The sequence below is a fragment of the Bacillus cereus group sp. N21 genome, assembly GCF_016483395.1.
GTDB classification, from domain to species: domain Bacteria; phylum Bacillota; class Bacilli; order Bacillales; family Bacillaceae_G; genus Bacillus_A; species Bacillus_A pseudomycoides.
Window position 1 is genome coordinate 1 of the sequence record NZ_JAEHBX010000030.1, and the last position, 57,671, is coordinate 57,671.

Genomic DNA, 57,671 nt, shown 5'->3' on the forward strand with positions numbered 1-57,671 from the left:
CATAGGAAAGGATGGCGTTTTTGTATGTCTATTTCTGTATCTGATGAATTACAACTATTTGCTCAAGAGATTCAAAGTTTTTTATCTCCAAATATCTTACGAGATCTTGCTAGAGATGTTGGTTTCGTGCAACGAACCAGTAAATACCAAGCATAACATGAATTTAAATATCAATTTATAAGTTAACAAGCATATATTCTTAATATTTTGATTGAAGAAAGCAGCAACTATATCGTTGCTGCTTTCTCATTTTCGTTATTGACTACTGATAAGTGGTGTTATGTAAACTTCAGATGTATACGATATGCATTAAAAAATGTACGACTTATTCTAACTCTACAGTGATAGAATGTAATAAATCTATATTTTTACAGGTGATAGGAGGAATGATTTTTGCATGAAAAACTTAGAAAATATCATATATTAGGTTCCTTAACCCTTATCATTAGTGGCTGTTCGATTTCAAAAGGATACGATACACCACAAGAAGCATTAAAGCACGGATTAAAACCAACAAGTGATGCAGAAACAAATAAATATTCTGTTTTAGAGCGTATTATAAAAATAGATGGAAAAACAGCCTTTTTTGTTACACCTAGTGATTACATTTCAATAGCAGATTTAGAAATAAAAAATGGAAAATGGACTGTTAGTGGGATGACAGGAGGAACAAATGTAAGTGAGTTAGAAGTACAAGATTCTGGTATATCACCTACTATGGGAATATCAAATGGAAAAGTTATTTCTGGTTATCTTAAGAACCCATCTATTAGCAAGGTATCATATGAATCCACCCCAGGACATATTGTAGATTTAGATAAATTCTTACCAAACGAACCAAAGTATAAAGGATGGAGTTTATGGTACGTGATCCTTCCTAATAAATTAGATGATGGTCCAAAAGCGTTAGATCTCATTACGACTGTTTTAGAATTTAAAGATACAAACGGCACTATTATACAATATAAGAACTGATCATTTATAAACAACTTCCGATTTCGAAAATTATATAAAAAAGCTAGCATCTTTCTTCAAAATGGTTTCTTATTATTTATTGTGAAATGAGGGTTTTCGAGTTGTTTTTGATCAATGTTTATTTCAAAGCTACATTTACACCTGTTGAATTTTTAAAGTATTGTTTCTGTATATCTAAATTAACAATTTTTAAGTGGAGAAGAAAAGATAAATATTTAATGTTACAACTTTAAATGAATACGAGTATAAATGTATAGATGTACATTTATACTCAAGGTGGAATTAGAAATTCTATATGAGTAACAGTAATAAATGTAATCATTAGAATAGGATCTCAGTAACGATAATAATTGTTTCAAAAGGAAGAACTATGTACGTTATTATGGAGTATATAAGCTTTTATAGTAACGATGATAGGTGTCTCTGGACAGCTATTTACGTACAGTAAAACTCCGAAGAAATAAGAAGTTAGGTGGGAGATAAACTACCCGTAAAAGCCAAATTGATGAAGGCTAATAATCGGAGGGAATGAAGGAAACCTCCACTGATTATTAGCCTTCACTTTATATTATTTACAATATATCCAAAAAAGATAGAGATATATTGTAAAATTAGTATTAAGCTTTACAAGTGAAAGAGGTCAAAAAGAAGATCATAAAACTGAAAATTAAGAAATTTTTAAATGGAAAATGGGGGATTTTAATGAGAAAAATGATATTATATAGCGATCAAATACAAGAAGATAGAAAATTGGATTATGAGCTTTTAAGGTTATTAAATAAAGAAAACCCTTCAATAGCATATCTTCGATCATCTTCAGATGAAACAGGAAAGTATTTTAATAATGTAGTTAAATATTATAGAGATTTAGGAATTAGCAAAGTAGAATATTTTGATTTAGATAAAGAATATGATGAAAGAAAGGTTAATAACATATTTAATTATGATGCAATACATCTTTCAGGTGGAAATACATTTCGCTTTTTAAATTCCCTACGAAAAAGAAATTTATTACATTCATTAAAATCTTATGTGGAAAATGGTGGGGTTTTAATTGGTGTTAGTGCAGGTAGTATAATATCTACTAAAAGTATTGATACAGCTCAATTTGTAGACGAGGATATTATAGGACTAGAGGATAGAAGCTCTTTAGGTTTTGTAGATTTTGATTTTATGCCTCATTGGAGTGAGGAGCAAAGTGAAAAATATTTAGAATTATTAAAGGATTATTCCAGGCTGAAAAATAGGACAATTTATGCTTGTAAAGATGGTGATGGGATAGTTATTGATGGAGAAGATATTAAATTGATTGGAAATGTTATAAAAATCTAATTTGGCTTCAATTTATCAAATACATTTTGTCTAAATGAGCTGAACAGATGTCTAGATACATTAAGAACTTATGGACATGAAAAAGTGTTTTTATATCTAGAAAATATTTTTATCATTTGCTCAAAGTAGGGAACGAAATCAGCAATTTCAATATAAACAGAAGGAGGTAGCTCAATTGAAAGAGTATGATTGGGATAATAAGTTGGAGTATTTGAGAAATACAAGGGATCTATATTATAACGATGATTATCTAAGTTTTTTGGTGAATTCAGTTTGGAAAATCTCTAAACCAGTTCATATTGTTGACTATGGTTGTGGATATGGTTATTTAGGTCTGAAACTATTACCTCTGTTACCAATAGGGTCTAGATATACAGGAATTGATAAGGGGAAGAAACTAATTAATAAAGCAAGAGAGTTATTCCGCATTCTTCCATATGAAGCAGACTTTCTTGAGGCAGATGTTACTGAAATTAAATTAGAAAGTAAGTATGATATAGCAGTATGTCATGCTTTTTTATTACATATGAACGATCCAAAGACAATGTTACAAAAAATGATAGACTCGGTCGTTGATGAAGGTAATATCATATGCTTTGAACCACATTGGATTTCGAATATGTCTTCGTATAGTCTTAACAATCTAGAGCAATCAGAAATTGTTCAGATTGGTGTTCTTCAAAAATTATTTGAAAAAGATGCAAAACGAAATGGTAAAGATGGAAACATCGGTATTAAATTACCAACATATCTAAGTGATCTAGGGGTAGAAAATATTGAATGTAGAGTTAGTGATAAGATTAATTTTCTTAATGTTAATGAGGATCAAAGAGATAAACAGCAATTGTATCAATCACTCAAGGAAGAGGGAATCGGTAATACTCCTGCTGAAAAAGAAGAATTCATTGAACGTTTAATAAATCGAGGGCTGATATACAATGAAGCGATGGTGCAGTACGAAGCAGAATTACAATTTTCTAAAGCATTCACTATAGATTCTTCTTTAGTATATGCTCCAAGTATGAAAATTACTTTTGGCATAGTGAAAAGCAAGTAATGTAAATAAAGAAATGAGTTAGGACTTCTAACGCTGTATACATGTTAGAAGTCTTATTTTTTAGTTTGATAGTATTTTCTAAAAGAAAATATGTCAAAATCGTGTACGAATGAAAATAGATTCGATATTAATTTTGAAAACCTCGCTTAAATCACCCATTTCCTATGGAAAAACAGAGATAGTCTTGTTATGATAACAAGCATAGTCCTTTTTTATAACTAGAATAGATAGAATTGTGAGAAAAGTCCGAGAAAAGGACGCGCACAAGGGAGGAACAACATGAAACGTGTTGCTTGGTTTACTGATAGTACAACTGCAAACTTTACAACAAGTGCAGATAATTTTGTTATACCGATTGAAATTGTTATTAATGGAACGGCTTACAAAGACTGTGAAGAAGGTGTTCGTGAACGTGTCTACGATGCATTAAAACAGGGTATAACTGTAACTACGTCACAACCTAATTTTGGAGATATGGTTGCACTCTTTTCTAAATGTAAAGAAGAATATGAAGAGGGATTTGCAATCACAATTAGTGGGAAAGTAAGTGGCACTTATCAAAATATGATACTTGCAGCAGAAATGGCAGGATTTCCTCTAGTTGTAATAGATAGTGAAACAACGAGTTATCCAATGGATGAAATTTTAACAAAAGCGCAAACGTTATACCGTAAGGGTATGACTTTACAAGATATACAAAAGACAATACAACATGTGGAACGTAGTCCTTATTATGTATTTCCAAAGGATTTGAAAGGTCTATATGCAAGTGGACGTGTGAAAGGTGTACAATTTATACTAGGCAGTCTACTAAGTGTAAACCTAATTCTAGAAGTAAAACATGGCGAACTTGTGTTGGAGAAGAAAGTTCGTAAAATACAAAAATGTAAAGAATATATGCGAAGCGAACTTGAAAAAGAAATGCCGAAAGTAGTCCATGTTTTCCATGCGAATGATGAAGAAGGGGCAGAAGAATGGATTGCTAATTTCAGAGCAGTATTTCCTGAAATGAAGTTTTTAATTTACCCACTTCCTATATCTTTTGCTGTTCATGCAGGTGCTGGAACAATTGCGATTAGCTTTTGAAAGGGGAAACCCGTGAATAATTCACGGGTTTTTTTGATGTGCCAGTTCTTATTTTTTTATGTTGATGGAAATAATTTAGAGAATGAGAGATGAAGTGTTTTAGTAATAAGTAAGTGATTAACCATTAAAATAAATTAACGTGATAAGATTTCCAACATACGATATATGCTGGAGGTCGTATTTTGTTCATAGTAATAACCTAATGTCATTTTTTCATTTTCCACAAAAACAAGCACAGATAACATAAAAGAAGAACACTAAATATGTAGAAAGCATTTGTAAATCCAAATAAATCTGATAAACTTCCGCTAAGCATCGGTCCGAAAAACATACCAATTGAGTAGGCTGTATTATAGATTGCAAAAAGTATTCCATATGCATGAACTCCGTTTTTGTCTGCGAGATATGTAAGTTCTGGTAAAGCAGGTGCTAGTAAAAGGCTAAAACTAATTCCAAGGATAGCAAGTACAAATATTTCCAGGGCGGTATGAGAAACAATCACTGTAAATGGGAAACATAAAGCAGCCAAAGCTATGCCTACTGCCATCGTTTGTTTTCTGCCAATTTTAGTTGAAAGTGTGCCAATGATTGGTGCGGTAAATCCATATGCGAGAGTTGGAACGGCAAATAGGAGTCCGATTGTCCCAGGGCTAAGGTGTAAGGTGTCTTGTAAGTAGAGTGGAAGAGTTGGCTCTAAAGCGCTAGGTAAGGCCGATCCTAGAATAATAATACCGATCATAATAAATAGGGAACGCATATTCAAGATAGATCGATAGCTAATTCGTTGGTTTGAGCTGGATTTTGGTTCATTATGAAGTAATGTTATTCGTAATATACCATCAATGAGTGCAATACTGGCAGCGATAATAAAGGGAAGATGATACCCTCCCCATTGATAAAGTGCCCCGCCGATTGTTGGACCAAGGAGCATCCCAGCTGCTTGTCCCGATAAAGCGAGACCCATGGCCTTTCCGCGTTCTTGCAGAGGGAACACATCTGCTAGAAGTGCTAATCCAGCTGTCCATGTTGCTGCTGCAGATATACCTTGTAGCATTCTTGCGAGCACGAGCAACCAGAAACTATTTGCAAGTCCGAATAATAGAGTCGCTGCTGCAAGTCCAAATAAGCCTAGAATCATAGGGAGGCGTCTTCCAACCTTATCGGAAACCACTCCTAAAATAGGAGTAGCAAGAAGTAAAGTAATAGCGTAACTACCGAATAAAAAGCCAATCTCTGTTTGGGAAGCACCTAGTGTTTCTGCGTACCGTGGTAAGATTGGGACAATCATTCCGTAGATGAGCATATCCGTAAAGACAGCTACTGCTACAACCCATAACGAAGCTTTTTGCACGCGAGACATTTTTAACCTAGCTTCCATCATTTTTCCTCCGTGTTCTTCTTATTTTCTAATCGAGATAACATTTTTTCCATTTTTTCAATGAAACGTAGCTGTATTTCACATTGTTCATAAATATTTTCAAAAATCAGGCTCACATGCTCTGGAATGTCTATCATTTTTTCTTTAATAGATTGTCCAGCTTTCATATTCTCGTACATTTCTATAATTTTCTTTTTTTGATCTTGTAAGGCGGATGAAATGTGTTCAAGAGAAACAGTATTTGTATCGAAAAAAGTAAGTGCTGTATATAACTCTGTTGGGAATACGACTGAAGATTGCTGGAATGACTGAAGCATGAGTGTATAGAATTCATCTTTTCCAGCAGGTGTAACACTATAAATTGCTTTGGAACGATTGCCCGTTTTTTCAACGGCATCAAGCTCTACTAATCCTTCTTTATCCATTTTTTTTAAAGCATGATAAATCGAAGCGGGAAAAACACCTGCCCAAGTGTCTGTTTGTGCTGATTGCATAGCTTGTTGTAATTCGTATCCAGACATAGGACCGTATTGCATGAGTAAACCTAGCACCATTAAACGTGTCATATGTATCCTCCGTTCAAATAGAAAATATAGAATACTAAACGTTTAGTATTTATTTATAATATATGTGGAAATATTTGTTTTGTCAATAAAAGGATGGGAATTGTTATGTCCCGTTATTTCAGGAAATAAGACCCACCCCAAAATTCAGCGAAAGTAAAGAAGTTTAGATGGGATACAAACACCGTATAAAATTTTGATTTATAAGTGGTGATTAACTTAATAAAATAAATTTTATTTCACCAAATTAAACAAAATACATGAAAAAATAGTTATTTTTATTCTTTTTAAACTATAATTTAAATAATATTTTCTATTATCGAGGATTATATAAGATTTTAATTGAATACATGATATAAGCTGTGTAGAATCTAAGCAAGCGGATAAGAATACTGCTTACTGATGCGCAAGAAAAATAATTACTAGAGGTGAATGCATGTTAGAATTTAGGCGATTAGAGATGTGTTTGAAGGAGAAACGATTTGTAGATGGATTACAGGATGTAAATAACGAAATTGCACATATAAAAGAAACCAATATGTTCTCCTATGTGAAGGAATGGCTTTCTTTGATTTCAGGGCATGAGGAATTTGATACGCTAATCCGTCTTACAGATGAAGGGCTTATGCATCAATATAGTGCCTTCCTAATTCGCTATTCATATAAAAAATTTCCAAATATGAGAACGCTCTCTTTATATTGTGATGAGCTAATTGATGACCGAAAAGTACTTGATGCTGAAAAGTTATTAAAAGACGCTTTGGACGATATAAAGGCAGAACAAATAGATTCTGATATTTTATCAAAAGCCTACTTTACATTAGTAAGATGCCTTTTAGAAATGAAACGAAATGAAGAAGCATTCCAATATATGGAAAAAGCTGAGAGTTATAGTACACGTCCAGTCTTTGATAAATGGGGCTATTTTTATATACAAATAGGAGAATGGGAGAAAGCGGAGCACTCACTTTTAGCTGGGATGGAACATAAGGAAAATGAAGAACTAGCGGTTTATTTATTATCACAGCTATATGCATATAAAGGTGAACAGAAACGAGCATTGCAATTGATTAATGATGCGATAGATCAGTTTCCGCAAGTACCGTATTTTTATTTCGAAAAGGTGAAACATTTACTAGATTTACAGTGTTATGAGGAAATGTTAACTGTAATAGATAAGATCGATCAGATATTACCGTACCATTCGTATAAAGCTTATTTTACACATTTACGTGCAGAAGCGTTGTATAAAATGAATAAGAACGAGGAGTTACTTGCTCTATTAAAAACGGAAGTATGTTTGAAGGAGTCACTATATCATAATATAGAAAAATACCCAAATAGGAAAAAAGTAAGATTGCCATTAGTACCAATCGCACAAAAAGATAATTATTGTGTTCCAGCGAGCTTGGAGATAATGCTTCGCTTATGGGGAGAAAGTCGTACACAAGATGAAGTCGCAAATCATATATTTGATGTAACAGGATCAAAATTTTCAGATACGGTTACTTATTTAGAAGAATTGGGCTATGTTTGTCGTTATTTCAAGGGGAACGAAAAGAACTATAAAGCATTACTCGATCAAAATATTCCTGTTTTATTAAGTATAGATATTGAACATGCATCCCATGTTCAAGTTCTTTCTGGATATGATGATCAGTTACAATCTTTTTTTGTTCAAGATCCTAATTTCTTGGAACCGCTTTTTGTTGAATATGAGAAGTTACAGGAAAGATATCGCTACACCGATGGTTTATCTATCGTATTTGTTCCTAAGGAGAAAAAGGAACAATTGTCATTTTTAGTAGAAGAGGAAGATGTATACTTCCGAAAGCTATTCTCTCTGACGGATCATTTAGAAGAGCAGGATAAAAAAGGGATTGAAAAACTCGTATCATTTTTACAAGAGACAAATGAAAATCCATACACGTGGTTATACACAATCAAACATATGGATGTTGAAGTGAATCAAGAGTTTATTCTTTTTTGTGCTGAAAGGTTAATGGAAAGATATCCGGATTCAGATTTTGTTAAGCTACATAGTGCACAATGCTTTATCCGTATTCAAGATTTGGAGCGGGCTAGTGATGTCTTGCGAAGTGTTGAGAAGAAGAATAATCAAGCATTGTATCATTTTATACATGGCCGTTATTCTTTAGAGAAAGAAGAGTATGAGGAAGCAATTTCTAGCTTCTGCTCATCGTTACAATTAGATGCGGATCAGCCAATCGCATGGAGTTTTCTGGCATTATCATATATGTATATAGATCAGTCTGAACAGGGCTTGCAAATGTCGCAAATTGCATTGCAACGTCATCCTGATAGGTTTATTCTTGTGAATCATGGTTTAGTTTTAATGGATTTAGAGCGTTATGAGGAAGCATATGAAGTGTTTAATGATTTATTGAAAGAATATAAGTATGAAGCACATATATGGTATGAAAGAGCCAAATGTGCGCATCAAATGGAGAAATTGCATTTAGCAATCAAAGGACTTCGCATCGCCATTCAATTAGACAAAACGGTACCATATCCATATGTAAAACTCTCAGAAATATATGAATCAGATCTAGAAGATAAGAAGAGTGCAGAAGCAATTTTATCGCAGGGTATCGAAAATTGCGAAGAATCATCATCATTATATACTCGATTAGGGGATTTGTATTTTCAAAATGATGAATTTGAAGAAGCTGAAAAAATATATAAACGTTCTTTAGAAGGAAATGATGGAGACATTTATTCTCATTTTGGTTTAGTTCAAATTTATATGGCAAAAGAACAGTATAATGATGCAAAGCATTATATTTTCAGCATGGAAAAGAAATTTGAACAAAATGATGAGTTTCTAATGAATGCAGGAATGGTATTGTGGGACGCTGAAATGGAATTAGGGGCTAATGAAGAACAATTAAAGATAGCGTTGTCAAAGTTAGAAAATGGCATCCGATGTTTGAAAAATAATATAGCGAATGTTTTGGAGGAATATGTAAATAGAGTTGAAGGGACACCATTTGTACAACGTGGGATAGCATTTTTAAGAAAACTAGAAAAAGAAAGAGCGGATATTACCGAGTATGGCTGTTATGCTGGTATTTTATATGAATCTCTTGGACAATACGATCAAGCAATGAAACGATACAATCAAGCAATAAAGCATAGACCGAGTACTCTTCCGTATTTTCGTATTGGTGAATCCCTTATGGTATTAGGGGAATTGGAAGACGCAAAAAGAGCATATGAATCTTGCTTAGAAATAGATGCAAACTTTATAGGAGTACATTTGAAGTTAGCGGAAATATACGAAAAAGAAGAAAACCGTTTAAAAGAACAACATCATATGCTTCAGGCAATGATCCAAGAACCGATGATTGTAAATATGGAGTATTTGGCAGAGCTTTCAGTAGAAAATTCTCTTCATAAAGAGCTTCTATCTGAGTTAGAGAAATTGGCTGGCAGAGTGAATGAAATGTGGCGTTTAGACGCTCTTGCATATGTATATGGCGCCATGAAAGATGTAGATAAAGAACAAGAACTAATGGAAGAAGCTTTGCAAATGGATGAAGAACATGTGGAAGTACGATATCATTATGCAAAAGTACTTGTTAAAAAGCGAAATCCGGAAGCAATTACATTTGTTACAAATTTAATAAAGCAAGATATTGAAAATGAACGTGTATTTGAAGTGTATGTTCAAGCGATGGAACAAAGGCGGAAATTATCTCAAATACGAGATTCCCTTCATTTGCTGCCAATTAAGAAAAAAGAAAGAAGTACTGCATTTATGTATGCTGCATCTGCACTTGCTGAGAGACTGAGTAAGCAACAACAAAATGAAGAGCCAAAGAAATCAATCCTTACAAGAGCATTTTATCGAATGAAAAACCGTGCGAAAGAAATTTCCCTTATTACAATTGTTATTGATTTATTTGAAATTTCCTTAAAATTTAATGCTAAAAATAGTATGGCAGCGCAGCGTTTAGCGATATTTTATGAAAATGGGAATATGATTACAGAAGCGATAGATGTATTACAAACATCTTTAGAAAACATTTGGAATACTAGCGCGGCACGGCAACTTGTAAATCTTCTCATCGAACATGGTGATGAAAATGAAGAGATGTTAAGAGATGCTCTTGAAATAATAAAGCAGATGAGTAAAGAAGAGCCAAATGATTATGACATGCTCATGTTACATTCAAATGTTTTGTTCATGTTAGGGGAAGAAAAACAGGCAGAAAAGATCTGTTTACAATTAATCGAAAGAATGCCTTTTGTGAGCCGTGCATTCCTTGCTCTAGCGGAAATATATCAAAGTGAAGAAAGATTTGAAGAGTCTATTGCAATGCTGGAAGAGGGAGTACTGCACCATCCGCAAGATCATGCAATGTTTCTCGCTTTAGCAGCGTCTTATCATCAGATTGGAAAAACAGAAAGGGCAGAAGAACTAACAAATCATATACTATCTTTTGATTCTTCAGATTTATTAGTTCGATACAACAGAGCATGCTATTTAGCTGTTTTAAATCGAAATGCTGAAGCGAAAGCAGAACTTGAAACTGTTCTTCATGAGGATGAAACTGGATTTTTTGCAGAGCTTGCAGAAGAAGATGAAGAGTTAGAGGAAGTGTGGGAAACAATAAAGTAATAGCAACTGTTCATGATGTATAAAATTCGAGAACTAGGACGAAAATGAAAATATATTTTTGAATTGATTGACAATTGTCTGTTTCATGGAATAAAATAACTTTTAATAAAAGTATACAAATCTGAAGACGAGAAAGAGTAAAATATTGTACTGTTCCCCAGAGAGCCGGCGCCTTGCTGAAAGCCGGTGTACAGACTTTATTTGAAAATCATCTCCGAGGAGTCGTGGCTGAATAAAGTAAGCTCGGACGGATGTCTACCGTTACAAAGAACGCGTATGTTAGTACGTTGCTAAGTGCTATTAGTTAAGATGCTAATAGAATTAGGGTGGTAACGCGGGTAAACCCGTCCCTATTTATAGGGACGGGTTTTTTGTGTGCTTTTACAAATTTTCAAAGGAGTGATTGTAAATGGAGAAGGTAAATGTAAAAGAATCAGCTGTAGGGAGAGAAACACGAATTCGCAAGCAGTGGAATAAGCAGAATATCTTTGAACAATCCATTCGAAATCGTGAAGGTGCACAATCTTTCGTTTTTTATGAGGGGCCACCAACTGCAAATGGACTGCCACACGTGGGGCATGCGCTCGGACGGACGATTAAAGATTTAGTAGCGAGATATAAAACAATGACTGGATATAAAGTACTTCGAAAAGCTGGATGGGATACACACGGATTACCGGTAGAATTGGGAGTTGAAAAACAGCTTGGTATTTCTGGTAAACATGAGATTGAAGAGTACGGAATTGAACCATTTATTCAAAAATGTAAAGAAAGTGTATTTACGTATGAGAAGCAGTGGCGTGAATTTACTGAGAGCATTGGATATTGGGTCGATATGGAAGCCCCGTACGTAACTTTGGAAAATCCTTATATCGAGAGTGTATGGCATATTCTTGGGACTATTCATGAAAAAGGGCTGCTATATAAAGGACATCGAGTTTCGCCATACTGTCCAAGTTGTCAAACATCACTTAGTTCACATGAAGTAGCGCAAGGATATAAAACAGTAAAAGATTTAAGTGCAACGGTAAAGTTTAAAGTATTGCATAGTCAAAATGAATACTTTCTTGGATGGACAACAACGCCATGGACTCTTCCAGCCAATGTAGCACTTGCTGTACATCCAGATATGGAGTATGTGAAAGCACAGCAAGCTGATTCGGTTTATATTGTTGCAAAAGAGCTGGCAAGCAATGTATTAAAAGAAGATTATCAAGTATTGTCTACCCATAAAGGAGAAGAATTAGTAGGTACTTCATATGCAGCACCATTTCCTATGGATGAAGTTACGAATGGCTATCGTGTTATTTCGGCAGACTTTGTTACGGGAGATAGTGGTACGGGGCTTGTTCATATCGCACCAGCGTATGGAGAAGATGATTATAAAGTTGTACAGAATCAAGGATTATCATTCCTTCAGGTTGTGGATGAACAAGGTAAGTATACGGAAGCTGTTCCATTTTTACAAGGGAAGTTTGTGAAAGAATGTGATGTTGATATTGTTCGTTACTTAGCGCAGGAAGGATTGTTATACTCTAAAGAAAAATATGAACATAGTTATCCGCATTGCTGGCGCTGTGATTCACCACTCTTGTATTATGCTGGAGAAAGCTGGTTCATTCGGACAACTGAGATCAAAGAGACATTCTTAAAGAATAATGATGCAGTCACATGGTATCCAGATCATATGAAACATGGGCGATTTGGAAAGTTTTTAGAGAATATGGTGGACTGGAATATTAGCCGAAAACGATACTGGGGAACACCGTTAAACGTATGGGAATGCAAAAACTGTGATCATCAATTTGCACCGAAGAGCATCGATGAATTAAGAAAACATAGCGTAGGGCATACAGCAGAAAATTTAGAACTGCATAAACCGTATGTAGATGAAGTGAAGGTATGCTGTGAAAAATGTGGTAGTTCGATGACTCGTACGCCAGAAGTAATCGACGTTTGGTTTGATAGCGGTTCGATGCCATTTGCACAGTATCATTATCCGTTTGAAAATAAAGAGCTTTTTGAGGAACAATTTCCAGCTGATGTAATCGCTGAAGGTGTCGATCAAACGCGTGGTTGGTTTTATAGTTTATTAGCAGTAGCGGCTTTATATACCGGAAAAGTACCATATAAACGTGTATTATCTCTTGGGCATGTGTTAGATGAACAAGGACAGAAAATGTCTAAAAGTAAAGGGAATGCATTAGATCCAGTAGAATTAGTCGAGAAATTTGGTGCAGATGCATTAAGGTGGGCACTTCTTGTTGATAGTGCACCTTGGAATGCAAAGCGTTTTTCTGAAAGAACTGTGCAAGAGGCGAAGTCAAAACTAGTAGATACACTTGTGAATGTATATAGCTTCTATGTTTTATATACAAACTTAGATAAATACAATCCAAAAGAAAAGTATGAGGTCAAGCGGACGAAATTAGATGAGTGGGTATTATCACGTCTTCATAGTACAGTGAAACAAGTAAGAAATGCATTAGACGAGTATCAATTTACAAATGCAGCGCGTGAAATTGCGGTTCTTGTAGATGAGGTTAGTAACTGGTATGTAAGACGTTCGCGCAATCGTTTTTGGGAGTCTGGCATGAATCCTGAAAAGGCAGCTGCATATGAAACGCTTCATGAAGTGCTTGTTACGCTTAGTAAATTACTTGCTCCGTTTACTCCATTTGTCGCGGAAGATATTCATCTTAACTTAGAAGGAAATAGTGTTCATTTAACAGATTATCCAACAGCGGATGAAAAGCTTATTCAAACCAAGTTAGAGCAAGAAATGAATGCCGTTTTACAAGTTGTTGAGTTGGGACGTAGCAACCGAAATCAGCATGGATTAAAAGTGAAGCAACCATTAGCAGAGCTTGTATTACTTGAGCACCATGAGCAGAAAGTGGACTGGGAATCCTATCGTGATATTGTTATGGATGAACTGAACGTAAAAGCATTTCATGTAGAATTAGATGAAACACAATATACATCGTACCAATTAAAGCTCGATTTTAAGACTGCAGGACCGAAGTTCGGGAAGAACGTTAACGCTATAAATCAATGGCTAAAACAATTATCGCAAGAAGAAGTACAAAACTTTGTTTCGACTGAAAAAGCATTGTGTAAGCTTGTATCTGGGGAAGAAGTTGTTGTAACGCTTGAAGATGTATTAGTAGAACAAGTACCCAAAGTAGGGTTTTCTAATACTACAAATGGACAATATACGGTAATGTTAGATACGAATGTGACAGATGAACTATTACAAGAAGGAGTGGCGCGAGAATTTATTCGAGCTGTTCAAGAGTATCGAAAACAATTGAATTTACCAGTTAATTTACGAGTAGATGTTATTTTGGATACAGAGGATGAATTACAAAACACTCTAACAAAGCATAAAGATTTATTAGAAGAAAATTTATTAGTAAAACAATTTACGTTTAAAGCATTGTCACAAGAAGAGGATGAAATTTCTTTAGGTGAGAAAAAGGTTCGTATTAAACTGAGTCCAGCTAGCTAAATGAAAAATAGGATATAGATGGAAAGTTCGAATTTTTTATAAAAGTAACTTGAGAATGGAGCGTAAAAAATTACAAGAATCCCTGCGGAATGTCGGGCAGGGATTCAGGGGTAAAGAGGGTTATTTGTATTTGTCGAAACATGTCGTTTTCAACAAGTTAATATTACCACCAATTTTCAGAAACTCATCATGTTAAATGTGTCTGAATTGTATATAAACTGTGTATAAATTTAAACAAAAATGCTATTTTACCTTATAAAACAAAAGTATGATAATCCTTATAAATAATTGCTGAATGATAAACTTACAAAAATGCTTTTAAAAGTTCTTGAACTAATGGAAGTACTCCACCTACAAATTTCAAAACTGCCATTGCGATTTTCATATTATTTCCTCCTCTTTCTTGTAAGATGTGATAAATGTTTATACCATTATTATAGAAAGTACTTATAACAATATAAATAAATTTCAATATATAATATTTCAAATTTATTTATATTTTATATTGTTATAATAGAAAGGGTAAATTCTACAGCATTTTTCGATGAACTGAATAACTAAAGAACATGAAAGTTTCCCTACTTAAAAAGGAAGAGAATTATAAAAATTCTCTTCCTTTTTTATGTGTACATAAACATTGCTTATCTATCTGAAAGTACATGTATACTATACGATTAGTGGCTCTGGTACAAATATGTTGCGCCCTTAAATAATTCATACAGATACGTAATCAAGTGTTCGTAAAGGTATAAGCTTACATAAAATAGAAATACTATCGTTGTGTATGGTAAGTATTTCATTATACAGGAGAGATGTTGTATGACTACTAATAAACGAGATGATTCAGAAAAGGAATTTGAACCTTCAATAATTAACTTAAATGATGAGTTAAATATAATTGATAATGGGGTTACAGAGAGAGTAGACGCTTATCAAAATTTGCAAGCTGAAGATACAGTTACACTTTTTTGGGGAGATGAATGGAATATAGAAGAAGCTGAGAAGAAAAAGATGGATTGTAATCGACCAAATGACGTTAAACAATATTAATTAACATCATGGAACATCTGTCAGTCAATCATACAGAAGCGATTTTAGGAACGTTATGAATAAAGAAACTGATGATTTCCTCAGACAAAAACAAAGCATCTCATTACTATTGAGATGCTTATTCAAATCAAGCATGAATTAACTATTATTATTTAAAAGAAATACAACAATTTATTTGATCTTTCAAAGTTAGAAAGTGGACAAGGAGCTTTTCATCCAAGTTTAACACATGCGGACAGAGCTCTGTTAAGAGGTATTAGAAGCTCAGTCGGTCTTATTAACGGACAAACGTATCGAGTTAAAAGTGTAAGTCTCCAATACATTACCTCAACTTTGGATTATGCCATGTAAAATAGTATGTGTTATCAGTAATTTATTACATAATGTTATACAGTATTCCCCTATATATGGAAAAATAGAGTGATAAATTAATAACTTATCCAGTGGTTTTTCTCATAACCCACTCTATAGGTCCTCTAGAAAATTTATTTCTCCATAAAATACTAAATAATATACTAAAAATGAAGAAACAAATGGCAAATATTAATACGAAAGATAAAGATTGATTTTCAAGTCTGTGTAAAAGGATCAATGTTCCGATGCCTAAAATGACGTGACTTACATAATGAGTTAAAGTTAATTGTCCGGTTTTAACGATGGCCCCAATAAACCAATTTTTTTCATACCTCTCAGTAATAAATAAGCAAAGGATCAAGATTATTAAAGCAGATCCGGTGGCAGATAAGATGTATAAAATGTTTGGTAAAATAGGTCCTGTATTAAATAAAAAGGTAGAGGATTCTTTTCCGATATAGGGGATGAAAAAATGAGTCAATACTTTTGACAACAATTCAGCAGTTGTTGAAATGATTAGGCTGATTATTAATAGTTTTTTTCTAATTTTATTATTATGAAGATTCATTCGTCCAATCAACATACCAACTAAGAAGAACGAGAACCATGGGAAAATAGGGTGGTAGCCGTTAAAGAATAAATTACGGAGGAATCCTTTTACTGACCAGAAATCTATATAGTTTATAAAAGGAATGGGGCCTCCCCAGCCTTCAAAGGCATTAAAGGTTAATTGGAGGTATTGTGTAATGAGTAAAATGAGTATCGATAACCAAAGCAATATCTTTTTATTTATTGTAATGAAGAAGGCTGCAATAAAGAGATACACGCCGTAGTAGTGTAATATATCACCTGTCCAGTCGATTGTGTATAACAATAAGCCTAATACAAATAAGAACAACGATCGCTTCCAAATCATTTTTTGACTAGCCATAATTTTAATTGGAGTACTACTAGAAACGGATGATTTAGTCATAAGGGAGATTCCTATACCTGCAAGTATGACAAATAGAGCAGAAGCGCGACCCTCAAATAGTGACATAAAGGCTATTAACCATGGGGGGCCATTACCTTCAGCCCCGGTTATAACCATGAAATTAACAATTAGCATTCCAAACATAGCCCATGCTCTAGCAAAATCTAATCCAATAATTCTTCTTTTAATTTCCATGGGAAACACGTCCTTTAAATATGCTATGCACAGCTTCAATCCATATTTGTTTATAATCCATGTTTGTATCAAACATCATGAAATTCCCGATATTATCAAGCACCAATGCGAGCATATGAGCTTTGGCTGTCAGGTTATCATCCTCAATAAGTTGCAATGAATTTGCTTTAGTAAGAAGTGCTTCAAATCCCTTTAAATATTCTCTTTGTATGGAAAGGAGCCGTTCATTATAATTGTTATTTCTAGATGCAAGTAACAAGTATTCTTGTAGGACACGGTTAAAATAAGGATCTTTATCTTGTTCATCGATTATGTTTACACCAATTTCAATACATTTTTCAATAAAATTGTTTTTTGTAAATTCATCAGTCTTAAAGAAGGTTGAAAATTGAACTGCCTGACATAGCTCATCAAATAAGCCTTCGATTAACGCATCTTTAGATTTGAAGTAATAATAAATAGATGGTTTTGCGATTCCGACTTCCTCGGCAATCATTGTGTATGTGGTCTTAGCGATTCCGTGCTCTGCGAATAAACGATAGCTTGCCTCGATTATTGCAGAAAGGGTTTCCTCACTTTTCCTCATAATTGAGCCTCCTAACATGTAAGATCATATTCAGAATAGCATGCATTAAAACATTTTTCAACCTATCGTTAGGTAAAAAACAGCCCGTTTTTTTATTGCCACCATATGAGTTACGACTGGTAAATGTCTAATTAAAAACAAACATTTCTGCTTAATATCCATAGCGAATAATATCTTTCGAAAGTATTTATCATTTTGATACACAAATATTGAGAAAATATTACTTTCTGTATTAATATAAAAAAGATAAAGGTAATATAATTGATCTTATAGAATTACTCGTACATTCAAAATTTATTAAGAGAGTGGAGAGTGATTCTAATGTTCAAAAAAAGGATGGTAGCAATTGCTACAGCAATACCGTTAGTGTTAGGTACAGTATCGGTTGTTTCAGCGGTAGAAGAGAAACAAGTAAAGATAGACAGGTATTCTCCTCAGGAAAAAGCAGCCGAATATTTAAAAGCGAATGCCGCGCAATATTCATTAAAGACAGATTTATCAGACTTACAGTATATTTCAACTACTGATACACAGGTAGCTTCATATGTTAGATTTCAACAAGTAGTAAATGGTTCCCCTGTATTTTCAAAACAAATAACCGTGACTCTTAATGGGAAAGGACAAGGGGTGCTTGCTGTTTCTGATTATCAGCCTGTTCAAAATGTGAAAGAAATAAAGCAAAAAATTAGTGAAAAAGATGCAGAGCAAAAATCAAAGGTATATGTTGGTGGAGAAAGTGAACAAAATTTATGGGCTCCAACAATGAAAGAATTCGGGTATATCATTGAAGAGGGAGTTGCCATTCCTGTATACCGAGTTGTAGTTCACTCTAATCAACCATTTGGTGCATGGGAAACATTCATTGACGCTGAAAATGGAAAACTACTAAAAAAGGTAGATATAAACCGTAAAGCGGAGGGAACAGGGAAAGTGTTTTTGCCGAATCCTGTCGTAACAAGTGGTAGTGTAACTGGATTAAAGGATAATAATGATGCAGATTCAGCAGCATTAAATAATCAATTAAAAACAGTTACTTTAAAAGGCTTAAATGGAACAGGCTTTTTAGTTGGAGATTATGTCACAATTTCTTCAAAGGCAAAAACAAAATCTTCAACTCTTCAATTTAATTACACACGTTCAAATGATAGTTTTGAAGATGTAATGGCATATTATCATATCGATACTTTACAACGTTATATCCAGCAAATAGGATTTAAGAACATTAACAATCGCTCTATTAAAGTAAATGTGAACGGAACGAGAGATGATAATTCTTTCTATTCCCCGTCAACAAAAGATTTAACATTTGGAACTGGTGGAGTAGATGATGCTGAAGATGCAGGAATCATCGCACATGAATATGGGCATTCGATTCAAGATAATCAAGTTCCGGGCTTTGGTAGTTCTCCAGAAGGTGGGGCGATGGGAGAGGGATTTGGAGATTTCTTAGGTGCAACTTATGAAGATGCTACATCAACTACAGGATATGGAAAAGCATGTGTAGGAGAATGGGATGCGACTTCTTATTCAAGTTCAAATCCAACATGTTTGCGTCGATTAGATAATAATAAGGTGTACCCAAGAGATGTGCAAAATGAAGTACATGCAGACGGAGAAATTTGGTCCCAAGGAGAGTATGAAATGGCACAATCCTTTGGCCGTGATGTAGCCACAAAAATCATTTTACAATCGCACTGGTCATTAACGCCAAATGCTAAATTCCGTGATGGGGCAAAAGCGATTAAACAAGCAGATGCTCTTCTATATGGTGGACAACACGCGGCGGAAATTGATCGGATTTGGGCGGCAAGAGGAATTAGTACAAATTAAGAATATGAATGAATAATAAAGAAACCCTGGCATAACACCGATTATGCCGGGGTTTCTTTATTATTTGTATTTACTATCAAAAATTACCTATCCAGTCATCTAGGAGTTTTCCAGATTTATTGATTTACTGACGCAAAGGCTGTCTGAGAGAAAGTAGGTACAATTTGATTTAATACTACATCTAATGATTGGCCATGGGCTAGCAAGAGTTCATCAAGGAAGCGCTGTCCTTCAGTAGATGAAGTGAGAATGGTAGTTACTAGCTGTGGGTCAAATATAGTATGTGGTGAGATTGCTAATGAGTTTACTGCCCAATACATTCCGTATAATTTGAAATCACGCTCGGTTGTGGCATATTTAAGAAATAAATCCATATATTTTTGGCCAAAAGAAATCCCTTTCAATTGCTGTGAACTCACATATTCGACACCTTTCCACTACAAATCAGTAGCACAATTGAGCCACCAAGCTGGTTCGATTACATCTTGCATTTTTTTGAGAACTCTTTGTTCGAAATGAGGGATAGGGTTATGTTGTTGTTCTTGCAAGCAAGACTCGAGTACTTCTACTTCAATTGCAGCAACGGTCATTCCTTGACCGAAAATTGGATCGTAAATACAGAATGCGTCTCCCAAGACTAACAATCCAGAGGGCCATCGATCCATTTGTTCAAAGTGATGACGAAACAATTCTGGAACACGATAACTCCGAGGAGAGGATATTGGTTCAAACTCGTGCAAAATTTCGCCAATTATCGGACTTGGGAGCTGGGAAATAGCCTGCTCAAACTCTTCGGCATTTGTAGGAGGATAATGTCCACCAGGACGATAGATTAGCACTTCGGCTATATTATTTTCAATAAAGGAAAAGACGCCTGTAAAAGTTTCTTTAGTTGGCTGCCCTGCAATATTGATTGTGTCCCATTTTTCTGTGAGATGTAGTAGGTGGGAGGGAACCTTATAGCGGCGAGTACTATATCCAAGGGAGACTTTCAAGCGATCTGAATCTGGCACATCATAACCCTGATCTTGAAGCCAATTTACGAGTTTAGAGGAACGACCACTAGCATCAACTATCAAATCAGCATTTAGTGTTCGTACTTGTTCAGATTTTCCGCGTTCTGAGACTTGGACTCCTGTAACAGTTGTTTGATCAATCGTCATTAATAAACCAATTACGTTATGATTTGTGAGAAAACTAATATTAGAAATTTTTTGTACTTGTTTACGAAGTGTCCATTCAAGCAAAGCTCTACTGAATTTGACATCATTCCGTGGATATTGCATTTCTATCGTGCCATATTGATTCATGTTATGGATGGTTTTATTTAGTACTGAGGGTGCACCTTGTGCTGCTAAATCATTTTCATAGCCTGGAAAGAGTCGTTCTGTAATTAATTTACCACGCTGGGTAAAACGATGTGGATGGAAGGCTTGTGGAGTACCAGGACGGTTGTCAGGTCTTTCTGGAAAAGTATCTTTATCGACTATAAGCACTTCTTTATAGTAGGTAGAAAGTACTCTTGCAGTTAGTAACCCTCCAATACCACCGCCAATGACAATTGCTCGTTCTGTTTTTCCTGTTGTTAGTGCATAGTTGGTATGAGTCATAATTTTCAACCTCCATTTATCAGGTGAATTTTAATCAGTATTTTTCATTCCACACTGGTTATTAGTGATTGACTGAGGTTTTTCCTGCCTGCTAAATTGAATATTTTGCATTAAGGTCATTTAATGGAGCCACGCTAGGAAGTTGAAAGGTAGTTAGAGTTTTTAAAGGGAAAAAGAATGATACAAAAAAGCGTCATTCTTTCCTAATATTTTTTAGAAAGACCAACGCAATTTTCCATTTAATATATTTGTTTTATAAGTTTGAAGATACAGATATGATTATTGCAAGAAATCTTTTCTAATCTTGTAGAAGAATTTTATTTTTGAGATTCCTTAAAAACAAAATGCTCTTTAAACTTTCTTCCCTCAACTTTTTGACCATTTCGCATTGCACGGAAAGGATGTTCTTGCCATGTAATCATGACATCTACCTCGTTTGTTCTTACAGAAACAGGAAAATCTGCATGTTCAAACCCTGTTTTTCCACTTGCTAATCGAGCTTCTTTTAAAGAAAAGAGTTCATATTTTGTTTCCGTGTTTGATTCATTTCGGAATACTTCCACTTGTACGTTATATACTTCATCTTTTCCAATGTTTTGTACTGAGAAGTGATACGTGTGAAAAACATCTTTTTTAGGCTGTAACATGTTTTTGTTTGTTTTCTTTACTTCGTCAATATGTACTTTCCATTGTTTTGAATTCTGTGAGATGGGTAATGATTGTGGGGAATAAGCGTATGCTTGATTTGTCATTATCGTGCATAATAGTAAGAGTAAGAAACTTATAATTTTTCTCATGTATAGACCTCCAGAAGAAATTTACTAATAATATGCCTAGGAAAACAAATTGTTATGTAATGAAATAGTTTCTTTCTGAGTGGAAGGGGAAGTCATGATGCAAAAGAACTTGAAGAAGTGGCAAATCAAACTGATGTTGTGTTATTGAAAGGGTCGCGAGGAATGACATTAGAAGAAATTGTTTCAGAATGGATTTGAAATTAAAATCAGAAAATAATGAAAAAACACCTTGCATTTTCTCTTTTAAAGGAATAGAATACTCTGTAAATATAAAAAGTGATGAACAGGAAAAGTACATGATGTAAGGGTCTCCAGAGAGCAATCAACTGCTGAAAAGATTGCGATACCGCATGATGGAAAGACACCTGTGAGCGTTGCTTTGAACGTGAAGGTTAGTAAAAGCAAACGGTACCTACCGTTATCAGGTTTAAGATGGTCAGTATGACAATTTGGGTGGTACCGCGGAAAAATCCGTCCCTATTTATAGGGGCGGATTTTTGTATTCTTTGAAAGGAGGTGAGTGGCCGTGGATGATGATGATGATAACAATAATGTAAATAAATATGAAAATATAGGAGGAAACAATAATGGATCAATCAATGAAGCGGTCACTCGTTCGTGAATGTAAAACATGTAGTAAAAAGGTGGTTTTACTACAAGGTTGGGTGAAAAAAATTCGGCATTTGGGGAATATCAGTTTTTTATTATTACGTGACCGAACAGGTGTTATTCAATGCGTGTTAGAAAAAGGATTAGCGGGATATAAAGTAGACGTAGAAAGTGTTGTTCAAATTATTGGCGAGCTTGTGGAAACCACAAAAACAGAATTAGGTGTGGAACTGCTTGTAGAAGAAGTAAAAGTGTTAAATACTGCTGAGCCACTTCCTTTTGAAGTGAATAAAAGAAAGCTGCAAGTTGGTTTAGATCAAATGTTGAATGAGCGCGTCATATCGCTTCGGCATGAACGGATACAAGCCATTTTTACGATTCAATCTACGCTCGTACAGGCATTTAGTGAATTTTTAATAGAGAACGATTTCACACGTATATTTACGCCGAAAATCGTTTCTCAAGGAGCAGAAGGGGGAGCGAATGTTTTTAAACTCCCTTATTTTCAGAAAGAGGCATATTTAGCTCAATCTCCTCAGTTTTATAAACAGATGATGGTAGCAGGTGGTTTTGAACTTGTTTTTGAAATTGCTCCTGTTTATCGAGCTGAGCATCATAACTCTTCTCGTCATTTGAATGAATATATATCATTAGATGTAGAGATGGGTTTTATTGAAGACTTTTATGAAGTGATGGCATTAGAGGCAGATGTTTTACGTTATATGTTTGAACAAGTAGGACAGAAATGTGAAAAAGAATTAGTGCTCTTGCAAGTTACGGTTCCTATAATTACAGAAATTCCAAAGATTACACTTGCAGAGGCGCAGAGCATTTTAAAAACAAAGTACCGAAAAGAATCATCAGCAGGCGACTTAGATACAGAAGGGGAAAAACTAGTTGGAAAATATGTGAAGGAAACATACGGTAGTGATTTTGTCTTTATCACACATTATCCGAAAGAAGCGAGACCGATGTACACGATGCCGAATAAAGAAAATCAAGCTGTTACGGATTCTTTTGACTTATTATATAAAGGATTAGAGATTACATCAGGTGCGCAGCGAATTCATGAGTATCGTATGTTACTTGCTTCTTTTAAAGAAAAAGGGTTACAGCCAGAAAACTTCGAGTCTTATATTAATACATTCCGATATGGATGTCCGCCTCATGGTGGTTTTGGGATTGGGTTAGAAAGGCTTGTATATAAGTTTTTAGAACTATCAAATGTGAGAGAAGCGAGTGCATTTCCGAGAGATTGTACGCGTCTCGTGCCATAAAGAAAAAGAATCTTCGCGCTTGTTGCGAAGATTCTTTTTTAGTGATAGAAATTTGTACAGTTAAGTTTCTTTCTTTCGACAAAAAAATAAATAACTTACTTGACAGTCATAAATATAACCGATATAATTCGTAGTAATTTCAAAAGAAATTATATTCAGAATATTAGAGTGCGTTGAATAGGAGTAGTAAGGTCATGTGTTTGTACAGAGAGCTATGGGTTGGTGTGACATAGTCAAATGACATCCTGAACTCGCCTAGGAGCAGTAAGGTGGAACAGAAGTCTAATTCTTAGTAAATCTTAACGGTTAACCTTCGATAACAGGTTTGTAATCAAACGATTACTGCTAAGGTGGATTCATAATGGAATCAATAAGGGTGGTACCGCGTTAAGTAAATGGCTTAGCGTCTCTTTATATAAAGAGATGCTGGGCCATTTTTTTATTATATATAGGAAGAAATGGAGGGTTTATTTGGATTGGTTAATAATATTTATTTATTAATATAAAAAGATGTAATTAGGAGGAAAATAGGATGAAACAGACGGAGCAGTGGACTTCGAAATTAGGATTTATAATGGCTGCAGCAGGATCTGCAATTGGGCTTGGAGCAATATGGAAGTTTCCTTATATTGCTGGAAAGAGCGGGGGAGGAGCATTCTTTTTAATCTTTATATTGTTTACGGTATTAATAGGTCTTCCGTTATTGGTAGCTGAATTTATGATAGGGCGCAGTACACAAAAACAAGCAATCGGAGCATTTAAAAGTATCGCACCAAATACAGGCTGGCATTGGATTGGACGTCTTGGCGTTGGAACTTGTTTTATTTTGTTATCATTTTATAGTGTTGTTGGTGGCTGGGTATTAATCTATTTATTCAGAGGGATAACTGGACAACTGATTACACCGCAGCAAAATTATAGTTCACTATTTACAGAAACAATTGGGGATCCGGTTTGGGCAATTGTTGGCCATTTTGCTTTTATGTTTATTACGATTTGGGTTGTATCAAAAGGGGTACAAAATGGAATCGAAAAAGCGAGTAAATATATGTTACCAGCATTGTTCGTTCTGTTTGTTGCTCTTATTGTACGCTCCTTAACACTTGATGATGCGATGAAAGGAGTCAAATTCTTCTTACAGCCTGATTTCTCAAAAATCACATCAGAAAGTATTTTGTTTGCAATGGGGCAATCATTCTTTGCTATTAGCATTGGGATATCCATCATGGTCACGTATAGTTCTTATTTAAATAAAAAAGAAAGTTTGCCACGCTCAGCGGTAACAATTGTTGGACTAAACTTATTTGTTTCTTTATTCGCTGGTCTAGCTATTTTCCCAGCAGTATTTTCACTAGGAATGGAACCGACAGAAGGACCAGGGTTACTATTTATTGTGTTACCTTCAGTTTTTAGTCAAATTCCATTTGGTAGCTTTTTCTTAACAGTATTTCTTGCACTATTCACATTTGCAACGTTAACATCTGCGTTTTCACTACTTGAAACGGTTGTTTCAGCACTAGCGAATGGACAGCAGGAAAGAAGAAAGAAATTGTCATGGATCATTGGATTTTTAATTTTCTTAGTTGGTATCCCATCTGCACTTTCATTTGGTGTATGGAATGATATTACAATCTTTGGTAAAAATATTTTTGATGCGGTAGACTTTTTATCTAGTAATATTTTAATGCCATTTGGAGCTTTGTTTATTAGTATTTTCGTCTCGTTTAAAATGGAGAAAAAGGTATTAGAAGCAGAATTTTTTGTTGGCGGTAATTACGGGAAAGTATTGTTCACTTGCTGGGTATTCTTGCTTCGATTTGTCGCTCCGATTGCGATTGTCATTGTCTTTTTGAATGTGATTGGGATTATTTGAAATTAAATAATTGAATATTCGGAAATTATTAAGGTGTATTTAAGGAAAAAACCAACCGAATTATTAAAAAATGCGGTTGGTTTTTATCCTGTATAAGTAAATCAATTTTATTTATTAAAAGTTATTTTCCCTTTAACATTATTTACTTTTATTTTATCGCTTTTAGCACCTAAGATGGTAACATTCTTTTCAATATTATTGATAGCGGCTGAACCATCACCAATTTTGGCTCTTATAGATCCTTTTATATCCTTAATAACAACTTTTCCGTTGTTATTATCAAGATTAATGTCAGACTTTGTATGCACAATATCTACATTTCCATCTCTATTTGTTACACTTACAGTTCCATTAACGTTGGAAATGTCAATATTACCGTTGACATTAAGTATATTTATATCTGAATCGAGGTTAGAGACTTTGATATCGCCGTCTCTATGAGTTTTTTTAAATTCAACTTTTATGTTTTTAGGTAATGATAGTTTGACATCAACCCAAGTTTCGCTATTGCTAAAAAATTGTCCATCAAAAGAAGTGTTTAAAGTTGCAATTCCATTTTTGGCTGAAAGACCTAGTTTTAATTTATCCATGCTGATACCTTTAGCCTTTGCAGTAATAGAAGCCTCTATTTTATCTGATTTAGGATTTGTTGAAATATCAATATTGCCGTTACGGTTATCTAATGTTAACGTTTTAACATCAGTAGCGGATAGCTCCAGTTGTTGTTCTTTTGTTTTACTTTCGGAATTTGAACAACCAGTAAGTATAAGAGTTATTAATATACAGAATTTAATCCATCTTTTTTTCAATGTATTTTCCTCCAGTCTTTAATAAAAAATTTAAGCGACATCTTTTTTTACGAATATGGGGTATGCAATTCCATGCATGATGAATATATGAATTAAGATAAATAGTATAGAAAAACTGAAAGTCATGCCCTCTACAGGGGGATTCTCATATACGAAACTTGATAAATCCGTATGAGAGAAGATGAAATATTTTGTCCAGCTGTAACCTTTTAATGAGATACTCATGACAAAACCTGCAATTGCTACTAAAAGAGAAAATACGATAGAGAATGTAGTACTTTTAAACGCCGCTGAAATCATAAAAGCTAAAGTTGCAAAAATAATTAAGTAAGGAATCTTAAATAATAAGCTACCAATTAGTGCCTGAAGGAAGCTTGTTTTTTGAACGGCATGATCTTTGACAAATAAGTATTCACCATTTATTCCATCAAAGCCTAAAAGAATGCCACTAAATAGAATGGAAAGAAGGAACGTCATTACGATTAAGAAAAATCCAAATAATAAAGTAGAAATATATTTAGAAAAATATATTTGTGTGCGAGTAGCGGTTCGTGTTAATAAAAATTTAATTGTACCGGATTGAAATTCACTTGCAACAATTTCACCAGCTATTATGAGTGTAAGAATGGAGATAGCTATTAAAAAATTTGTACTTTGTCCAATCGTAAAGAACCAAGCATTGTTTGTTGGTTTTATATTACTGTCAATGTAATAATTATTTAGTAAAAGTTTTTTTTCATTTTCTATTTTTTCAATAGGTAATTTTAGAGATTCTTTTTCAACTTGAAGTAATGCATTTTCTTCAATAAGAGATGTCTTCCAGTCATTCCTATAATTAACTTGGCTGGAAAGCTTTACGTTTAGGAATTGAATGAAAATAAATACAACCATAAAACCTACCATAATCCAAGTTCTTTTTCGTTTGAAAATTTTCATATTTTCATTTTTTATTAGATTAATCATTGTGCACTTCATCTCCAGTCATTTCAATAAATTTGTCTTCTAAAGTTGTTTTAATGGTTTGAACACCATAAACATTCACTCCATTTTTGGCTAATGTATCGCAAATTTCAGGTATATGTTCTTTACTTATTTTGATCGTAATGACATTTTGATTTGTTATGATTTCTTCACCTATTACTGATTTTTGTAAGAGTGGGATTGCTAAGTCTGTTCGGTCTACTTCAAATTGTACAGCTTGTATCTGTTCTTTCGTAATATCTTTTATATCATGTATACCAATTAAATCTCCTTTGTCTATAATAGCGATGCGATCACACATCATTTCCATTTCGGCCATTAGATGGCTTGAAACAACAATTGCTACATTTTCGTCTGTAGCTAGTTGTTTTAAATGAAACCTTAAATCTCTAATTCCTTGAGGGTCTAATCCATTTGTAGGTTCATCTAAAATGAGAAGGGCAGGTTTGTGTACCAAAGCAATTGCAAGAGCAAGCCGCTGTTTCATTCCTAAAGAATAAGTGGAAACTTTATTATGAATACTTTTTTCCAACCCAACTAAAGAAACAACCACATCTAAACGTTCTTTTGGAATATTAGGTGTCATTCTAGAGAAGTGAAGGAGGTTATCATAGCCAGATAAAAATTTGTATAAATCAGGATTCTCAACAATCACTCCAATATGTTTCATAGCTTCTTTAAAGTCTTTGCTTGTGTCTTTTTTGTTAATTGTGACTGTTCCACTGGTTTTGGAGATTAAGCCAACAATCATTTTAATTGTAGTGGATTTTCCAGCACCATTTGGGCCTAGAAGACCAAGAATTTCTCCTTTTCGAGCATCAAATGATAATTGATTAACGAGTGTGCGCCTTCCAATTTTCTTAGTTAAGTTCTGTACTTTTAAAATACACATATTTTGTTCACTCCCTTAATATTAGTGACATGTTTCGGCTACTAACATAGCAAAAAGAATGTAATATAAGGCAGTGACAAAGTGTCATAACCTTGCTATGATGAAAATGGAAAAATAGGGGATATGTATAATATTCATCTTGATAGGGGGTATATGAAAGTTGAATGACATAAAAAATAAGTTACTTTGGCAGGAATGGGTAATGATACTTATTCGGATCACTTGGATTGTTGCAATTGTTACTTTGACATATCAAGATAATCCAAACTTTCCACTTGAGATTGTTTTTATAAGTACATTTCTGTCTTATGTCATACCTGTCATATTATATAAATTACAAAATGAATTATATGTAGTAACAGAAATTATCTTAGTAGGTGGACTTTCGCTTTATTTTGCATATACATATCATTTGGCTCAGTTTTTATCTCCTGCAATTTTAACGCTTGCATTTTTTTGTCGTGGAAAAGTAAATTTCTATGCATTACCTGCAATGATAATTATCTGTGTATTGGGAGTTTTCTTGAATTTTGGGTTTGATCGAAATAAGCTGCTTCTAAGTATATTTGATGTTCTCTTTATATATGGAGTAGGTCATTTACTACAAAGAGTTGTTTATTCTATGGATGCTATTAAGAAAAAACTGAAATTGATTAAAGATAAGAATGCAATTTTAGAACAATATTCGTCCCAAGTAGAAAGAATAACTTTGCTTGAGGAGAGGGATAGAATGGCAAGAGAATTACATGATACGATAGGATATAAATTTACTTCGGTTATATTGAGTATGGAAACATTACGACCACATCTAGCAACCAAGGAGGGAGAGGAAAAATTACAAGAAATATTAGATATATCACGATCTGCATTAGATAATATTCGAAGACAGGTTCACGAAATGGATCCTCAAGAGGAATCAAATCTAGATGTGTCTTTATTGAACTTAATAGAAGAGTTTAAAAGTAATACAAATGTTCATGTTGTTTTCCGTACGGTTGGAGAATATTATCCAATGGCTAAAAAACTGAAGAGAACTTTCTGTCGGTGTTTACAAGAGGCAATGACAAACGCAACAAGACATGGGGGAGCAGAAACGATACAAGTTCTTTTACAATATCATAAAAATTATGTGATGCTTCAAATACAAGATGACGGTATAGGCATGGAAGTTATGCAGGGGGGCTTTGGTTTATCGGGAATGAGAGAACGCCTAAGTGAATATCATGGAAATTTGAGTATTGATTCCACTAAGGATACAGGAACAATTGTGACTTGTTTGATTCCGACCTTACATAAAGAAGAATCATTTGCCCAAGATAAGATTCATATATTAATAGTAGATGATCAGCCTATCATTTCAGGTAGCTTAGAACTTTTATTGGATAAATACGGTTTTCGCGTATCGGTTGCGAATAGTGGGGCACAAGCCTTAAAGCAATGTGAAGAAAGGCAGCCAAATGTTGTTCTTATGGATATACAAATGCCTAAGATGAATGGGATTACAACAATGAAGAAAATCAAAAATAGGTGGCCAGATACTAAAATAATTATGGTCACAACTTTTGAAGAAACTTCTAGTGTTTCAGAAGCGATTGAAGCGGGAGCAGAGGGATATGTACTTAAATCTGTTCAACCAGAAGAGTTAGTAGCGGCTATTCGATTAGTACATTTAGGTGGGACAATGCTATCTCAGGACGTGGCGACTCGCTTATTTAAAGAATATAGTCCAATGCCGAAAAAGCCTCCTTATGAATTGACTCCTCGTGAAATGGACGTATTAGGATGTCTTAAAGAAGGACTTCGATATAAAGAGATTGCAGCAAAGTTATTTTTATCAGAAGGAACTGTAAGAAATTATGCTTCTTCTATTTATATGAAACTTCAAGTATCAGGAAGGGGAGAAGCTGTAAAAAAAGCATTGGATGAAGCCTTTCTATAAAAAATTTAGAATGGAGGATGAGAAAATGTACTATTATGTTACGGATATATAACATGTACGGATTCGTGGTCCTCCTATTTTGTATATGGTGTCGAAATATAAAAAATAGGAGGAGAAAGAGATGAAACAAGAAAAAGAGGTGCTATTACAAGGTAAAATGGTGAAAGTACGCGGGAAAAAGCTGTATGTGGAGATGCATGGATCACTAGAGAAGCATTCTGTATTGTATCTTCATGGAGGTCCTGGAGAGATGTGTTTTGATTTTTCCTATCATCAAGCACATAGATTACAAGATTCTTTTCGACTCATTGCCATTGATCAACGTGGGGTAGGACGTTCAGAGGAAATTGGACAGAAAGAGCCATTTGGATTGCAAAATCTTATCGAAGACTGCGAAGAGCTAAGGAAGATGTTACAAATTGAAAAATGGTCTGTTATTGGACATTCCTTTGGTGGGTTTCTAGCGTTATTATATGCAGAAATGTACCCACAATCTATTCAAAAAATTATTTTTGAAGGGCCAACTTTTGATTTTGCATTAACTAGTAGAGCGTTATTAAAAAAGACAGGAACTTTGTTAATGGAGTATGGGAAAGAACAGCAGGGAAAAGAATGTATAGCTATCGCAGAGAGTAATGCTAGTTCAGAGGAATTGCTAGAAGCTTATTCGAAATTAAGTGATGAATTAGAAGAAAACAGAATGGAAATATATAATTACGTTGAGGATGAAACGGATTATAGTTTATATAGTGAGGGAGAATGGGAAGAGTTTTATAAGCGTTCCGCAATTCATTTTATAAGATTGAAAGAGGAAGGGGAAATTTATCAATCTTTATTATTAAAATTAAAAGATGTCGAGAATCCAATGTTGCTAATCATAGGAAAACACGATGTAGTAACTTGTGAAAAACACATTGAAGTATTTCAAAGAGATACTCAAAATGGTAAAGTCATAGTCTTTGAAGAATGTGGTCATACACCGCATTATGAAGCGGCAGAGCGATTTGCAGAAACTGTGATTGATTTTTTGAAGTGAATTAAGAAAAGGTGCTTCATAAAAATGAGAAGCACTTTTTTTCTTCATGTTTAAATTTCAGGATGGAAGATTGTAATGTTAGGCCATTTACTTTGCCAGTTCTTTTTTTGTAATCTTTTTTTATACATATTTGTGCGCTCTTTTGTTTCGAGGAAATGAGGTGTTGGCTTCACCTGTAACGTGAGAACATCTTCTATTCCGCAAGGGGCGGTTAATACAATATTATCTTGGTCATCTAATGTAACTCCAAGAGCAGTCGCTGTTTCGGGGAATTTAGAAATTGCATCGACTGAAGATGAATAAGGTGGCATGTTATTGACTACATGCATACGAGCTTGATTTTTCACTGACCATGGAATAGTAGAATCTATACTTTTAAGCTTATTTTCTAATTTTTCTTCGATGGATTCACTAATATGTAATGGGTCAAAATAGATAATATCTATGTCTGGTGTTGGTGTTCTTACTTCATATCCATGGAGAACATCCCAAATTTTAGAACGAACAAACCCAGCACAAATCCACCAATCAGGAAGTTGTAATGATTTTGCTGTCTGCAATATTTCCATCATCCAAGTATCGTTTTGTATGAGTTTAATAATATCTTGTTCTGTTTTCATATGCATACATATCTCTCCTTATTAAATGTGCTCTTTCATTACATGTTTTTTTGTATACTTCAATTTTTGTATATTGTTTGTTTTCATCATTCGAATGAATGAACCGCCTGTTTCAAAGTTTTGAATTACATACCCAAATAGCTTTGTGAAAGTAGGATATAGAATAATTGCGAGCAGTGTACCGATGGAAGCTGTGAATAAAACGAGACGTATTGTTCTTTCTAAATCAATAGAAGAGTCTATCTTGGCCTGATCAACGATACCGCCAAGTAAAAAAGCTTGCAGTAAGTTGGATGTTCGTGAAACCAGCAACACCAACCCAACTACGGATAGGGAAACAGCAATCTTTTTTTTACGCATACCTGCTAAGTGAATACTATAAGAACTCGTTTCGACTGCATGGATGATAATCGTGAAAGCCATTATGAAAATTAATGTTATCGTCACCTTTGGTCACCATTTTTCTATGAAATTATACTTATAATACAACAAGAACATAGTTTTGAGTATATATATTCGTGGCTCAGACTGTTGGGAAGAAGCTAATGTGTGAAAAAACAACATAAATATTCAAAATAAATAAATATTTTGATAATATAGAAAGGATGGTGATTTTTCTGTTAGAGGGGGATTTGTGTCATGCATACATATTATAGTAATCGTGCAAAAGAGTATGAAGCAGGGATGTATACAACATTTCTATTTGATTTAGATGGAACATTAACAGATCCGAAAGAAGGAATTATAAATTCGGTTTTATATGCATTGCGAAAAATGGGAATAGATGAACCGAATCAGAAAGAGCTAGATTCTTTTATTGGTCCACCAATTCAGCATTCGTTTGCAGATAGATACGGAATGGACGAAAAACAAGTAGAGCAAGCTGTTACATATTTTCGTGAATATCTAAAGCGAAGCGGCCTACTTGAGAATAGTGTATATGAGATGATTCCCTATATTTTACAAAAGTTAAAAGATGAAGAGAAACGATTATTTGTTGCAACTTCAAAACCCACTGTATTTGCAAAATAAGTTTTAGAACACTTTAACTTGATTCATTTTTTTGAAGAAATTGTAGGCAGTAATTTAGATGGAACTCGAATAAAGAAAGATGAAATTATTGAATATATTTTGCATACAAATCCAGAGTTGCAAAGAGAAGAGATAGTGATGATTGGGGATAGAAAGCATGACATGATAGGAGCTAATTGTAATGGGATTGACTCTATCGGTGTATTGTATGGATATGGGGATGAAGAAGAATTAAAAGAAGCAGGGGCGACGCATATTGTGAAACATGTCGAAGAGTTGCGAAGCTTTTGTGCAAAAGACAGAAGTTTTAAAATATAAAACAAAAAAGCAAATCCCTTTATAACGAGTAATAGTTAAATCGTTTTCGTTTAAAGGGATTTTTCATATGTAATAGAATAGTAATAAATATGCTATTTTAATTATAAAAATTTTGTTAGAAAAGGGGAAGGAATGTCAGTATTTGAATCGTTATAAAAGCGATATTTTGTAGGGATACATAGAAAAAATCTGGATTAAAAAGATTGAATTTTCAGTCGAAGGAAGGTGAGAGAATTGGAGCTAGTTATTATTTTATTAGCACTTAGTTTACTTATGTTTGTTGCCTATAGAGGATTTTCTGTTATTTTATTTGCACCGATTTTTGCTCTATTTGCAGTATTTTTAACAGAACCTAGTTTTGTACTGCCTTTCTTTTCGAATATTTTTATGGAGAAAATGGTAGGCTTTATTAAGTTGTATTTTCCAGTTTTCTTACTAGGTGCTATTTTCGGTAAAGTAGTAGAAATGTCTGGAATTGCAGATTCTATAGCTAAGACAATTATTGAAATAGTGGGTGAAAAACGGACCATTTTGGCTATCGTTTTAATGGGGGCTGTTTTAACTTATAGCGGTGTGAGTGTTTATGTTGTTGTGTTTGCAATATATCCATTTGCTGCAAAATTGTTTCGTCAAGCGAATATTCCGAAGCGCTTAATACCTGGAACAATCGTTCTTGGAGCTGTCACGTTTACGATGGATGCACTCCCAGGATCACCGCAAATTCAAAATGTAATCCCGACAACATTTTTTAAAACAGATATTTATGCAGCACCTATACTTGGTATTATTGGTGCTATTTTTGTCTTAACGTTAGGATTGATCTATTTAGAGAGTCGACGTAAGAAGGCGAAAGAAGCTAGAGAAGGATATTTTGGTTTTGAAGATGGGAATTCTGAAATGGCAGCATCACTGGAGTTAGAGCAAAAGAATCATACTTCTCTTCAAAGTATTAAAATTTCAAGAGTACAGCAAGTCGTTGCTTTTGTACCACTTATTTTAGTAGGAGTTATGAATAAGTTTTTTACAATAACAATACCAAAATGGTATCCAAATGGTTTTGATTTTTCCTCAATTGGAATGAAATCGTTTGGTAAGATAGAGTTAAGCGCAGTACTTGGTATTTGGTCTGTAGAATTAGCACTCATCATTGGGATTATAACAACGCTTTTATTATATTGGAAGCGTGTTGTAACAGGATTTCAAGCAGGATTGAATACAAGTGGAGGAGCATTGCTTGCAACAATGAATACAGGAGCAGAATTCGGCTTTGGTGGCGTAATTGCAGCACTTCCAGGGTTTGCGATTATGCGAGATAGCATTTCTGCAACATTTACCAATCCACTCGTAAATGGAGCGGTGACAACGAATATTCTTGCTGGTATTACTGGTTCAGCATCGGGAGGAATGGGAATTGTATTAAGTACAATGGGAGATAAATTTATTGCAGCGGCAGAACAATATCATATTCCACTTGAAGTGATGCATCGTATTGTTTCAATGGCATCGGGAGGGATGGATACACTTCCACATAACGGAGCAATTATTACAATCCTTACTGTTACAGGATTGACACATAAACAATCGTATCGTGATATATTTGCTGTGACAATATTGAAAACGGTCGCTGTATTTTTAGTAATTGCCTTTTATACATTTACAGGAATCTACTAATAAATGCATTGGTCTGGGAGGAAATAATTAATCGAAGTGGAATATTACATTTGATAATTTATACAATGGAAATTTCACATTATAAAATATTTAGTAGGGAAAGAAGGAGTGGGTTATTTGCAAGAAATCGCAGAGTTTCGTATGCCAAAGAATGTTTTGTATGGAAGAAATTCACTTGATAAATTAGGAGAACAAGCAATTAAGCTAGGAAAAAAAGCTTTCATTATCAGTGATTCTATTATGAAAAAGCTTGGCTATATCGATGTGTGTGTGAAACTACTAAAAGCGAAAAAAATAGATGTTATCATTTATGAAAATGTAAACGTGGAACCAACAAATATTCATGTTTTAGAAGCGTTAACGATATGTGCAGAGTCAAAATGTGATTTTATTATTGGACTTGGTGGTGGAAGTTGTATTGACGCAGCAAAAGCTGTTGCAGTTCTGTTTGCGAATGGAGGAGAGATTGAAGATTATGTTCAAAATCATGTGGAAATAGAAAAGCAACCATTACCCCTTATTGCAATTCCAACAACATCTGGTACAGGCTCAGAAGTTACAAGTGTTGCTGTTATTACAAATACAAAAACAGATGTCAAAATGATGATTAAGCACCCAAACTTCACGCCACACATAGCAATTATCGATCCCTTATTGACACGTTCTGTTCCACCGAATATTACTGCAGCAACAGGAATTGATGCACTATGTCATGCAATTGAAGCATATCTTTCTAGATTTTCACAACCGCTTACAGATGTATTAGCACTTGCAGCAAATGGAGCGATTATGAAACACTTGCGGATTGCCTATGAAAAGGGGACAGATATAGAAGCACGAGAAGCAATGATGCTTGCATCCTTGCAAGCTGGCATTGCTTTTTCAAATGCATCGGTCACTTTAGTCCATGGAATGTCACGTCCAATTGGAGCACTATTTCATGTACCCCATGGTATATCAAATGCGATGTTACTACCAGCAGTTTTAGATTTTACAAAAATTTGCTCAGTCAAACGCCTCGCAGATATTGGGCGGATTATAAATCCGGAATTACATTCATTATCTGATGAAGAGCTTGCTAACCATGCTATTTTTGAAATAAAGAAACTCTGTTTGGATCTACGTATTCCTAATCTTAGGGAGTACGGAATTGATCAGGTTGAATTTGAAAATGCTCTTTCAAAAATGGCGAAAGATGCATTGGCTAGTGGGAGTCCGAGTAATAACCCACGCATCCCTTCTTATCATGAGGTGAAAAAATTATATCGTATATGTTTTGACTATCAATATGAAAATTCTATAAGTACCTCAATAGATTTCTGAATATTATTAAAATATTTCCACGGAAATGAAAAGGGGGCAGGAGATGGAATTAGTAATTATTTTATTGGCGCTTTGCATGCTGATGTTTGTTGCCTATCGTGGTTTTTCGGTTATATTATTTGCCCCAATTTGCGCGCTATTTGCGGTTTTATTAACAGAGCCAAGTCACGTATTACCTTTTTTCTCTAATATTTTTATGGAAAAAATGGTTGGGTTTATTAAATTGTATTTTCCAGTATTCTTACTCGGAGCAATTTTCGGTAAGGTAGTAGAAATGTCAGGGATTGCGGAGTCTATTGCAAAAACAATTATTCAGCTAGTTGGTGTCAAACGTTCCATGCTAGCAATTGTTCTGATGGGTGCTATATTAACCTATAGTGGCGTCAGTTTGTTTGTAGTTGCTTTTGCGGTATATCCATTTGCAGCTAATTTATTTCGAGAGGCTAATATTCCAAAACGATTAATACCAGGAACAATTGCTCTTGGAGCGATTACGTTTACAATGGATGCGCTTCCGGGGACACCGCAAATTCAAAATGTTATTCCAACCACGTTTTTTAAAACAGACATTTATGCAGCACCATTTCTTGGAATCATTGGGGCGGTCTTTGTATTTCTTGTTGGTATGTTGTATTTAGAAAGAAGACGAAAAAAGGCAGAGGAAAGTGAAGAAGGTTATTATGGTTGTGGAAATGAGAACTCTGAAATGGCAGCCACAACTGAAACAGAACAAAATATAAAACCAGCTATTCATACTCCCGAAATTACACCACTTCGCCAAGTACTTGCTTTTATACCGCTTATTTTAGTGGGGGTAATGAATAAAGTTTTTACAGTGATGATTCCAACATGGTATCCAAAGGGATTTGATTTTTCATCTATTGGATTAAAAACATTTGGCAAAGTGGAACTTTCTGGTGTGCTAGGCGTATGGTCTGTTGAACTGGCCCTATTAATCGGAATTATTACAACGATAATTTTAAATTGGAACCGCTTATTTACGGGATTTCAAGCTGGCTTAAATGCAAGTATTGGTGGTGCATTGCTTGCTGCTATGAATACTGGAGCAGAATATGGTTTTGGGGGAGTTATAGCAGCATTACCCGGCTTCGGTGTCATTCGGGACAGTATTTCTACGACGTTCACAAATCCTCTCGTAAATGGTGCAGTTACTACAAATGTCCTTGCGGGAATTACTGGATCAGCATCAGGAGGAATGGGGATTGCTTTAAGTGCGATGTCGGAGAAATACATTGCGGCGGCAGAGCAATATAATATTCCATTTGAAGTGATGCATAGGATTATTTCAATGGCATCAGGAGGAATGGATACATTACCACATAACGGTGCTGTCATTACATTATTGGCAGTAACTGGATTAACACATAAGCAATCCTATCGTGATATTTTTGCAATTACTATTATTAAAACAATAGCTGTATTTGTTGTGATTGGTGTTTATAGCTTAACTGGAATTGTATAAGAAAGAACTAAAAAAGGACATTTGTTTGTTTAACAAATGCCCTTTTTGTTATGTTAAAATTACATAATAATGTTGTATAAATTTTAAATGAGAAAATAAGGGGGAATGGGTAAGATGAAAATGATAGGTCTTATTGGTGGAATGAGCTGGGAGTCTTCTTCTGAATATTATCGCATTATTAATGAAGAAGTAAAAAAGAGGTTAGGAGGATTACATTCAGCGAAATGTCTTTTATATAGCGTTGATTTTGAAGAGATTGAACAATATCAATCTGAAGGTGATTGGGGAAAAGCGGGGAACGTATTAGGAGAAGCTGCATATTCTCTTGAGAAAGCTGGTGCAGACTTCATTGTTATTTGTACGAATACAATGCATAAAGTGATTAGTAATATTAAAGATAAGGTGAGTATTCCTATTTTACATATCGCGGATGCAACAGCTATGGAAATAAAGAAACAAGGAATTCGATCAGTTGGTTTACTCGGAACGAAATATACAATGGAACAAGATTTTTACAAATCACGTATAGAAGAAAAGGGTATGAGAGTAATGATACCAAATGAAACAGATAGGGAATTAGTAAATAGAATCATATATAACGAGTTATGTTTAGGAAAGGTTAATCAAACATCAAGAGATTCCTATAAAGAAATAATAAATCGTTTCGTACAAAATGGAGCAGAAGGAATTATATTAGGTTGTACGGAAATAGGGCTATTAGTAAAACAGGAAGATTCTCAAGTTCCTTTATTTGATACAACTTTTATACATGCTGTTGAAGCTGTAAACATCTCTTTAGGAGGTTATTTGGATGTGGTGAAAAAGAATAAAAAATAATTACATAACTTTATTATGTAAACTAATCCGATTGTGTCGATGGAAAATATTCAGAAGATACTTTATAATGTAAGTGGTTACAAAAAAGGGGGAGTATGGATGTTTTCACTTCGGCCAATTGCTTTTGTACATAATGAAAGAAAAATGATAATGGATGATGAATGGGGAGATGTACAATCTCTTATTACATTAACGGATTCATATGCAGAAGAGAGTATACAAGGAATTGAAGATTTTTCACATATTGAAGTAATCTTTTATTTTCATAAAGTGAAAGATGAACAGATTCAATATTCGGCTAGACATCCACGAAATAATAAGGAATATCCGAAAATAGGTATTTTTGCACAGCGGGGGAAAAATCGTCCCAATCGATTGGGGGCGACAATTGCAAAAGTTGTAAGGCGAGAAGGAAAATCAATTGTAGTTGAAGGATTAGATGCAATTGACGGTACACCTATATTGGATATAAAGCCTGTTATGAGAGAATTTTTACCGAATGAAGATATTTTACAACCTGAATGGGTAACGGACCTTATGAAGGAGTATTGGAAAGGAAGCGAAGTAAAGTGAAAATATATGAAGCGACAATTGAAGATTTAGATGGAGTAGCATCAGTATTTAATAATTATCGTACCTTTTATAAACAAGAGTCGAATGTGGAAGAAGCACGAGTATTTTTGCGTAATCGCATAGAGCGAAAAGAATCTGTAATTTTTGTAGCTGTTGAAGATGGGGAGTACCTTGGATTCACACAATTATATCCTTCTTTTTCATCAGTTTCGATGAAAGAATTATGGATTTTAAATGACCTATTTGTACAAGAAGGTAACCGCGGCGCAGGTATTGGAAAAAAATTATTAGAAGCGGCTAGAATTTTCGCACTAGAGAACGGTGCAAAAGGATTAAAATTACAAACAGAAATAGATAACATATCAGCACAGCGATTATATGCCGAGAATGGATATTTGAGAGATAATCGTTATTTCCATTATGAATTAACTTTCTAAATTCAATATTAATACAGGCGAAAATACAAACCGAACTCTATTATTCAACGTATATTACTATTGTGCCAGTTCCTGTGAATACAGCGTACAATATTATTTGCGATTGCTTGTAGATTTGTATATGAAAAATAAAAAACCTAACATATTACTTTTGATTAATATGTTAGGTTTTTTTTAAATAAGGTGCTTCTTAAATTTGTGTTGTAATTCGTTTCAGAATCCAAATGACAGCATCTTGAAAGTTTTCTGCAATATAACTCGGTTCAATATGAGCCCATTTATCGCGATATGTATGTAATGCGTCATGCCCGGCACCCGTTTGAACTAATATCGTTGTTGCATGAACATGTGCACCCGCAACGATATCAGTCCAGCGATCGCCAATAACGATACATTTTGTTAAATCAAGCTCATGTTTTTTTGATGCTTGCAGAAGCATACCTGTACTTGGCTTTCGACATTCGCATCCATCTTCATGTCTGTGAGGACAAAGATAGATGTCATCAAAACCAAAAGCTTCTAGTTCTTGAATAAAATCTTCTATACTTGCTTTTCCATCAGCAATACCAGGTTGATTTGTAAAGGAAAATAGTTTTATATTTTGTTCTTTTAATGCACGTAAGGCGTCTTGTGTAAATGGAAATAAGGTAAATTCACCAGGATAATGTACGATAGTATCTCCTCCGATGGTTCCATCACGATCGATAAATATTGCTTGAATGTTTGTCATAATAGTAGTTCCCTTCAACTAGTAAATTAAAAGTATTTTACAAATCGATATCCGTTTATTTCGTATCCTAATTTTTTATAGAATGGATGAGCATCTGTTCTTTGCGTACCACTTACAAGCCATGTTCCAATACAGTTATGCTCTTTAGCTAACTGTTCAGCATACTCCATTAAAATTTGTCCAATTCCTTTTCTTCTTGCTGTGGAGTCAACACTAATAATGGATACTTCCCCGTATCGTGTCACATCTTCTAAGTTCTCACGTATACGAAATCCAAGGAATCCAAATATATGATCATCTTCTTCGTAAACATATAAGAAGTCAAATGGGCTCATTTCAACAAATTGTAAGCGGTTTTGCATGTCTACATAAGAAATATCAGAACCTTTTAATTCTTTTGTTAGTGAACAAAGTGCGTCTATATCGTTCACAGTTGCTTTTCGAATGTGAGATTTCATACTCTCAACTCCATCTATAAATATAAATTAACAACTCCAAATGTTAAATATTCTGTTAAAAAGTGTTTTTTCCTGCTAGTAGTACGAATATAAATATTTAATATATTAGATATATAGAATAATATTTTAAGAAGAAATATGTTATGATTTTCCTGGAGTTTATTGTAAGTGGGAAGAGGGGAAGTAATTTGTTACAGGTCAATATTCGATCAGCGGGTTATGAAGCAGGAGAAAAAACAATCCATGATATAGCATTTTCAATTGAAAAAGGTGAACTAGTTGCTCTTATTGGTGCAAATGGAGCTGGGAAAAGTACGACAATTAAATCAATGCTTGGCTTACTTGCAAATATGGAGGGTGAAATTTCGTTTGGTGAAAAAGAGAATCCGTATGCATATGTGCCAGAACACCCAACGTATTATAATTATTTAACATTATGGGAGCACATTGAATTGTTAATGGCTGCACGTGGGTGTGAAATAGGGAGCTGGGAGGAACGCGCACAGGAGTTATTACATACATTTCGAATGGAAAAGCATAAGCATGAATACTTATCAAAGTTTTCAAAAGGTATGAAACAAAAATCAATGTTGATTTTGGCTTTTTTAACGGAACCAGACTTTTATATTATTGATGAACCGTTTATTGGATTAGATCCAGTAGCAACACGAGAATTTTTAAATTTCTTATATAAAGAAAAAGAGCGGGGAGTAGGGATTTTACTGTGTACCCATGTGCTAGATACAGCGGAAAGAATCTGTGAACGATTTTTACTTATTTCACAAGGAACGTTATTAGCAAACGGTAATCTACAAACAATTCAATCCCTAGCAGAAATGCCAGAGAGTCCATTATTAGATTGTTTTGATGCAATCGTAAGGCGGGAACAACATGATGAAACAACAATTTTATAAAAGGTTGCGTCATGAACTGAAAAGAAAATGGAAATCCATTCGGTCTGTAACTGATTGGACAATCGCATTATATTTTATCGTTCCAGTACTTGTATTTAGCGGGATTTATTATCGTTCGTTATGGACAAGAGAATTATCTGCAGAAGAACCGGCTTATTTTTTATTGGGCTTGTTTGTATTTTTCTTTGTTACATATTCAAGAGGAATGCGTTCGTTTTTTGAGCAAGCAGATAGCCTGTTTTTAATTCAGCATCCAGTTCACATGAAAAAATTAATGAAATATGGCATGGTATACACATGTATTCGAATAAGTTTAACAAATATCATTGTAACGCTCATTATGTTACCTATATTGGTTAAGAGTATGGGGGCTTCTCTTTTACAAGTCGTATTATTTTGGCTGTCCTTTACCGTTTTTCGGTGTATGTTATCACTATTGGTAAGATATATAGATGTGCGTGGAGGGAAGCGCTGGGTATTATGGATTGTAAAGATTATCGTATTTTTTATGAGTTTTATTTGTTTGGGAAGTGGTATGTTTTTAGGTTTTAAACATCCAGTATATGCAATGCTATTTATCATTGTATTGATTGAAATTAGTTTGATATTGATAAAACAAAAAATGAACTATCAACGTTTCTTTTTTAAGGAAGTTGAAAAAGAAAAGGAAGAGGGTATGCGCTGGACAACGGAAATCATGCACTTTAGTGGTCAAATAACGAAGCCAAGTAATAACTCGAGACCATGGCTGTTTCCACGTTCGAAGCATATACTAGGGAAAAAATCTGATTCGCGTATTATTGAATCATTTTTTAAGGAGTATTTTCGATCAGGTGCTTCTTTAAGTTTTTATATTAAAATTATCTTTATGAGTGCAGTATCGATAAAAGTAACACCATGGTGGATTGCGCTTATTATTATTGTATTTGCCTGTGTTGCAATTGCACGTTATTCAGGGGATCAATGGAATGAATTTGTTAAAAAAATGTTTCTCCAATTATATTGTGATCAAGGGAAGTTATTATTGTTAAAAGGAAGAGCGGGAATGTTCTTGTTTGTTCCGGCTGTTTTGATTTACGGCATAGTTATACTTGGCCAGTTTTATTTATTACCAGCTATTATCGTAGGAAGCCTACTATTAATATTAATAGGCTGGATTGTATTCATACCATAGAAAAAAGAGCCATAATGGCTCTTTTTTAGTCTGTAATTGACTGGTAAATAAAATATAAGAGAACAAAAATGCTCACGACGGAGTACATGACATCTAGAGTCATTAAAAATCCTCCTCACTATTGTTGTACTTATATTATATGAAATCTGACTATTACATATTCAAATGAAAAAAATATGAAAGTTAATAAATTTGTAAAGTGCAAAAATTAGCATCATTTTGTATAATGGAAGAAACAACCGTTATACAAATATAAGTAGTGAAAGGGGAGGGAATAAAAAATGCCAAATTGGTTTAGAAAGACGTTAGTCGCATTAATTACTGTATTTACATTTGGTTTAGTGACGCCTCCTTCTATTTTGCTTGATAATGCAAAAGCGGACAAGCCTACAACAAGGCAACAAAATTTGGAGCAGACGTCCTATACATATGAAGAAAATTCAGAGAGGTTAACCGCAGAGACCTTTGTGACCTATGCAATGCAAGAAGCTGAGAAACAATCTATGCAAAAGTTTGGTTCTAAAATTGGACCTGTCATTGAAGATGAATTTAAAGATATTATTCTACCTAAAATAGAAGAAGCAATTGCAGAGCTTACAACAGATGTACCGGAAGAGTCTTTACAATCATTAGCAATTTCACAGAAACCAGCAGGCGGCAATAACGAAAAGATTTTTCATGTATATGATACGAAAACAGGAAATGATTTACTACGTTTCCATGTAAGGCGGGATCATCCACCACAAGATGGATATTATTTTAATTTCCACTACCATCGCTTTGATGATGGATATACAGCGCATCATGAGTTAGGAGATATTTATTGGAATACGAATATGCCGCCGAAATGGCTGTCGTGATAAAAAGAACGAGGAGATGTCCTTGTTCTTTTTTGTTTTTATAAATGTGAAAATTAAAGGTGAAGCGGATCTTAACAGCGAATAGAATATGTTTGGATTTGTTCAAAAAGAGGCTAAGGGAGTATTCATTATGTTGAAATATGTTGTATTTGATTTTGACGGTACATTAGTAGATTCACAAGATATATTTGTTCCTATTTATAATCAACTTGCTGAGAAACATGGGTATAAAACGGTAAGTGAAGAAGAAATTGAACCTTTAAGAAAATTATCTATTCCTGAAAGGTGTAAACAGCTTCATGTACCACTTTATAAATTGCCTATATTAGCGCTAGAGTTTTATAAACTATACCAGCCAGCTATTAAAGATCTAGTCTTATTTAATGGCATGAAGGAAGTGCTAGATGAATTACATAGAAAGGGTTATGGAATAGCAGTAATATCCTCTAATTCAGAAGAGCATATTAGAGCATTTCTACATAACAATCAAATAAAAAATATTCAAGAAGTTTTTTGTTCGAAAAATTTGTTTGGGAAAGATAAAATTATCAAGAAATTTTTAAAAGAAAAAAAGTTAACAGAAGCTGATATGCTGTATGTTGGTGATGAGCAACGAGATATTATTGCATGTAAAAAAGTTGGCGTAAACGTCGTATGGGTTGGATGGGGATATGATGTGATGGAAACGATCAAAGAAGATTCTCCAAATTATATGGTAAATACACCAAATGAAATTTTACATATAGTTGAGTCTGTTCATTAAAATGAAAGAAAGGAAGAGAAGGGGATGCAGCAGTTTGAACCTGGTATTCATCATATTGAATTTTGGGTAGCAAATTTAGAGGAATCCATATGTTTTTATAGTAGGTTGTTCTCTATCATTGGCTGGAAACAGTTGAATGAGAGTGCATTTAGTACAGGGAAGATTGAAATGTATTTCAAGGAAGTAGAGGAAAAGATTGTAAGAACGTTAGGGCCGAGGCATATTTGTTATCAGGCTGTTAGTAGAGCTGTAGTTGATGAGGTCACTAATTTCTTACAAAATGTACAAGCGGAGATTATTCGTGGGCCGATTGAGACGAATCAATACTCAGATGGATATTATACTGTGGATTTTTATGATCCGAATGGGTTTGTTGTAGAAGTGGCTTATACGCCTAATGTGGAAATGTGAGGAGAGATCTTATTACCCGTTAATACGGGATAAATAATAGAGGAAAGTATAGCTTTCCTCTATTATAAGTTTAGATTGTTGTATTTTTATTTAATCTTCGTAAATGTAAGAGGCTGTGTACTTAACATAACTGGTACATGTAATTGGATTGTTTGGAATTCCCCTTTTATATCCATCTCATAAGCAAGCAACACATTCATTTCTATTTGGAATAAGTCTAATGTTGCATAAAACATATCATAATGATGGTGATGTAACCGAACTTTTAGTTCTGTGAACTGTAAATATAACTCTTCATTTTGTTTATACACTTCTAGTGTTCCATAAGCAGGGTGTTCGAATGTTCCAATATAGTCTTCTAATGCATGAGAAGGTACGGTCTCTTTTACTTGTTCTGGAAGTGATTGGTTTACTTCTTTCATCATTTCTTTCAATTGAGCGGTGTCTTCTATAGCACGCTTATGCCAATCAATTGTTTCCAATCCGAGGAGTTCGTCATAGATTTGATTTGCAAGATAACTAGGAAGTAAGGTGCTTCCGGCGTTCGTTAATATGACAAGGCCTATATTTTCTTTTGGAATAAATGAGACAAGTGCAGAAAATCCATCGATACCTCCGCTATGATGAATTACTTTATAGCCACGGTAAGAACTAATAAACCAACCAAGACCATAACTATTTACTGGTGATTCAGGGGGCGATAAAAGTGGCTGATCAGGAATTGTATTGTGCGGCGTATACATTTGTTGTAATAATTCAGAAGATAGTAATTCGTGATCTCCTGTTTTTCCTTGATTAAGATGGAAAAGTACCCAATTTGCCATATCTGCAATTGTTGAATTGATGCATCCAGCAGCTCCTACTGTATCAATATTACGGAATGGTACCTCTTTTATTTCTCCATCTTTCTCAACGTAAGGCAATGCGTAGTCATTCGTATTTTGTGAGTCTGTGACAGAGAAGTTTGTTTGCTCCATTTGAAGTGGTGCTAAAATATGTTCTTTGGCGTATTGCTCCCATGTCTGATTTGTAATGTTTTCTACAATATAGCTAATTGTTGCATACATTAAGTTGTTATATAAGAAAGCTGTGCGAAATGGTGCATCAAGTGATAAATGTTTTATTTTTTCAACGATGTCTTTTCGAGTTAAGGAAGAGTTGTACCAAAGAGCATCATGACGACTAACGCCAGAGCGGTGGGAAGCTAAATCACTTGCTGTAATTTGGGAGCTTGCAAGTATATCTGATAAAGCGAAGGTAGGGATATAAGATTGAACAGGAGTATCCCAATCAAACTTTTTTTGTTGTGCTAATAGGCTTAAAGATAGGGTGCCAAATGCCTTGGTCGCAGATCCAATTGCAAAGCGTGTTTGAGGCGTAACCGGTTTTTTCTGTTTTGAATCACGATAGCCAAATCCTTCTGAAACAATGACTTCTCCATCTTTTATAACTGCGACAGCAGCCCCAGGAACGTGTAGATCTTTCATCATTTTTTCAATTGTTGTTTGTAATGAACTAATAACAGGAATTTCAATTTTAGACATGCTTCTAACCTCCAAATATTATTTTATACTTCCGCACTATAGTTTCTTTGGTAAAGAGTGAAATACCTCTTAAAAGATGAAAAGTTAAGAATTTTGTAAGATTCATTAAAATGGATATCCTATACTAGATTTCTGTTAATACTTACTATATTGAAATATTTTTCAATAAGTTTTACTGAGAATTTTGCATGCAGAATTATTTTTTGTATGATAAACTCCATATAGGAAATAGATGCGAAAGAGGGTTTTTCTTACATATGAAACATGCTGAATATGAATACTTAAATCTGTGTCGCCATGTGATGGAGCATGGTACAAAAAAAGAAGATCGTACAGGAACAGGGACTGTATCTGTATTTGGATATCAAATGCGTTTTGACCTTAGCAAGGGATTCCCTTTGTTAACGACAAAGCGTGTGCCATTCCGCTTAGTAGCTAGTGAACTTCTTTGGTTCATGAAAGGCGATACAAATATTCGTTATTTACTACAAAATAACAATAATATTTGGAATGAATGGGCGTTTAAAAGCTGGGTAGAAAGCGATGCGTATGAAGGGCCAGATATGACGGACTTTGGACTTCGCTCTCAGCAGGATGAAGAGTTTAAGAAACAATATGATGAGCAAATGGATTTGTTTAAAAAGAATGTACTGGAAGATGATGATTTTGCAAATCAGTATGGCTATTTAGGAGATGTATATGGAAAACAATGGCGTGCTTGGAAAACGACAGCAGGTGAGACGATTGATCAGTTAAAAGATGTAATCGAAATGATTAAGAAAACACCAGATTCTCGTCGCTTACTTGTTTCTGCTTGGAATCCTGAAGATGTGCCAAGTATGGCACTTCCGCCTTGTCATACGCTATTTCAATTTTACGTAGCAGACGGAAAGCTTTCGTGTCAGTTATATCAACGAAGCGGTGATATTTTCCTTGGCATTCCATTTAATATTGCAAGCTACTCATTGTTAACACATTTAATCGCGCACGAATGTGGTTTAGAAGCAGGAGAGTTCGTTCATACGATTGGAGACGCACATATTTACACAAATCATTTTGAACAAGTGGAAAAGCAGTTAGCGCGTGAACCACGTCCGTTTCCAACGCTAAAATTAAATCCAGATGTAAAGTCTGTTTTTGATTTTGAAATGGAGGATTTAACATTAGAAGGTTATGATCCACATCCTGCAATTAAAGCGCCTGTCGCAGTGTAAACGCAAAAGGAGATGAAAATATGATTATTTCATTTATGGTCGCAATGGATGAAAATAAAGTCATCGGTAAGGATAATAAATTACCGTGGCATTTACCAAGTGAATTGCAATATGTTAAGAAGACAACAATGGGTCACCCACTTATTATGGGGAGAAAAAACTATGAAGCGATTGGAAGACCACTTCCAGGAAGACGAAATATTATCGTAACGCGCAATATGAATTATCATGTAGAAGGCTGTGAAATTGCGCAGTCAGTAGAAGAAGTATTTGAGTTATGTAAAAATGAAGAAGAAATTTTTATTTTTGGTGGAGCGCAAATTTACGAATTGTTCTTACCATATGTGAACAAGCTTTATATAACAAAGATTCACCATTCATTTGAAGGAGATACATTCTTCCCAGAAATGAATATGAAAGAGTGGAAAGAAGTTTTTGTGGAAAAAGGTGTTACGGATGAAAAGAATCCGTACACATATTACTATCACATATATGAAAAACAAAAATAATCATAAAAAGATTGATGTGTATGTTCACATCAATCTTTTTATTTGGATAATAAGATAAAACTTTATGAATGAACTTTTTTGATGATATAATGGTAGAGGTTGTAAGTTTTAGTAGCTTAGGAAAAATCCATAAAAGACAGATTTATATTTATTATTTCTTTGCTTAACTAAAGGAGGAGAATCGGTTGAAAAAACTATGGGGATTGCTTTTTCTTTGCTTCACACTCATGCTAGTAGGATGTGGTAAAGAAGAAAAGCCAGAACAAGCATTTGATACATATGCAAAAGCGTGGAATAAGCAAAAATTTGCAGATATGTATGATCAATTGTCAGAAGATGCAAAAAAATCTATTTCAAAAAAAGATTTTACAGAGAAGTATGAAAAGATTTATGCGGGTATTGAGGTTAAAAATCTAAAGATAGAAACAGGAAAAGTAAAAGAGGATAAAGAAGATAAAGGACCAATTCCTTTTAATGTGAGTATGGATACAGTTGGTGGGAAAATTTCCTTTTCTCACGAAGCAAAGCTTGTGAAAGAGAAAGATGGAGATAAAGAATCTTGGAAAATAGACTGGACTCCAGATTTTATTTTTCCAGGCATGACAAAAGACAGTAAAGTACGTATGCAAACGTTTCAAGCGAAGCGTGGGGAGATATATGATCGTAATGGAAAAGGACTTGCAACGAATGGAAGAGCAAATGAAATTGGCATCATTCCAGGTAAACTAGGAGAGGCTGCACCACAGACAAAGGAAACAATTGGAAAGTTGCTGAATATGTCTGTAGAAGAGATAGATCAAAAGCTTGCGGCAAAATGGATTAAACCAGATTCATTTGTACCAATTGGGATTTTACAAGAAGGTGCAACGCAAAATGATTATATTTCTTTAGACGGTGTAACGACTCGACAAGTCAATGTTCGTACATATCCATTGGGAGAGGCTGCTGCTCATTTAACAGGATATATGGGGAAAGTGAATGCAGAAGATTTAAAGGATTTACAGAAAAAAGGATATCAGGCAGATGACCCAGTTGGAAAAGCTGGTTTGGAGCAAGTATTTGAAGAGAAGCTACGTGGTAAAAAAGGTGGCCGTGTCTTCATGGAGGATGCACAAGGAAAAGAGAAAAAAGAATTAGCTAAAATTGAAGCAAAAGATGGAGAAAATGTTACGTTAACAATTGATAGTACAGTTCAGGAAAAAATCTTTAACGAAATGAAGGGAGAAGCTGGTTCAAGTGCAGCGATAAATCCGCAGACTGGTGAAACAATTGCACTTGTGAGTAGCCCTGCGTACAACCCGAATGTAATAGTAAGGGGTGCATCAAAAACACAACGTGAAGCATGGAATAATAATCCGAAAAAGCCAATGACAAATCGCTTTACACAAGCATCGGCACCAGGTTCTGTATTTAAAGCAATTACAGGTGCGATTGGTCTTGAAACGAAAACAATTGATCCAAAAGAGGAATTGAAAATTGAAGGATTACAATGGACAAAAGATTCTTCATGGGGAAATTATTATGTAACACGTGTAAAAGATGCAAGTCCAATTGATTTTGATAAAGCAATGAAGTTTTCTGATAACATTTACTTTGCACAACAAGCAATAAAAATTGGGAAAGATAAATTTATGAGTGAAGCAAAGAAATTTGGATTCGATGAAAAGTTACCAATTGAATATCCATTCCCGGTTTCAAAAATTGCAAAAGATGGCATTAAAAATGATATTCAAATGGCTGATACAGGGTATGGACAAGGCCAAGTATTAATGACGCCTCTTCATTTGGCATTAACGTATGCACCGATTGTAAATGAAGGGAATATACCATCTCCACATCTTATTAAAGATGATAAACAAGTTAAACCTTGGAAAGAAAATGTGATTTCTAAAGGGAACCAAGATATATTAAAAAATGCGTTAACAAAAGTAATTAATGATGAAGATGGTACAGGGAAAATTGCTAAGATTGACGGTATGACTCTCGCTGGAAAAACGGGAACAGCTGAGTTAAAAGAGTCGAAGGAAGCAGATGGAAAAGAACTTGGATGGTTCGCTGCTTTTGATGTAAATTCACCGAATATGATTGTTACGATGATGATTGAAGATGTAAAAGGCCGGGGTGGAAGTAACGTACCTGGTGAAAAAGTGAAACATGTTTTTCAAAAGTAATACTTAGGAAAAAGCTATCTCCTTAAAAAAGGAGATAGCTTTTTTCGTGAAGATTGAATAATGAAATGTGAATATTCAATGAAATGGAGATGGGAGAATTATCTACTTACGAAAAAAAAGCAGCTATTTTTTATTGACAGAAAAAGAATGTTTTTGTATTATACTTACATAAGGTAAGTTATTTACTTTTTTATTAAAATCTCAAATTAAAGATAATTATTAAGGGAGAGAATAAAAATGACAAAAGTACTATTTATTACAGCAAATCCAAATTCAGCAGAAGCATCTTTCGGTATGGCAGTAGGGGAATCATTCATTGAAGCATATAAAAATGAACATCCACAAGATGAAGTGGTAACAATTGATCTATTTAACACAACTGTACCAGCAATTGATGCAGAAGTATTTACAGCTTGGGGTAAATTTGCAGCAGGTGAAGGCTTTGAAACGTTAAGCGAAAGCCAACAACAAAAAATTGCAGCAATGAATACAAACTTAGAAACATTTATGAATGCAGATCGTTATGTGTTTGTAACGCCAATGTGGAACTTCAGTTATCCACCAGTAGTAAAAGCATACTTGGATAACTTGTCTATCGCAGGTAAAACTTTTAAATATACTGAAAACGGACCAGTTGGTTTACTAGGAGGGAAAAAAGCACTTCACATTCAAGCTTCAGGTGGCGTTTACTCTGAAGGACCATACGCAGCAATGGACTTTGGCCGCAAGCACTTAAATGCAGTATTAGGATTTATGGGTATATCTGATGTAGACTACCTTGCGGTTGAAGGTATGAATGCAAACCCTGAAAAAGCACCAGAAATTAAAGAAGCGGCAATTGCAAATGCTCGCGAATTAGCAAAACGTTTCTAATATAGAAAACTCAAAAATGTCCAAACGCTTGTCGTTTGGACATTTTTTCTTCTTTTTCCTTCGTTTGTCTAGTATAATGAAGGACGGAATGAGAATAAGTGGGGGTTCTATATGATTCAAACGTTTTTTAAAATCTTTTATTTAATTGTAATTGTAATTGGTATTACACCGAGATTATGGCGTATAAAACGAAAAGCACAGACAATGTCGCCACAAGAGAAAGATCGCCTCGTGTATAAAACAACAAACTGGTTTGGTAAGAAAATGGTTCGTGTAGCTGGGTCGACTGTACAAGTAAATGGAATTGAAAATGTGCCGAAAGATAAACCGGTCCTTGTTGTAAGTAATCATCAAAGTGATATGGATATTCCAGTTTTACTTGGGTACTTGAATAAACCGATTGGGTTTGTTTCAAAAGCAGAAATTAAAAAATTTCCGATTGTACCAACTTGGATGGAATTGATGAATTGTGTGTTTATGGATCGTAGTAATCGTCGTCAGTCGCTCCAAGCTATTAAAGATGGAATTGAACTTTTAAAGAATGGACATTCTATCGTAATTTTCCCAGAAGGAACGCGCAGTAAGGCGGGCGAAATGGGGGAGTTTAAAGCAGGAAGTTTTCATCTTGCTGTAAAAGCCGGAGTAGCTATTTTACCAGTAACTGTAGACGGAACATATAAGATGTTTGAGGCGAATGGAAATCGCATGAAGCCTGCTCATGCAACAGTAACCATTTCTAAACCAATTACACCTGAGCAATATGCAAGTATGGATATAAAAGAATTAACGCAGCATACGAAAGATATTATTGCGGCTCAATTACATAAGTAATAAAAAAGTCTCAGCTTGAAAAGCTGAGACTTTTTTATGCAACAGGCAATACATAAAACAAGACGCAGAAGAACATCATTGCACTACCACCTAATACAAAAAGGTGCCAAATTGCATGGTTGAAGGGCAGCTTTTCCCAAAGGAAAAATATAGCCCCTACTGAATATAGGATCCCACCGGTTAACAATAGTGAAAATCCATGCCCGGTTAAATTTTCATAAAGTGGTTTAATAGCAACGATAATGAGCCAGCCCATAATGATATAGCACAGTGTTGACATTTTAATAAAACGGCGTACAAAGAAAATTTTGAAAATAATTCCACCGATGGCCAGCGTCCAAATAATTGCAAGTAATGTCCAGCCGAGTGGCCCTCTTAGAGTAATTAGTAAGAATGGTGTATACGTGCCGGCAATTAAGAGATAGATGGCCGAGTGATCTAAAATCGTAAATAATTTTTCTACTTTCGGGTGGTGGATGCTATGTAATAGCGTAGAAAACAAATATAGTAGAAACATGCTCACGCCGTAAACTGTAAATCCAACAATAGCAGATACAGTACCATGCTTTGATGCATGCATAATTAGTATTATTAATGCAGGAATGCTTAAAATGGCACCGATGCCATGGGTAATCGCATTGGCAATTTCCTCTTTTACGAATTGCGTCATTCGTGTTATTTTTTGAGTCATAATTTGATTCCTTTCATGTTTGATGAAGTAAGGTGTAATTTCCTTTACCATATCATATACATAAGAAATAGAAAATGAAAATTGTTTAAGTGATTATATTTTCGAATTTTTTTGACAAAAGCTAATAGATGCATTGACGTTTACAAAATTTTTTGACAAAATAAAATTAAGTGAGATTAAGGGGGAAGTCATATGCCAAATATTGGGGTTCCGGGTTTAATATTAATTTTAGTACTCGCTTTAATTATTTTCGGTCCAAAAAAGTTACCTGAAATTGGACGAGCTTTTGGGGAAACATTAAAAGAGTTTAAAAAGTCTGCAAAGGGTTTGCATGATGATACGGAAGAAAAGAAATAAATTTCACTAGGTTATTTTGTTTCTATGGTATATAGCGAGTGGGGAATGTGGTGATAAGAGTGGACAATCAAGAGATGAGTGTCATAGAGCATCTTGGAGAGTTAAGAAAGCGACTCATTATAACAGCGCTGACGTTTCTGATTTTTATTGTCATTGGCTTTTCATTTACGAAAGAAATATATAATTTTATCGTAAAAGATTTAAATATGAAATTAACTGTTTTAGGTCCAAGTGATATTTTATGGATTTATTTTGTGATTGCAGCTGTCTTTTCAATTGTATGTACAATACCAGTTGCAGCTTTACAAATTTGGTTATTTGTAAAACCAGCTCTACATGAACATGAGCGTAAAATGACAATTCTGTATATCCCGGCATTATTTCTATTATTTATTGGAGGACTTTGCTTCGGCTATTTTTGGATTTTACCATTTATTTTGCAATTTTTAATGAGTCTTGGTGATGATATGTTTCAGACAATGTTTACGACGGATAAGTATTTTTCGTTTGTGATGAATATGACAGTACCATTTGCTGTGATATTTGAACTTCCTGTCGTTACGATGTTTTTAACTAGTATAGGTGTTCTTAATCCAATAGCACTACAAAAGGTGAGAAGATATGCGTATTTTATTTTAATTGTAATTGCTGTTTGTATTACACCGCCAGACTTTATTTCTGATTTTTCAGTAGCGATACCACTTCTTGTAATTTATGAATTAAGTATTACAGCATCAAAGTTTGTGTATAAGAGGAAAATAAAAAGAGAAATGAATACAGAATCAAAAAGTGCCTCATTATAAAGGCACTTTTTTTATTTATTTGTTATACTATACTTATAACTGTATACAATATAAAGAAGAAAAAAATTATAGAATCTCCGAAATTTAGACAAACTTTTCACTAGTGTAAGTTTATACTGAAGTTATAAATCCAATAAAAAAGAGGATTGATATCGTGATTATGAAAAGTTTTTATTTCACTCATTCAACAGGGAATTGTATCAAAATATTTGAAATCCCTGTCCTACAAGCACAACACCCATTAGCATTTCTAATTCAGTCACGTCTTCAACTATTTATTGCTAAAATTCAAAAACAAAAACAACCGAGATTCTCATACTCTTTTCGCGAATATTTACAAAGTTGCTTAAAGTGGAATGATTATTCAAATGTATATCAAACAAACTCGCTTGAAAAAAATGCATAGTCTAAAATAGAGACAGAGCAAATAAGCTCTGTCTCTATTTTAGACATAAAAGTCAAAGAAATTTGTCGAAAATCACTTCAAACTGTTGAAAGCATTGTGAATACTAGTATAATAACAAGGAGAGCGTATTGGAAAGGGAAGAAGTAAAATATGCAAAAAATTAAAATTGTTACAGACTCAACGGTGGATTTATCACAAGATGTGATTCAAAAATATGATATTCATGTTATTCCATTGTCGATTTCTGTAAATGGAAAAACATACTTAGATCGTGTAGATTTACAGCCGGATGAATTTATTGAAGAAATGCAAAAATCAGAAGAATTACCAAAAACATCACAGCCAGCAGTCGGATCGTTTGTTGAAATGTATGATCGTTTAGGGGAGGACGGTAGCCAAGTTCTTTCCATTCACTTAACGCATGGTTTAAGTGGGTCAGTTGCAACAGCTAATACTGCAGCAACGATGACAGATACGAAAGTTACAGTGGTAGACTCATTGTTTATTACGCATGCTTTATCGTATCAAGTAATTGAAGCAGCAAAAATGGCGAAGGAAGAACGTTCTTTGGAGGATATTTTAAAGCGTGTTGAAGAAGTTCGTAAAAATACTCGTCTATTTGTAGTTGTTGATACGTTAGAAAACCTTGTAAAAGGCGGTCGGATTGGAAAAGGAACAGCTATGATCGGATCTTTATTAAACATTAAGCCAATTGCAAGTATTGATGATGGTGTATATAATCCTGTTGCGAAGGTACGCAGCAAAGGTCAAATTGTGAAAACATTGATAAAAATGTTTGAGGAAGATATAGCTGGTAAAACAGTAAAGGCGGTAGCTGTACCACATGCGAAAGCATTACCGTTAGCGCAAAAAATGAAAGAAGCAGTTGAAAAAATTAGTGGATTTACACAAACGGAAATTTTTTACACAACGCCTATAATTAGCACACACACTGGTGTAGGGGCAATCGGATTTTCATATTTTGCTGAATAGAAAAAGAGCTACTTGAGGGTAGCTCTTTTTATCTTTTCATCTACAGCAACATTTTAAATGAATGAGACTATTTAGGAGTGGGGAAGAAGTTCTATTAATTAAGATGTTATAACTGATTGTAATAGACGATGATAATCGTGATGATGGCGCTTATTGAAATCATAAAGCGTCGTTGTAAATACTTCCTCATATAATATTCCTTTCTCCTTTTATCGGTTCTTATATGAACAGAAAATCAGCAGTTCATTAAAGCCTTAGTTTATAATATGCATAAAAGGGGAAAGGGATTTATAATTTTGCGTGTTCCTTTATGGATTCTTTTTCCTCAGAGGGCATTTTTTCTGGAAAATACGTTTGACCAAGAAATAATACGTGAAGTTGTTCCCAAGGTAACATACGTAAATTCCAGTTGTTACGAAGTCGGGTAATAGCTTCTCTAGGTGTCTCATCAGCAAGTGCAAATGTACCGTAATGCATTGGAATGAAATGCGTTGCTTTTACATCTAAAAAGGCTTGCACTGCTTCCTCGGGGGAAACATGTGATACTTTCATAAACCATTCTGGTTCATATGCACCAATAGGCATTAAGGCGATATCAATAGAAAATCGGTTGCCAATTTCTTTAAACCCTTGGAAATAGCCACTATCACCACAAAAGTAAATGGTTTCATCTGTTGTGCTATTATCGATAACCCATCCACCCCAGTGGGAAGTATTCATATCAAACAATGATCTTCTTGTCCAGTGCTGCGCCGGTACGAAGTGAAATGCTACATCATTAATTTTTGTGAATTCCCACCAGTTATATTCTTCTACTCGCATAAATTTTTTTCTTGTAAATAACTTTTTTAATCCAGTAGGTACTAAGTATAGAACATCTGAATTCAATAGACGAAGTGTAGAAAAGTCCAAATGGTCATAATGACCGTGTGAAATGAGGACAATATCAATCTTAGGTAATTCCTGTAATGTAAGGCCGGGATTCGTTAGCCTCGGTACAAGCTTTATTTTCTTTGACCATACTGGATCTGTTAAAATGTTGAGCCCGTTTGTTTGTATAAGGAATGTTGAGTGACCTATCCATGTAATTGTTGTTTTTTCAGTGTTCGTTCGTAAAAACTGGCTACTCTTTACAGGTGATTGTTCTACTAGATAAGAAAAATCTTTTTTGTTTTGTTTTCGTTCTTTACGCCAACGTAAAAAAGAACGAAGTGGTTTTTTTGTACTAACATTATCCATATGTTCATAGCGCTTTGCCATGAACATCACCTCATTTAAAATCTTTGTAGTTGTATTGTATCGAAATGTTGTAAAGGAAAAAAGTGAGGGAAATTGATTAACGATTAAAAAATTGTAAAAAATAGTGTGGATATCTTTACAAAGCGAGTGACTTATTGAAAATTATTGTGTAAAGAGACGGGAAGGAGATAATTTTAGTAAACAATGAAACAGTTGTCTAGTAATTCGCTCGAAAATAGGAAGTAACATACCTAAATTCGTACGATTTCGTGAACAAATTGGATAAACAATTTTCTCATAGTGTTTACTTTTGTTATGATAAACATGTCATACATAAATTTAGAAAAGAGAAGAGAGGTTTGAAAATGAAGCGTTATCAAAAGCTGATTGGTCTCATAGTTGTTTTTTGCTTCTTTATACTTGCAGGATGCGGCTCAGGATCAAAACTCCGTAAACCATTAAATTGGGATTTAGAAACTTTTCAATACATAAATCAAGATGGTAAAAAGTTTGGAACAAAAGATTTAAAAGGGAAAGTATGGGTGGCTGACTTTATGTTTACCAATTGTCAAACGGTTTGTCCACCAATGACTGCTAATATGGCAAAGCTACAAAAGATGGCGAAAGAGAAAAAATTAGATGTTCAATTCGTTTCGTTTAGTGTAGATCCTGAAGTGGATAAACCAGAGAATTTGAAAGCATTTATACAAAAGTTCACAGATGATACGAAAAATTGGAATTTGCTAACAGGGTACTCATTAGAAGATGTGAAAAAATTTGCAAAGGATAATTTCCAAACGTTAGTAGATAAACCGGAAAATGGTCAAGTCATCCATGGAACATCATTCTTCTTAGTTGATCAAGAAGGAAAAGTAATGAAGCAATACAGTGGAATTAGTAAGACACCGTACGAAGACATTTTACGTGATATGGAGCGAATCTTGAAATAAAAGAAGGATGCTGGGCATCCTTCTTTTTGGATATGGAAAATATATATATAATGGTTAATCTATGGATAAAATATCGTGCTGTTGTGGAAGTTTTGGAGCGCGGATTTCTAAAATGCCATTTTGATAGG

General features: G+C 34.4%; 49 protein-coding genes, 4 pseudogenes and 3 other annotated features (1 of these 56 running past the window's edge). Of the genes and pseudogenes, 35 read left to right on the forward strand and 18 right to left on the reverse strand.

Annotated elements, in window-relative coordinates; genetic code table 11:
* Window positions 1-393: 393 nt before the first annotated feature.
* From JDS96_RS17130 to JDS96_RS17145, 4 genes are all read left to right on the forward strand, one after another.
* Window positions 394-975, forward strand: coding sequence for a hypothetical protein (locus JDS96_RS17130; RefSeq protein ID WP_199667543.1), 582 nt, complete (start codon window positions 394-396; stop codon window positions 973-975).
* Window positions 976-1,677: 702 nt separating this feature from the next.
* On the forward strand, window positions 1,678-2,307 hold the full coding sequence (locus JDS96_RS17135) for a Type 1 glutamine amidotransferase-like domain-containing protein (protein ID WP_026008632.1): 630 nt from the start codon (window positions 1,678-1,680) through the stop codon (window positions 2,305-2,307).
* A gap of 175 nt (window positions 2,308-2,482) precedes the next feature.
* A complete protein-coding gene (locus JDS96_RS17140; RefSeq protein WP_199667544.1) occupies window positions 2,483-3,364 on the forward strand; it encodes a methyltransferase domain-containing protein in 882 nt (293 codons plus the stop codon).
* A 279-nt stretch (window positions 3,365-3,643) separates the two neighbouring features.
* Window positions 3,644-4,450 carry a DegV family protein gene (locus JDS96_RS17145; protein WP_199667545.1) on the forward strand — a complete coding sequence of 269 codons (807 nt, stop codon included), beginning with the start codon at window positions 3,644-3,646 and terminating at the stop codon, window positions 4,448-4,450.
* Between the two features lie 205 nt (window positions 4,451-4,655).
* Here the strand turns inward: JDS96_RS17145 and JDS96_RS17150 are convergent, their stop codons facing one another.
* Together JDS96_RS17150 and JDS96_RS17155 are read right to left on the reverse strand one after the other, a co-directional pair.
* On the reverse strand, window positions 4,656-5,828 hold the full coding sequence (locus tag JDS96_RS17150) for an MFS transporter (RefSeq protein ID WP_003197306.1): 1,173 nt from the start codon (window positions 5,826-5,828) through the stop codon (window positions 4,656-4,658).
* The gene (locus JDS96_RS17155; protein WP_003197308.1) at window positions 5,828-6,394 is read right to left on the reverse strand and encodes a PadR family transcriptional regulator; all 567 of its coding nucleotides are present in this window, start codon (window positions 6,392-6,394) and stop codon (window positions 5,828-5,830) included. The genes JDS96_RS17150 and JDS96_RS17155 overlap by 1 nt, the downstream gene beginning before the upstream one ends.
* A gap of 433 nt (window positions 6,395-6,827) precedes the next feature.
* Between JDS96_RS17155 and JDS96_RS17160 the strand changes: the two genes are divergently transcribed.
* Window positions 6,828-11,036: a C39 family peptidase gene (locus JDS96_RS17160; RefSeq protein WP_199667546.1), complete on the forward strand. Its 4,209-nt coding sequence runs from the start codon at window positions 6,828-6,830 to the stop codon at window positions 11,034-11,036.
* Between the two features lie 115 nt (window positions 11,037-11,151).
* Window positions 11,152-11,391: a binding site (T-box leader), on the forward strand.
* Between the two features lie 54 nt (window positions 11,392-11,445).
* Window positions 11,446-14,547, forward strand: coding sequence for an isoleucine--tRNA ligase (ileS, locus tag JDS96_RS17165; RefSeq protein WP_199667547.1), 3,102 nt, complete (start codon window positions 11,446-11,448; stop codon window positions 14,545-14,547).
* A gap of 304 nt (window positions 14,548-14,851) precedes the next feature.
* Here ileS and JDS96_RS33060 read toward each other — a convergent pair whose 3' ends face one another.
* On the reverse strand, window positions 14,852-15,034 hold the full coding sequence (locus JDS96_RS33060; RefSeq protein WP_033794835.1) for a hypothetical protein: 183 nt from the start codon (window positions 15,032-15,034) through the stop codon (window positions 14,852-14,854).
* 332 nt (window positions 15,035-15,366) lie between these two features.
* On the opposite strand from JDS96_RS33060, the gene JDS96_RS17170 reads away from it, so the two are divergent.
* Both JDS96_RS17170 and JDS96_RS32175 read left to right on the forward strand, forming a co-directional pair.
* On the forward strand, window positions 15,367-15,597 hold the full coding sequence (locus JDS96_RS17170) for a hypothetical protein (RefSeq protein ID WP_199667548.1): 231 nt from the start codon (window positions 15,367-15,369) through the stop codon (window positions 15,595-15,597).
* Between the two features lie 165 nt (window positions 15,598-15,762).
* A pseudogene (locus JDS96_RS32175) lies at window positions 15,763-16,018 on the forward strand (histidine kinase); the annotation flags it as partial.
* A gap of 15 nt (window positions 16,019-16,033) precedes the next feature.
* Here the strand turns inward: JDS96_RS32175 and JDS96_RS17175 are convergent.
* A complete protein-coding gene (locus JDS96_RS17175) occupies window positions 16,034-17,119 on the reverse strand; it encodes a DUF418 domain-containing protein (protein ID WP_199667549.1) in 1,086 nt (361 codons plus the stop codon).
* A complete protein-coding gene (locus JDS96_RS17180; protein WP_199667550.1) occupies window positions 17,109-17,705 on the reverse strand; it encodes a TetR/AcrR family transcriptional regulator in 597 nt (198 codons plus the stop codon). Before JDS96_RS17180 ends, JDS96_RS17175 begins: the two co-directional genes overlap by 11 nt.
* Before the next feature lie 321 nt (window positions 17,706-18,026).
* Between JDS96_RS17180 and JDS96_RS17185 the strand changes: the two genes are divergently transcribed.
* Complete coding sequence (locus tag JDS96_RS17185; RefSeq protein WP_018766452.1) at window positions 18,027-19,535, forward strand: M36 family metallopeptidase; 1,509 nt, start codon at window positions 18,027-18,029, stop codon at window positions 19,533-19,535.
* 116 nt (window positions 19,536-19,651) lie between these two features.
* Here JDS96_RS17185 and JDS96_RS17190 read toward each other — a convergent pair.
* Together JDS96_RS17190 and JDS96_RS17195 are read right to left on the reverse strand one after the other, a co-directional pair.
* Window positions 19,652-21,145: pseudogene (locus JDS96_RS17190) on the reverse strand (NAD(P)/FAD-dependent oxidoreductase).
* A 317-nt stretch (window positions 21,146-21,462) separates the two neighbouring features.
* A complete protein-coding gene (locus tag JDS96_RS17195; protein WP_199667551.1) occupies window positions 21,463-21,942 on the reverse strand; it encodes a hypothetical protein in 480 nt (159 codons plus the stop codon).
* Between the two features lie 270 nt (window positions 21,943-22,212).
* Window positions 22,213-22,424 (forward strand) — a binding site (T-box leader).
* A gap of 105 nt (window positions 22,425-22,529) precedes the next feature.
* Between JDS96_RS17195 and aspS the strand changes: the two genes are divergently transcribed.
* Both aspS and JDS96_RS17205 read left to right on the forward strand, forming a co-directional pair.
* Window positions 22,530-23,828 (forward strand): aspartate--tRNA(Asn) ligase, encoded by a 1,299-nt coding sequence (gene aspS, locus JDS96_RS17200; RefSeq protein ID WP_199667552.1) that lies wholly within the window; start codon window positions 22,530-22,532, stop codon window positions 23,826-23,828.
* A gap of 164 nt (window positions 23,829-23,992) precedes the next feature.
* Window positions 23,993-24,242: a binding site (T-box leader), on the forward strand.
* 118 nt (window positions 24,243-24,360) lie between these two features.
* The gene (locus JDS96_RS17205) at window positions 24,361-25,701 is read left to right on the forward strand and encodes a sodium-dependent transporter (protein ID WP_199667553.1); all 1,341 of its coding nucleotides are present in this window, start codon (window positions 24,361-24,363) and stop codon (window positions 25,699-25,701) included.
* A gap of 107 nt (window positions 25,702-25,808) precedes the next feature.
* Here JDS96_RS17205 and JDS96_RS17210 read toward each other — a convergent pair whose 3' ends face one another.
* From JDS96_RS17210 to JDS96_RS17220, 3 genes are read right to left on the reverse strand one after another with little or no spacing between them, the layout of a single operon-like run.
* Complete coding sequence (locus JDS96_RS17210; protein WP_006094715.1) at window positions 25,809-26,510, reverse strand: DUF4097 family beta strand repeat-containing protein; 702 nt, start codon at window positions 26,508-26,510, stop codon at window positions 25,809-25,811.
* A gap of 30 nt (window positions 26,511-26,540) precedes the next feature.
* Window positions 26,541-27,473 carry an ABC transporter permease gene (locus JDS96_RS17215; protein WP_199667554.1) on the reverse strand — a complete coding sequence of 311 codons (933 nt, stop codon included), beginning with the start codon at window positions 27,471-27,473 and terminating at the stop codon, window positions 26,541-26,543.
* Window positions 27,466-28,383, reverse strand: coding sequence for an ABC transporter ATP-binding protein (locus tag JDS96_RS17220; protein ID WP_003197336.1), 918 nt, complete (start codon window positions 28,381-28,383; stop codon window positions 27,466-27,468). The genes JDS96_RS17215 and JDS96_RS17220 overlap by 8 nt, the downstream gene beginning before the upstream one ends.
* A gap of 160 nt (window positions 28,384-28,543) precedes the next feature.
* Here JDS96_RS17220 and JDS96_RS17225 point away from each other — a divergent pair, with 160 nt between their 5' ends.
* Both JDS96_RS17225 and JDS96_RS17230 read left to right on the forward strand, forming a co-directional pair.
* Complete coding sequence (locus tag JDS96_RS17225) at window positions 28,544-30,322, forward strand: response regulator (protein ID WP_199667555.1); 1,779 nt, start codon at window positions 28,544-28,546, stop codon at window positions 30,320-30,322.
* A gap of 121 nt (window positions 30,323-30,443) precedes the next feature.
* Window positions 30,444-31,358, forward strand: coding sequence for an alpha/beta fold hydrolase (locus tag JDS96_RS17230; RefSeq protein WP_199667556.1), 915 nt, complete (start codon window positions 30,444-30,446; stop codon window positions 31,356-31,358).
* Between the two features lie 50 nt (window positions 31,359-31,408).
* Here JDS96_RS17230 and JDS96_RS17235 read toward each other — a convergent pair whose 3' ends face one another.
* Both JDS96_RS17235 and JDS96_RS17240 read right to left on the reverse strand, forming a co-directional pair.
* Window positions 31,409-31,984, reverse strand: coding sequence for a nucleotidyltransferase family protein (locus JDS96_RS17235; protein WP_097794963.1), 576 nt, complete (start codon window positions 31,982-31,984; stop codon window positions 31,409-31,411).
* Between the two features lie 33 nt (window positions 31,985-32,017).
* A pseudogene (locus JDS96_RS17240) lies at window positions 32,018-32,425 on the reverse strand (lipid II flippase family protein); the annotation flags it as partial.
* Window positions 32,426-32,662: 237 nt separating this feature from the next.
* Here JDS96_RS17240 and JDS96_RS17245 point away from each other — a divergent pair.
* From JDS96_RS17245 to JDS96_RS17275, 7 genes and pseudogenes are all read left to right on the forward strand, one after another.
* Window positions 32,663-33,328 (forward strand): annotated as a pseudogene (locus tag JDS96_RS17245) (HAD family hydrolase).
* A gap of 234 nt (window positions 33,329-33,562) precedes the next feature.
* The gene (locus tag JDS96_RS17250; protein WP_199667557.1) at window positions 33,563-34,999 is read left to right on the forward strand and encodes a GntP family permease; all 1,437 of its coding nucleotides are present in this window, start codon (window positions 33,563-33,565) and stop codon (window positions 34,997-34,999) included.
* A gap of 108 nt (window positions 35,000-35,107) precedes the next feature.
* Window positions 35,108-36,322 carry an iron-containing alcohol dehydrogenase gene (locus JDS96_RS17255; RefSeq protein ID WP_307838194.1) on the forward strand — a complete coding sequence of 405 codons (1,215 nt, stop codon included), beginning with the start codon at window positions 35,108-35,110 and terminating at the stop codon, window positions 36,320-36,322.
* Window positions 36,323-36,365: 43 nt separating this feature from the next.
* Window positions 36,366-37,805 (forward strand): GntP family permease, encoded by a 1,440-nt coding sequence (locus tag JDS96_RS17260; protein ID WP_199667559.1) that lies wholly within the window; start codon window positions 36,366-36,368, stop codon window positions 37,803-37,805.
* A 114-nt stretch (window positions 37,806-37,919) separates the two neighbouring features.
* Window positions 37,920-38,642: an aspartate/glutamate racemase family protein gene (locus tag JDS96_RS17265; protein ID WP_033796120.1), complete on the forward strand. Its 723-nt coding sequence runs from the start codon at window positions 37,920-37,922 to the stop codon at window positions 38,640-38,642.
* 99 nt (window positions 38,643-38,741) lie between these two features.
* Window positions 38,742-39,215 (forward strand): SAM-dependent methyltransferase, encoded by a 474-nt coding sequence (locus tag JDS96_RS17270; RefSeq protein ID WP_006094725.1) that lies wholly within the window; start codon window positions 38,742-38,744, stop codon window positions 39,213-39,215.
* On the forward strand, window positions 39,212-39,652 hold the full coding sequence (locus JDS96_RS17275) for a GNAT family N-acetyltransferase (RefSeq protein ID WP_199667560.1): 441 nt from the start codon (window positions 39,212-39,214) through the stop codon (window positions 39,650-39,652). The genes JDS96_RS17270 and JDS96_RS17275 overlap by 4 nt, the downstream gene beginning before the upstream one ends.
* 190 nt (window positions 39,653-39,842) lie before the next feature.
* Here the strand turns inward: JDS96_RS17275 and JDS96_RS17280 are convergent, their stop codons facing one another.
* Complete coding sequence (locus JDS96_RS17280) at window positions 39,843-40,382, reverse strand: HAD-IIIA family hydrolase (RefSeq protein ID WP_199667561.1); 540 nt, start codon at window positions 40,380-40,382, stop codon at window positions 39,843-39,845.
* Window positions 40,383-40,408: 26 nt separating this feature from the next.
* Window positions 40,409-40,840, reverse strand: coding sequence for a GNAT family N-acetyltransferase (locus JDS96_RS17285; protein WP_199667562.1), 432 nt, complete (start codon window positions 40,838-40,840; stop codon window positions 40,409-40,411).
* A gap of 188 nt (window positions 40,841-41,028) precedes the next feature.
* Here JDS96_RS17285 and JDS96_RS17290 point away from each other — a divergent pair, with 188 nt between their 5' ends.
* From JDS96_RS17290 to JDS96_RS17310, 5 genes are all read left to right on the forward strand, one after another.
* Window positions 41,029-41,754, forward strand: coding sequence for an ABC transporter ATP-binding protein (locus JDS96_RS17290; RefSeq protein WP_199667563.1), 726 nt, complete (start codon window positions 41,029-41,031; stop codon window positions 41,752-41,754).
* A complete protein-coding gene (locus tag JDS96_RS17295; RefSeq protein ID WP_199667564.1) occupies window positions 41,732-42,928 on the forward strand; it encodes an ABC transporter permease in 1,197 nt (398 codons plus the stop codon). Before JDS96_RS17290 ends, JDS96_RS17295 begins: the two co-directional genes overlap by 23 nt.
* Before the next feature lie 281 nt (window positions 42,929-43,209).
* Window positions 43,210-43,788, forward strand: a complete 579-nt coding sequence (locus JDS96_RS17300; protein ID WP_199667565.1) for a YpjP family protein — start codon at window positions 43,210-43,212, stop codon at window positions 43,786-43,788.
* A 130-nt stretch (window positions 43,789-43,918) separates the two neighbouring features.
* Window positions 43,919-44,551 carry an HAD-IA family hydrolase gene (locus tag JDS96_RS17305; protein WP_199667566.1) on the forward strand — a complete coding sequence of 211 codons (633 nt, stop codon included), beginning with the start codon at window positions 43,919-43,921 and terminating at the stop codon, window positions 44,549-44,551.
* 24 nt (window positions 44,552-44,575) lie between these two features.
* Window positions 44,576-44,962, forward strand: coding sequence for a VOC family protein (locus JDS96_RS17310; protein WP_199667567.1), 387 nt, complete (start codon window positions 44,576-44,578; stop codon window positions 44,960-44,962).
* Window positions 44,963-45,048: 86 nt separating this feature from the next.
* Here JDS96_RS17310 and JDS96_RS17315 read toward each other — a convergent pair whose 3' ends face one another.
* Entirely contained in the window at window positions 45,049-46,506 is a 1,458-nt protein-coding gene (locus JDS96_RS17315) for a serine hydrolase (RefSeq protein WP_199667568.1), read from the reverse strand.
* Between the two features lie 257 nt (window positions 46,507-46,763).
* On the opposite strand from JDS96_RS17315, the gene JDS96_RS17320 reads away from it, so the two are divergent.
* The 5 genes from JDS96_RS17320 (at window position 46,764) to JDS96_RS17340 (ending at window position 52,104) form a co-directional block, all read left to right on the forward strand.
* Entirely contained in the window at window positions 46,764-47,720 is a 957-nt protein-coding gene (locus JDS96_RS17320; protein ID WP_003197376.1) for a thymidylate synthase, read from the forward strand.
* 20 nt (window positions 47,721-47,740) lie between these two features.
* Complete coding sequence (locus tag JDS96_RS17325; RefSeq protein WP_003197378.1) at window positions 47,741-48,229, forward strand: dihydrofolate reductase; 489 nt, start codon at window positions 47,741-47,743, stop codon at window positions 48,227-48,229.
* A 185-nt stretch (window positions 48,230-48,414) separates the two neighbouring features.
* Entirely contained in the window at window positions 48,415-50,400 is a 1,986-nt protein-coding gene (locus tag JDS96_RS17330) for a penicillin-binding transpeptidase domain-containing protein (RefSeq protein ID WP_199667569.1), read from the forward strand.
* A gap of 237 nt (window positions 50,401-50,637) precedes the next feature.
* Window positions 50,638-51,273: an FMN-dependent NADH-azoreductase gene (locus JDS96_RS17335; RefSeq protein ID WP_199667570.1), complete on the forward strand. Its 636-nt coding sequence runs from the start codon at window positions 50,638-50,640 to the stop codon at window positions 51,271-51,273.
* 111 nt (window positions 51,274-51,384) lie between these two features.
* Window positions 51,385-52,104, forward strand: coding sequence for a lysophospholipid acyltransferase family protein (locus tag JDS96_RS17340; protein WP_003197382.1), 720 nt, complete (start codon window positions 51,385-51,387; stop codon window positions 52,102-52,104).
* Between the two features lie 34 nt (window positions 52,105-52,138).
* Here JDS96_RS17340 and trhA read toward each other — a convergent pair whose 3' ends face one another.
* On the reverse strand, window positions 52,139-52,795 hold the full coding sequence (gene trhA / locus JDS96_RS17345) for a PAQR family membrane homeostasis protein TrhA (protein WP_018766426.1): 657 nt from the start codon (window positions 52,793-52,795) through the stop codon (window positions 52,139-52,141).
* Window positions 52,796-52,987: 192 nt separating this feature from the next.
* Between trhA and tatA the strand changes: the two genes are divergently transcribed.
* The 4 genes from tatA (at window position 52,988) to JDS96_RS17365 (ending at window position 55,354) form a co-directional block, all read left to right on the forward strand.
* Entirely contained in the window at window positions 52,988-53,152 is a 165-nt protein-coding gene (gene tatA / locus JDS96_RS17350; protein ID WP_001132888.1) for a twin-arginine translocase TatA/TatE family subunit, read from the forward strand.
* Between the two features lie 74 nt (window positions 53,153-53,226).
* A complete protein-coding gene (gene tatC / locus JDS96_RS17355) occupies window positions 53,227-53,955 on the forward strand; it encodes a twin-arginine translocase subunit TatC (protein ID WP_199667574.1) in 729 nt (242 codons plus the stop codon).
* Between the two features lie 154 nt (window positions 53,956-54,109).
* The gene (locus JDS96_RS17360) at window positions 54,110-54,361 is read left to right on the forward strand and encodes a DUF2535 family protein (protein ID WP_000605583.1); all 252 of its coding nucleotides are present in this window, start codon (window positions 54,110-54,112) and stop codon (window positions 54,359-54,361) included.
* A 150-nt stretch (window positions 54,362-54,511) separates the two neighbouring features.
* Window positions 54,512-55,354 (forward strand): DegV family protein, encoded by an 843-nt coding sequence (locus JDS96_RS17365; protein ID WP_003197390.1) that lies wholly within the window; start codon window positions 54,512-54,514, stop codon window positions 55,352-55,354.
* A 288-nt stretch (window positions 55,355-55,642) separates the two neighbouring features.
* On the opposite strand, the gene JDS96_RS17370 is transcribed toward JDS96_RS17365, so the two are convergent.
* Entirely contained in the window at window positions 55,643-56,614 is a 972-nt protein-coding gene (locus JDS96_RS17370; protein ID WP_199667571.1) for an MBL fold metallo-hydrolase, read from the reverse strand.
* Window positions 56,615-56,958: 344 nt separating this feature from the next.
* On the opposite strand from JDS96_RS17370, the gene JDS96_RS17375 reads away from it, so the two are divergent.
* A complete protein-coding gene (locus JDS96_RS17375) occupies window positions 56,959-57,543 on the forward strand; it encodes an SCO family protein (RefSeq protein WP_199667572.1) in 585 nt (194 codons plus the stop codon).
* Window positions 57,544-57,597: 54 nt separating this feature from the next.
* On the opposite strand, the gene JDS96_RS17380 is transcribed toward JDS96_RS17375, so the two are convergent.
* A protein-coding gene (locus tag JDS96_RS17380) for an Hsp20/alpha crystallin family protein (RefSeq protein ID WP_199667573.1) crosses the window boundary here: on the reverse strand, window positions 57,598-57,671 show its 3' end. Its footprint extends 394 nt past the window's final position; only the last 74 of its 468 coding nucleotides appear in the window; the start codon falls outside the window, past its right edge; the stop codon is at window positions 57,598-57,600.

Excerpts from the sequence above, each read along its gene's own strand:
- JDS96_RS17135 (WP_026008632.1), top strand. The coding sequence starts at position 1,678 with ATGAGAAAAATGATATTATATAGCGATCAAATACAAGAAGATAGAAAA.
- JDS96_RS17145 (WP_199667545.1), top strand. The coding sequence starts at position 3,644 with ATGAAACGTGTTGCTTGGTTTACTGATAGTACAACTGCAAACTTTACA.
- JDS96_RS17150 (WP_003197306.1), bottom strand. The coding sequence starts at position 5,828 with ATGGAAGCTAGGTTAAAAATGTCTCGCGTGCAAAAAGCTTCGTTATGG.
- JDS96_RS17155 (WP_003197308.1), bottom strand. The coding sequence starts at position 6,394 with ATGACACGTTTAATGGTGCTAGGTTTACTCATGCAATACGGTCCTATG.
- JDS96_RS17160 (WP_199667546.1), top strand. The coding sequence starts at position 6,828 with ATGTTAGAATTTAGGCGATTAGAGATGTGTTTGAAGGAGAAACGATTT.
- ileS (WP_199667547.1), top strand. The coding sequence starts at position 11,446 with ATGGAGAAGGTAAATGTAAAAGAATCAGCTGTAGGGAGAGAAACACGA.
- JDS96_RS17170 (WP_199667548.1), top strand. The coding sequence starts at position 15,367 with ATGACTACTAATAAACGAGATGATTCAGAAAAGGAATTTGAACCTTCA.
- JDS96_RS17175 (WP_199667549.1), bottom strand. The coding sequence starts at position 17,119 with ATGGAAATTAAAAGAAGAATTATTGGATTAGATTTTGCTAGAGCATGG.
- JDS96_RS17180 (WP_199667550.1), bottom strand. The coding sequence starts at position 17,705 with ATGAGGAAAAGTGAGGAAACCCTTTCTGCAATAATCGAGGCAAGCTAT.
- JDS96_RS17185 (WP_018766452.1), top strand. The coding sequence starts at position 18,027 with ATGTTCAAAAAAAGGATGGTAGCAATTGCTACAGCAATACCGTTAGTG.
- JDS96_RS17195 (WP_199667551.1), bottom strand. The coding sequence starts at position 21,942 with ATGAGAAAAATTATAAGTTTCTTACTCTTACTATTATGCACGATAATG.
- aspS (WP_199667552.1), top strand. The coding sequence starts at position 22,530 with ATGGATCAATCAATGAAGCGGTCACTCGTTCGTGAATGTAAAACATGT.
- JDS96_RS17205 (WP_199667553.1), top strand. The coding sequence starts at position 24,361 with ATGAAACAGACGGAGCAGTGGACTTCGAAATTAGGATTTATAATGGCT.
- JDS96_RS17215 (WP_199667554.1), bottom strand. The coding sequence starts at position 27,473 with ATGATTAATCTAATAAAAAATGAAAATATGAAAATTTTCAAACGAAAA.
- JDS96_RS17220 (WP_003197336.1), bottom strand. The coding sequence starts at position 28,383 with ATGTGTATTTTAAAAGTACAGAACTTAACTAAGAAAATTGGAAGGCGC.
- JDS96_RS17230 (WP_199667556.1), top strand. The coding sequence starts at position 30,444 with ATGAAACAAGAAAAAGAGGTGCTATTACAAGGTAAAATGGTGAAAGTA.
- JDS96_RS17235 (WP_097794963.1), bottom strand. The coding sequence starts at position 31,984 with ATGCATATGAAAACAGAACAAGATATTATTAAACTCATACAAAACGAT.
- JDS96_RS17260 (WP_199667559.1), top strand. The coding sequence starts at position 36,366 with ATGGAATTAGTAATTATTTTATTGGCGCTTTGCATGCTGATGTTTGTT.
- JDS96_RS17265 (WP_033796120.1), top strand. The coding sequence starts at position 37,920 with ATGAAAATGATAGGTCTTATTGGTGGAATGAGCTGGGAGTCTTCTTCT.
- JDS96_RS17270 (WP_006094725.1), top strand. The coding sequence starts at position 38,742 with ATGTTTTCACTTCGGCCAATTGCTTTTGTACATAATGAAAGAAAAATG.
- JDS96_RS17280 (WP_199667561.1), bottom strand. The coding sequence starts at position 40,382 with ATGACAAACATTCAAGCAATATTTATCGATCGTGATGGAACCATCGGA.
- JDS96_RS17285 (WP_199667562.1), bottom strand. The coding sequence starts at position 40,840 with ATGAAATCTCACATTCGAAAAGCAACTGTGAACGATATAGACGCACTT.
- JDS96_RS17295 (WP_199667564.1), top strand. The coding sequence starts at position 41,732 with ATGATGAAACAACAATTTTATAAAAGGTTGCGTCATGAACTGAAAAGA.
- JDS96_RS17300 (WP_199667565.1), top strand. The coding sequence starts at position 43,210 with ATGCCAAATTGGTTTAGAAAGACGTTAGTCGCATTAATTACTGTATTT.
- JDS96_RS17305 (WP_199667566.1), top strand. The coding sequence starts at position 43,919 with ATGTTGAAATATGTTGTATTTGATTTTGACGGTACATTAGTAGATTCA.
- JDS96_RS17310 (WP_199667567.1), top strand. The coding sequence starts at position 44,576 with ATGCAGCAGTTTGAACCTGGTATTCATCATATTGAATTTTGGGTAGCA.
- JDS96_RS17315 (WP_199667568.1), bottom strand. The coding sequence starts at position 46,506 with ATGTCTAAAATTGAAATTCCTGTTATTAGTTCATTACAAACAACAATT.
- JDS96_RS17320 (WP_003197376.1), top strand. The coding sequence starts at position 46,764 with ATGAAACATGCTGAATATGAATACTTAAATCTGTGTCGCCATGTGATG.
- JDS96_RS17325 (WP_003197378.1), top strand. The coding sequence starts at position 47,741 with ATGATTATTTCATTTATGGTCGCAATGGATGAAAATAAAGTCATCGGT.
- JDS96_RS17335 (WP_199667570.1), top strand. The coding sequence starts at position 50,638 with ATGACAAAAGTACTATTTATTACAGCAAATCCAAATTCAGCAGAAGCA.
- JDS96_RS17340 (WP_003197382.1), top strand. The coding sequence starts at position 51,385 with ATGATTCAAACGTTTTTTAAAATCTTTTATTTAATTGTAATTGTAATT.
- trhA (WP_018766426.1), bottom strand. The coding sequence starts at position 52,795 with ATGACTCAAAAAATAACACGAATGACGCAATTCGTAAAAGAGGAAATT.
- tatA (WP_001132888.1), top strand. The coding sequence starts at position 52,988 with ATGCCAAATATTGGGGTTCCGGGTTTAATATTAATTTTAGTACTCGCT.
- tatC (WP_199667574.1), top strand. The coding sequence starts at position 53,227 with ATGAGTGTCATAGAGCATCTTGGAGAGTTAAGAAAGCGACTCATTATA.
- JDS96_RS17365 (WP_003197390.1), top strand. The coding sequence starts at position 54,512 with ATGCAAAAAATTAAAATTGTTACAGACTCAACGGTGGATTTATCACAA.
- JDS96_RS17370 (WP_199667571.1), bottom strand. The coding sequence starts at position 56,614 with ATGGCAAAGCGCTATGAACATATGGATAATGTTAGTACAAAAAAACCA.
- JDS96_RS17375 (WP_199667572.1), top strand. The coding sequence starts at position 56,959 with ATGAAGCGTTATCAAAAGCTGATTGGTCTCATAGTTGTTTTTTGCTTC.